The 57,520-nt window shown below is 61.5% G+C and carries 51 protein-coding genes, 1 tRNA gene and 1 pseudogene (2 of these 53 cut by a window edge); 34 read left to right on the top strand and 19 right to left on the bottom strand.

What is annotated here, in order from left to right:
• The 5 genes from KP001_RS03540 to KP001_RS03560 all read right to left on the bottom strand — a co-directional run.
• Nucleotides 1-27, bottom strand: the 5' end (the start) of a protein-coding gene (locus tag KP001_RS03540; RefSeq protein WP_217288207.1) for a universal stress protein. 435 nt of this gene lie to the left of the window's left edge; only the first 27 of its 462 coding nucleotides appear in the window; its start codon is at nucleotides 25-27; the stop codon falls past the left edge of the window.
• 62 nt (nucleotides 28-89) lie between these two features.
• On the bottom strand, nucleotides 90-1,643 hold the full coding sequence (locus KP001_RS03545) for a DHA2 family efflux MFS transporter permease subunit (RefSeq protein WP_217288208.1): 1,554 nt from the start codon (nucleotides 1,641-1,643) through the stop codon (nucleotides 90-92).
• 14 nt (nucleotides 1,644-1,657) lie between these two features.
• Complete coding sequence (locus KP001_RS03550; protein WP_217288209.1) at nucleotides 1,658-2,788, bottom strand: HlyD family secretion protein; 1,131 nt, start codon at nucleotides 2,786-2,788, stop codon at nucleotides 1,658-1,660.
• A gap of 17 nt (nucleotides 2,789-2,805) precedes the next feature.
• A complete protein-coding gene (locus KP001_RS03555; protein WP_217288210.1) occupies nucleotides 2,806-4,260 on the bottom strand; it encodes an efflux transporter outer membrane subunit in 1,455 nt (484 codons plus the stop codon).
• Nucleotides 4,261-4,627: 367 nt separating this feature from the next.
• A complete protein-coding gene (locus KP001_RS03560; RefSeq protein WP_217288211.1) occupies nucleotides 4,628-5,239 on the bottom strand; it encodes a TetR/AcrR family transcriptional regulator in 612 nt (203 codons plus the stop codon).
• A 178-nt stretch (nucleotides 5,240-5,417) separates the two neighbouring features.
• On the opposite strand from KP001_RS03560, the gene KP001_RS03565 reads away from it, so the two are divergent.
• The 6 genes from KP001_RS03565 (at nucleotide 5,418) to KP001_RS03590 (ending at nucleotide 10,397) form a co-directional block, all read left to right on the top strand.
• Nucleotides 5,418-6,215, top strand: a complete 798-nt coding sequence (locus KP001_RS03565; RefSeq protein ID WP_217288212.1) for an OmpA/MotB family protein — start codon at nucleotides 5,418-5,420, stop codon at nucleotides 6,213-6,215.
• A gap of 1,072 nt (nucleotides 6,216-7,287) precedes the next feature.
• On the top strand, nucleotides 7,288-8,055 hold the full coding sequence (locus KP001_RS03570) for a replication initiation factor domain-containing protein (RefSeq protein WP_217288213.1): 768 nt from the start codon (nucleotides 7,288-7,290) through the stop codon (nucleotides 8,053-8,055).
• An 87-nt stretch (nucleotides 8,056-8,142) separates the two neighbouring features.
• Nucleotides 8,143-8,388, top strand: coding sequence for a hypothetical protein (locus KP001_RS03575; RefSeq protein WP_217288214.1), 246 nt, complete (start codon nucleotides 8,143-8,145; stop codon nucleotides 8,386-8,388).
• The gene (locus tag KP001_RS03580; protein WP_217288215.1) at nucleotides 8,381-8,599 is read left to right on the top strand and encodes a hypothetical protein; all 219 of its coding nucleotides are present in this window, start codon (nucleotides 8,381-8,383) and stop codon (nucleotides 8,597-8,599) included. The genes KP001_RS03575 and KP001_RS03580 overlap by 8 nt, the downstream gene beginning before the upstream one ends.
• A 122-nt stretch (nucleotides 8,600-8,721) precedes the next feature.
• Nucleotides 8,722-8,943 (top strand): hypothetical protein, encoded by a 222-nt coding sequence (locus KP001_RS03585; RefSeq protein WP_217288216.1) that lies wholly within the window; start codon nucleotides 8,722-8,724, stop codon nucleotides 8,941-8,943.
• A gap of 1,040 nt (nucleotides 8,944-9,983) precedes the next feature.
• Nucleotides 9,984-10,397: a hypothetical protein gene (locus KP001_RS03590; RefSeq protein WP_217288217.1), complete on the top strand. Its 414-nt coding sequence runs from the start codon at nucleotides 9,984-9,986 to the stop codon at nucleotides 10,395-10,397.
• A gap of 106 nt (nucleotides 10,398-10,503) precedes the next feature.
• Here KP001_RS03590 and KP001_RS03595 read toward each other — a convergent pair whose 3' ends face one another.
• Nucleotides 10,504-11,064 (bottom strand): recombinase family protein, encoded by a 561-nt coding sequence (locus KP001_RS03595; protein WP_217288218.1) that lies wholly within the window; start codon nucleotides 11,062-11,064, stop codon nucleotides 10,504-10,506.
• Nucleotides 11,065-11,317: 253 nt separating this feature from the next.
• On the opposite strand from KP001_RS03595, the gene KP001_RS03600 reads away from it, so the two are divergent.
• Nucleotides 11,318-12,118 carry an HNH endonuclease gene (locus KP001_RS03600; RefSeq protein ID WP_217288219.1) on the top strand — a complete coding sequence of 267 codons (801 nt, stop codon included), beginning with the start codon at nucleotides 11,318-11,320 and terminating at the stop codon, nucleotides 12,116-12,118.
• A 176-nt stretch (nucleotides 12,119-12,294) separates the two neighbouring features.
• Here KP001_RS03600 and KP001_RS03605 read toward each other — a convergent pair whose 3' ends face one another.
• From KP001_RS03605 to KP001_RS03615, 4 genes and pseudogenes are all read right to left on the bottom strand, one after another.
• Nucleotides 12,295-13,845 (bottom strand): tyrosine-type recombinase/integrase, encoded by a 1,551-nt coding sequence (locus KP001_RS03605; RefSeq protein WP_217288220.1) that lies wholly within the window; start codon nucleotides 13,843-13,845, stop codon nucleotides 12,295-12,297.
• A gap of 15 nt (nucleotides 13,846-13,860) precedes the next feature.
• A pseudogene (locus KP001_RS22340) lies at nucleotides 13,861-14,037 on the bottom strand (DUF6538 domain-containing protein); the annotation flags it as partial.
• A gap of 76 nt (nucleotides 14,038-14,113) precedes the next feature.
• A tRNA-Arg gene (locus tag KP001_RS03610) sits at nucleotides 14,114-14,190 on the bottom strand.
• A gap of 83 nt (nucleotides 14,191-14,273) precedes the next feature.
• A complete protein-coding gene (locus tag KP001_RS03615) occupies nucleotides 14,274-14,972 on the bottom strand; it encodes a DUF1573 domain-containing protein (RefSeq protein ID WP_217288221.1) in 699 nt (232 codons plus the stop codon).
• A gap of 156 nt (nucleotides 14,973-15,128) precedes the next feature.
• On the opposite strand from KP001_RS03615, the gene KP001_RS03620 reads away from it, so the two are divergent.
• Together KP001_RS03620 and KP001_RS21885 are read left to right on the top strand one after the other, a co-directional pair.
• Nucleotides 15,129-16,664, top strand: a complete 1,536-nt coding sequence (locus KP001_RS03620; RefSeq protein ID WP_239027881.1) for a zinc-ribbon domain-containing protein — start codon at nucleotides 15,129-15,131, stop codon at nucleotides 16,662-16,664.
• A complete protein-coding gene (locus KP001_RS21885) occupies nucleotides 16,580-17,164 on the top strand; it encodes a DUF3426 domain-containing protein (RefSeq protein WP_239027882.1) in 585 nt (194 codons plus the stop codon). Before KP001_RS03620 ends, KP001_RS21885 begins: the two co-directional genes overlap by 85 nt.
• Before the next feature lie 80 nt (nucleotides 17,165-17,244).
• Here the strand turns inward: KP001_RS21885 and KP001_RS03625 are convergent, their stop codons facing one another.
• Complete coding sequence (locus KP001_RS03625; RefSeq protein WP_217288222.1) at nucleotides 17,245-18,510, bottom strand: N-acetylmuramoyl-L-alanine amidase; 1,266 nt, start codon at nucleotides 18,508-18,510, stop codon at nucleotides 17,245-17,247.
• 26 nt (nucleotides 18,511-18,536) lie between these two features.
• Entirely contained in the window at nucleotides 18,537-21,146 is a 2,610-nt protein-coding gene (gene mutS, locus KP001_RS03630; protein ID WP_217288223.1) for a DNA mismatch repair protein MutS, read from the bottom strand.
• 286 nt (nucleotides 21,147-21,432) lie between these two features.
• Between mutS and KP001_RS03635 the strand changes: the two genes are divergently transcribed.
• The 3 genes from KP001_RS03635 to KP001_RS03645 are packed head-to-tail and all read left to right on the top strand — an operon-like array spanning nucleotide 21,433 to nucleotide 25,264.
• Nucleotides 21,433-22,719, top strand: a complete 1,287-nt coding sequence (locus tag KP001_RS03635; protein ID WP_217288224.1) for a nucleotide sugar dehydrogenase — start codon at nucleotides 21,433-21,435, stop codon at nucleotides 22,717-22,719.
• A gap of 16 nt (nucleotides 22,720-22,735) precedes the next feature.
• Nucleotides 22,736-24,073, top strand: a complete 1,338-nt coding sequence (locus KP001_RS03640) for a putative sensor domain DACNV-containing protein (RefSeq protein ID WP_217288225.1) — start codon at nucleotides 22,736-22,738, stop codon at nucleotides 24,071-24,073.
• Nucleotides 24,074-24,094: 21 nt separating this feature from the next.
• On the top strand, nucleotides 24,095-25,264 hold the full coding sequence (locus KP001_RS03645; protein ID WP_217288226.1) for a glycosyltransferase: 1,170 nt from the start codon (nucleotides 24,095-24,097) through the stop codon (nucleotides 25,262-25,264).
• Nucleotides 25,265-25,339: 75 nt separating this feature from the next.
• Here KP001_RS03645 and dinB read toward each other — a convergent pair whose 3' ends face one another.
• From dinB to lexA, 3 genes are all read right to left on the bottom strand, one after another.
• Nucleotides 25,340-26,569, bottom strand: a complete 1,230-nt coding sequence (gene dinB, locus KP001_RS03650) for a DNA polymerase IV (RefSeq protein WP_217288227.1) — start codon at nucleotides 26,567-26,569, stop codon at nucleotides 25,340-25,342.
• Nucleotides 26,570-26,572: 3 nt separating this feature from the next.
• Nucleotides 26,573-26,740 carry a hypothetical protein gene (locus KP001_RS03655; RefSeq protein ID WP_239027883.1) on the bottom strand — a complete coding sequence of 56 codons (168 nt, stop codon included), beginning with the start codon at nucleotides 26,738-26,740 and terminating at the stop codon, nucleotides 26,573-26,575.
• Between the two features lie 81 nt (nucleotides 26,741-26,821).
• Complete coding sequence (gene lexA / locus KP001_RS03660; RefSeq protein ID WP_217288228.1) at nucleotides 26,822-27,427, bottom strand: transcriptional repressor LexA; 606 nt, start codon at nucleotides 27,425-27,427, stop codon at nucleotides 26,822-26,824.
• Between the two features lie 171 nt (nucleotides 27,428-27,598).
• Between lexA and KP001_RS03665 the strand changes: the two genes are divergently transcribed.
• A complete protein-coding gene (locus KP001_RS03665; RefSeq protein WP_217288229.1) occupies nucleotides 27,599-28,966 on the top strand; it encodes a porin in 1,368 nt (455 codons plus the stop codon).
• A 51-nt stretch (nucleotides 28,967-29,017) separates the two neighbouring features.
• On the opposite strand, the gene KP001_RS03670 is transcribed toward KP001_RS03665, so the two are convergent.
• Nucleotides 29,018-29,881, bottom strand: a complete 864-nt coding sequence (locus KP001_RS03670; RefSeq protein WP_224957191.1) for a ChaN family lipoprotein — start codon at nucleotides 29,879-29,881, stop codon at nucleotides 29,018-29,020.
• A 129-nt stretch (nucleotides 29,882-30,010) separates the two neighbouring features.
• Between KP001_RS03670 and KP001_RS03675 the strand changes: the two genes are divergently transcribed.
• The 4 genes from KP001_RS03675 to KP001_RS03690 all read left to right on the top strand — a co-directional run bounded on the left by KP001_RS03675 (nucleotide 30,011) and on the right by KP001_RS03690 (nucleotide 34,155).
• Complete coding sequence (locus KP001_RS03675; RefSeq protein ID WP_239027884.1) at nucleotides 30,011-32,050, top strand: M1 family metallopeptidase; 2,040 nt, start codon at nucleotides 30,011-30,013, stop codon at nucleotides 32,048-32,050.
• Between the two features lie 659 nt (nucleotides 32,051-32,709).
• A complete protein-coding gene (locus KP001_RS03680) occupies nucleotides 32,710-33,528 on the top strand; it encodes a flagellin N-terminal helical domain-containing protein (RefSeq protein ID WP_217288230.1) in 819 nt (272 codons plus the stop codon).
• Nucleotides 33,529-33,586: 58 nt separating this feature from the next.
• Nucleotides 33,587-33,814, top strand: coding sequence for a hypothetical protein (locus KP001_RS03685; RefSeq protein ID WP_217288231.1), 228 nt, complete (start codon nucleotides 33,587-33,589; stop codon nucleotides 33,812-33,814).
• A 134-nt stretch (nucleotides 33,815-33,948) separates the two neighbouring features.
• A complete protein-coding gene (locus KP001_RS03690; RefSeq protein WP_217288232.1) occupies nucleotides 33,949-34,155 on the top strand; it encodes a GSU3473 family protein in 207 nt (68 codons plus the stop codon).
• Between the two features lie 286 nt (nucleotides 34,156-34,441).
• Here KP001_RS03690 and KP001_RS21890 read toward each other — a convergent pair whose 3' ends face one another.
• From KP001_RS21890 to KP001_RS21895, 3 genes are all read right to left on the bottom strand, one after another.
• Entirely contained in the window at nucleotides 34,442-35,203 is a 762-nt protein-coding gene (locus KP001_RS21890) for a PEP-CTERM sorting domain-containing protein (RefSeq protein WP_224957183.1), read from the bottom strand.
• A 172-nt stretch (nucleotides 35,204-35,375) separates the two neighbouring features.
• Complete coding sequence (locus tag KP001_RS03700; RefSeq protein WP_217288233.1) at nucleotides 35,376-36,092, bottom strand: CAAX prenyl protease-related protein; 717 nt, start codon at nucleotides 36,090-36,092, stop codon at nucleotides 35,376-35,378.
• 120 nt (nucleotides 36,093-36,212) lie between these two features.
• Entirely contained in the window at nucleotides 36,213-36,851 is a 639-nt protein-coding gene (locus tag KP001_RS21895) for a PEP-CTERM sorting domain-containing protein (RefSeq protein ID WP_239027885.1), read from the bottom strand.
• A 441-nt stretch (nucleotides 36,852-37,292) separates the two neighbouring features.
• Between KP001_RS21895 and prsT the strand changes: the two genes are divergently transcribed.
• The 17 genes from prsT to KP001_RS03790 form a co-directional block, all read left to right on the top strand.
• Nucleotides 37,293-39,938, top strand: coding sequence for an XrtA/PEP-CTERM system TPR-repeat protein PrsT (gene prsT, locus KP001_RS03710; RefSeq protein WP_217288234.1), 2,646 nt, complete (start codon nucleotides 37,293-37,295; stop codon nucleotides 39,936-39,938).
• 49 nt (nucleotides 39,939-39,987) lie between these two features.
• A complete protein-coding gene (locus KP001_RS03715; RefSeq protein WP_217288235.1) occupies nucleotides 39,988-41,370 on the top strand; it encodes a TIGR03013 family XrtA/PEP-CTERM system glycosyltransferase in 1,383 nt (460 codons plus the stop codon).
• 133 nt (nucleotides 41,371-41,503) lie between these two features.
• A complete protein-coding gene (locus KP001_RS03720) occupies nucleotides 41,504-42,193 on the top strand; it encodes an SLBB domain-containing protein (protein ID WP_239027886.1) in 690 nt (229 codons plus the stop codon).
• A gap of 39 nt (nucleotides 42,194-42,232) precedes the next feature.
• A complete protein-coding gene (locus KP001_RS03725; protein WP_217288236.1) occupies nucleotides 42,233-43,732 on the top strand; it encodes an XrtA system polysaccharide chain length determinant in 1,500 nt (499 codons plus the stop codon).
• A gap of 22 nt (nucleotides 43,733-43,754) precedes the next feature.
• The gene (locus KP001_RS03730; protein WP_217288237.1) at nucleotides 43,755-44,645 is read left to right on the top strand and encodes an XrtA-associated tyrosine autokinase; all 891 of its coding nucleotides are present in this window, start codon (nucleotides 43,755-43,757) and stop codon (nucleotides 44,643-44,645) included.
• Between the two features lie 12 nt (nucleotides 44,646-44,657).
• Nucleotides 44,658-45,761, top strand: coding sequence for an XrtA/PEP-CTERM system-associated ATPase (locus KP001_RS03735; protein ID WP_217288238.1), 1,104 nt, complete (start codon nucleotides 44,658-44,660; stop codon nucleotides 45,759-45,761).
• Nucleotides 45,762-45,763: 2 nt separating this feature from the next.
• Nucleotides 45,764-46,999: a TIGR03016 family PEP-CTERM system-associated outer membrane protein gene (locus tag KP001_RS03740; protein ID WP_217288239.1), complete on the top strand. Its 1,236-nt coding sequence runs from the start codon at nucleotides 45,764-45,766 to the stop codon at nucleotides 46,997-46,999.
• A gap of 15 nt (nucleotides 47,000-47,014) precedes the next feature.
• A complete protein-coding gene (locus tag KP001_RS03745) occupies nucleotides 47,015-47,884 on the top strand; it encodes an XrtA system polysaccharide deacetylase (protein WP_217288240.1) in 870 nt (289 codons plus the stop codon).
• Nucleotides 47,877-48,905, top strand: coding sequence for a FemAB family XrtA/PEP-CTERM system-associated protein (locus tag KP001_RS03750; RefSeq protein ID WP_217288241.1), 1,029 nt, complete (start codon nucleotides 47,877-47,879; stop codon nucleotides 48,903-48,905). The genes KP001_RS03745 and KP001_RS03750 overlap by 8 nt, the downstream gene beginning before the upstream one ends.
• 50 nt (nucleotides 48,906-48,955) lie before the next feature.
• Nucleotides 48,956-49,756, top strand: coding sequence for a glycosyltransferase family 2 protein (locus KP001_RS03755; protein WP_217288242.1), 801 nt, complete (start codon nucleotides 48,956-48,958; stop codon nucleotides 49,754-49,756).
• 8 nt (nucleotides 49,757-49,764) lie between these two features.
• Complete coding sequence (locus KP001_RS03760; RefSeq protein WP_217288243.1) at nucleotides 49,765-50,736, top strand: glycosyltransferase; 972 nt, start codon at nucleotides 49,765-49,767, stop codon at nucleotides 50,734-50,736.
• 56 nt (nucleotides 50,737-50,792) lie between these two features.
• Nucleotides 50,793-51,974: a glycosyltransferase gene (locus KP001_RS03765; protein WP_217288244.1), complete on the top strand. Its 1,182-nt coding sequence runs from the start codon at nucleotides 50,793-50,795 to the stop codon at nucleotides 51,972-51,974.
• Between the two features lie 4 nt (nucleotides 51,975-51,978).
• Complete coding sequence (locus tag KP001_RS03770) at nucleotides 51,979-52,773, top strand: putative nucleotide-diphospho-sugar transferase (protein ID WP_217288245.1); 795 nt, start codon at nucleotides 51,979-51,981, stop codon at nucleotides 52,771-52,773.
• 55 nt (nucleotides 52,774-52,828) lie between these two features.
• On the top strand, nucleotides 52,829-54,334 hold the full coding sequence (locus tag KP001_RS03775) for a nucleoside/nucleotide kinase family protein (RefSeq protein WP_217288246.1): 1,506 nt from the start codon (nucleotides 52,829-52,831) through the stop codon (nucleotides 54,332-54,334).
• Nucleotides 54,328-55,674: an O-antigen ligase family protein gene (locus KP001_RS03780; protein ID WP_217288247.1), complete on the top strand. Its 1,347-nt coding sequence runs from the start codon at nucleotides 54,328-54,330 to the stop codon at nucleotides 55,672-55,674. Before KP001_RS03775 ends, KP001_RS03780 begins: the two co-directional genes overlap by 7 nt.
• The gene (locus KP001_RS03785; protein ID WP_217288248.1) at nucleotides 55,671-56,969 is read left to right on the top strand and encodes a lipopolysaccharide biosynthesis protein; all 1,299 of its coding nucleotides are present in this window, start codon (nucleotides 55,671-55,673) and stop codon (nucleotides 56,967-56,969) included. The genes KP001_RS03780 and KP001_RS03785 overlap by 4 nt, the downstream gene beginning before the upstream one ends.
• Nucleotides 56,970-56,987: 18 nt before the next feature.
• On the top strand, nucleotides 56,988-57,520 hold the 5' portion of the coding sequence (locus KP001_RS03790) for a methyltransferase domain-containing protein (protein ID WP_217288249.1). 235 nt of this gene lie beyond the right edge of the window; 533 of the gene's 768 nt are visible here — the first part of the coding sequence; it begins with the start codon at nucleotides 56,988-56,990; its stop codon lies off the right edge, out of view.

Consider the following 57,520-nt stretch of genomic DNA (forward strand, 5'->3'; position numbering starts at 1 on the left):
GGTGGGGACAAGCAGGTGTCTGAACATGGCAATCTCCTGTAGGTGATCAAGCGGCAAAAAAACCGGCATAACCCGAAGTGAATCGTCGATCAATGTCCGCCCGCGGACGGGTCAACCACCCGGCTTGGTCGCGGCGCAATCCAGATCACCGAGGCGGCGATGAAGAACGCGATGCCGATGGCCCACATCAGCTGGTTGGTGGCCAGCATGACGCTTTGCCCCGTGATCATGTAGTCGATGACCTGGGTCACCGCCTCGCCGGGCGCCCCCGAAGCCGTCAGCATGGTGGCCACGCCCTGGTCGCTGTCGGTGAGGCCCACCAGTTCGGCATGGTTCCGGGTGATCTGGTTGGCCCAGACGGTGGTCACGCACGAGGTCGCGAAGGCGCCGGAGAGGGTGCGCAGGAAGTTCATCAGCCCGGCAGCAGAGTCCATCTCGCGCTCCTCGACACTCGCGAGGGCCAATCCCGTGGTGGGGATGAAGAAAAAGGGGAGGCCGAATCCCAGGAACACCAGCGGCACCGCTATGTTCCAGAAGGTCATGTCGGTGTTGGCCACGGTGCGCCAAAGGGTATCGAGGCCAAGCCAGATGACGCCTCCGAACACCAGCTTGCGGGCGTCGACCCTGGTCGCCATCTGCGCCACCAGCGGCGCTATGAAGAAGGCTGCCAGGCCGGTCCCGGCGGTGGCGAGGCCCGCCTGGGTCGCCGTGTACCCCATGAAATTCTGGAGCCAAAGCGGCGTCAGCACGCTCACCCCGAAGAAGGCGGCGAAGGCGAGGCTGATGGTCAGCACGCATGCAGAGAAGCCGCGATGGCGGAATACCTTGAGGTCGACCACGGGATGCTCCTCGTACAGTTCCCAGATGATGAAGGCGGCGAAGGCGATGGCGGCGATGATGGCCAGGGTGACGATCTTGGTGGAGGCGAACCAGTCCAGGTCCTTCCCTTCATCGAGCATGAGCTGCAGCGTCGCGACCCATACGATGAGCAGGGCCAGCCCGACCCGGTCGATGGGGTTACGAACCAGCGGCTCGCTGTAGCGCTTCAATAGCTGCCAGGCGAAGAAGCCGCCGGTGAAGGCGATGGGGAGGTTGATGTAGAAGATCCAGGACCAGCTGTATTCATCGCAGAAATAGCCCCCCAGGATCGGACCGAGGACCGGGGCGATCAGCGTGGTCATCGACCACAGCCCTATGGCCGCTGCCGTTTTCTCCTTCGGGAAGATCCGCATCAACAGGGTCTGCGACAAGGGCATCAGCGGCCCCCCGGAAAAGCCCTGGAATATGCGGGCCGCGACCAGAAGCCCCAGGGAGTTGGCCAGGCCCGAGACCAGCGAGAAAAAGCCGAACAGCACCATCGCCCCGACGAATACCCGCACCGCTCCGTAACGAGCCGACAGCCAGCCGGTGAGCGGCACCGTGATGGCTTCACCGACCGCGTAGGAGGTGATGACCCAGGTACCCTGGCTGACGGTCGCCCCGAGGCTTCCGGCGATGTTGGGGACGGCGACGTTGGCGATGGTCATGTTGAGGACGGCAATGAAGTTGGCTGCCGCGAGGATGATGGCCGCCAGCCAGAGCATCCCCCCGGCAAGCGGAGCGTTCTCGTCGGCAACTGCGGTTGAAACTGTTGCTGCATCCATGGTCATCTCCGGCTCTAGTTCTTGCGCGTGTCTATTTCGGCGCTCATGGAGAGCCCCACCTTGAGCGGGTTCTTCTCCAACTCCCCCGGGTTCAGCTTGATCCGTACCGGCAGACGCTGGACCACCTTGATCCAGTTGCCGGTGGCGTTTTGGGCGGGAATGGCCGAGAAGGCGGAACCGGAACCACCGGAAAAGCCCTCGACGCTGCCGTGGTAGGTGACCGACTTGCCATAGATATCCGCGTGCAGGGTGACCGGTTGGCCGACACGTACCTTCTTCAACTGCACTTCCTTGAAGTTGGCGTCGACGTGCATCTGCTGTACGGGGACCACCGAAAGCAGGGGCACGCCAGCCTGCACGCGCTGGCCGACCTGTACCTGGCGTTTGGCCACGATGCCGTCCATAGGGGCGCGGATCACGGTCCGTTCCAGGTCGACCGCAGCCTGGTCGCGACGGGCGCGGGCCAGCGCCACCTCGGGGTTCGTCTCCACCGTCGTACCGGCGATGAGGACGGCGTTGGCCTCGCGGGCGCTGAGAGCCGTGCTGCGGTTGGCGCTTGCTTGGGCGATGGCGGCGCGGGTCCCGTCAAGGTTGGCCTTCGCCGCGGCAAAGGCGTTCTGGGCGCGCGTCAATTCGTCCCCCGATACCGACCCCGATGCCGAAAGGGTCTCGCGCCGCTTCAGGTCGATGCGGGCCCGCTCGAAATCGGCCTGGGCGGAGCGAAGCTGGGCGTCGGCGCGGCTTTCATCGGCGTCGCGCGCGGTGATCTGGGCGTTGAGACTGCCATCGTTGGCCAGGTACCCCTTGACACGGCGCACCGCCCGGCCGAGGTCGGCCTCCGCCTGGGCCAGGGCGAGCCTCGCGTCGGTCTGGTCTATCCGCACCAGGACGTCCCCCTTCTTGACCGCCTGGGTATCGGTTACCAGCACCTCGGCGATGGTCCCACCCACCGACGGGGTCACCTGTGCGACCTCGACCGCCGTGTAGGCGTTGTCGGTGGAGACGAAGTTCGAGCCGTACAAAACGCCGTAAGCCGTGGCGCTTGCGCCAGAGACAACGACGACTGCGGCGAGGGCGAGCAGCAGTTTCTTGCGGCGGTTGGTTTTGGTCACATCGGTAGGAATCGATTTGGTCGTGTCAGGCATGGTGCATCCTTCTCCTGTTAGCTGTTTTTGAACTGGTATCCGCCGCCAAGGGCGCGCTGCAAGGTGATGTCCAGAGTCAACGCCCGGGACTTTAGAGCCGTAAGAGAGCGCTGGTTGTTTAACAGGACATCTTCCGCATAAAGAACTTCGATAAAGTTGGCCAGCCCGCCTTCATAGCGGTCGCGCGCCACCCGGTGCGCCTCGGCCGCCTCCCTGACCGCTTCCTCTGCTTTTTCCACTTGTCGTGCCAGGGCCTTGATGCTGAGCGCGGCGCCGGCCACTTCTTCCAGGGCATGGGTCACCGTAGCGTTGTAATTGGCCACCATCTCGTCATAGGCCGCGCTGGTGGCACGCAGTTCACCCTGCAGACGTCCGGCGGTGAATAGGGGCAGGGATACCGCCGGTCCGATGCCGCCGATATCCGATCCCGCTTTGGTTAGGTTATTGAGCCCCAGCGATTGCACCCCGATGAAGGCGGAGAGGTTGACGTTGGGGTAGAACTCCGCCTTTTTCTGGGCGATGCGGTGCGACTGTGCCTCGGCCAAAAGACGGGCCATGATCACGTCCGGGCGCCGCCCCAAGAGGTTGACAGCCAGTTCCGGGGGGAGCCCAAAATGGCCGCCGAGGTCGACCTTGGGACGCTTGATGGACAGGGCCCGGTCCGGCCCGGCACCGGCCAGGGACGCCAGGCGGTTGCAGGTGAGGCCGATCTGCTCCTCGATGGAGAGAAGTTCCCCTTGTGCTCCGGCCAGCCTGGCCTTGGCCTCGCTGACGCTCCCCTGGGTCTCCATGCCGTTTTGGAAGCGCTCGTTGAAAAGCTCGACCGTCTTGCTGCGGATCTCGACGGTACGGACGGCGGTATCCCGCAGGGCATGGAGCTTTGCCAGGTCCGCGTAGTTGATGGCGATTGCAGCCGCGAGGTTTAGCTGCACCAGCGCCGCTTCGGCTCGGCTCGCTTCACGTTGGGATGTGGCCGCGGACACTGCCGCACGGTTCTTGCCCCAGAAATCGATCTCCCAGTTCAGGTTGATGGTGCCGATCCCGTAATCCTGCCAGCCGCCCGGGGTCATGGTACCGGGAGTGAGGTAGTTGTAACTGAGCTTCTGCTCGGCCACCGAGGCATTGGCGCTTACCTGCGGCAAGAGGGTGGAACCTGACACCTTGAGGTAGGCTTCGGCGCGCCGCATGCGTGCCGCTGCCGCAGCCATGTCCGGTGCATCGCGCAGCGCCTCGTCAATCAGTGTGACCAGTTGCGCATCGCCGTACGACTGCCACCAGCGTTCCGCCGGCCAATTGGCTGCCGGTGCGGAGAATGAGGCGGCACTCTCGTACTCCGCTGGAGCTTTCATCATTCCTGGTTGGCCGACGTCGGGCAGCATGGCGCAACCACTGAGGCTAGTGGCGATAGCTAAAGCCGATGCGACGACTATCGACCTCGCCGCCGAAATGGTGGGTGGGGGGGTAAGGGTCATCTAGTGCTCTCCTTTATGCCAAAACTGTACTGTACGGTACATAAAAGATTTGGCGAAGTCAAGCATCAAAAAGTGGTGGGCAGAAGAGAGTAGAGCTGTGTGTGAGGCGGAATGCCGTAACGCCGAACGGGAGTAGAAGGAGAAGGGATGTGCCGTTGGAAATGCAGTTAAAGAGGGTGCTGATCCCGGGGCAATGCTATTGAGAGGTGCGACTGGCTGATGCAGGTGAGTGCTGGCGCGACTAACGGCCAGGTCCTGCGGCCAGGTCCTGCGGCCGGGGATGGAGGGGGAGGGGGAGGGGGCTAGCTTCTGGTGCAAGCAGAGTTCAGGTGTTGGTCACGTTAGGCTGCGTATCCGACTCAGATGGTCACGGTTTGGGCGCGTAGGCAGCCATAAAGACCTCTATGGCACGGGTGGTGGCCTCGGTGATTTCGGCCTCGGTGAGTTCCTCGGTGGAGAGGTGGAAAAGGAATCGGTCGATGAATTCCGACTCCAACAGGCTGATCAGGTGGCGGGTTGCGATCTCGGGTGGGGCTTGCCTGAGTTTTCCTGCAGCCATCGATTCTTTCAGGAACTCCGCAACCAGCTTTTGGCTGCGCATGACACCACGTTCGTATATGACTCGGCCCAGCTCGGAGTGTTTGGCCTGGGCGATCGCCATGTGGCGGCTCGCCTGAATCTCGTGCGAGTAGAGAAATGACAGTAGTTTCTTTCCGAAGGTCCTGAGAGAATCGGCAATATCGCCCGTTGATTTGTCTATGCAGGCATGAACCGCGTCGAACTCGGCCTGCGTCGATTGCAGGATCACTTCGGCAAACAGTTCCTCCTTGGAGGGGAAGTAATTGTAGATCGTGGCCTTCGATCCACCGACCCTGGAACAGATCTCGGACATGGAGGTGCGCTCAAATCCCATGGCCCGGAAAGCCTGGGCCGCTTCATTCACGATGGCCTGCCTTTTTTCTTCCGATTTCGTCTTCATTGCCAGTACTCCACGCACCACCAGAATTTTGGGATTGCATTCTACACGACGTTGTTATATTTTGTCCACATGGAAAACTGTACTGTATGGTACACTTTTGAACGCCGAATCTGCCCGCTGCCTGCGACCTGATCCGGCTCTTGCAGCGGGGCAGCATCAGGCATGAAGGAGCAACGTCATGGCCAGGAAAAAGGAACCGGATAAAGAACCCAATCACGAGCGCTGGCTGGTGTCTTACGGAGACCTGCTCACATTGCTCTTCGCCGTTTTCGTAACCCTCTATGCCATGTCCCAGGCGGACGCAAAGAAAGCCCAGCAGGTCGCCGACTCCTTCCAGAACGCCCTCGGCATCACGTCTGTTGGCAGCAAACCTGCGGTCATTGACAGCGGCAGTGTCGGTGCCGTACCCGGTGCGCCGCAGCGGCAGCCGGTCGCAGCACGCCTGCCTGCGTTAGTGGGAGGGAAGCCATTGGCAGGAGAGTTGGAGATCCAGGGCATGAAGAGAATGCTCGACGCCTACCTCGCCAAGACCGGGTTTTCTGATCGGGTCAAGATCTCCTTGAATCAGAGAGGTCTCGTGGTGAGACTGGAAGACGGTGTCTTTTTCAACTCCGGCAGCGCCGAGGTCAATACGGAATCTTTGGCTATCGTGGAGGCCATAGCAGGAATTCTGACCCAGCACGCCAACCGATGCCGGGTGGAGGGACACACCGACGACAGACCGATCTCAACCGGACGGTTTCCTTCCAACTGGGACCTTTCCACCGCCCGTGCTACTTCCCTCGTCAAACTGCTCACCCGACGCTACGGCGTCGACCCTAGGGGCATCTCAGCTGCCGGGTACGCCGAATACCAGCCCATAGCGGCCAATTCCACGGCTGAAGGACGGGCTCAGAACCGCCGGGTCGAGATCGTCGTGCTGGCGAATGAACCTGTACTGCCTCCGAGCCCTGCCCCCGCGACCGGATCCCCGTAAAGCCATTTCTCTCTGCCTCCCAAATGCGCGAGTTCGCCTATGGCCGGATTACCTGTATCGTGATCGGTATCGTCTTGACGGCGGCCGTAACGGCACTTTTCACGCTTCACGCCGCGTTCGCCCGCTAGGAGTTGGAACTGCGCCTTCAGACGGTGACCGCGGACGCCATGCTCTGGCTTGCGGCACTGCTTGGTCATGTACGCAACGACAAGGTAGCGAGGGCTTAACGCGCGCGGCTCGTGGATTTGGCGGGCCTTCAGGCCTTTCTCGACCCGATGGGAGCCGCCTCTCCCGGCTTCAGAAAACGCAAGCGGCACGCGGGGAGCCTTATTGCCGCTCCGCTCCTTGCTGGCTGTCAGACGTCTCTCCGCGGAGCAACTTCAATATGTGATTAGCACCGCCGCTGGTAAACAAAAAGGCCCTGATATCTCAGGGCCTTTTGTCTAGACTGGTATGTCTGTGTTTAAGCTTGGTGGGCGAGACGGGAAAACCCACCAACTCGCCAACTCAGTGTAATCGCAAGGGAAGCTCCTGGATAGATGGAGCAAAATGTTGGCAGGATGTTGTCAACAAGATAGCAGACCCGCAGTGAGATAGCAACGGCTGTGTGCTCTGTCACCCGATATGCAACCTCTCTAAGCCCGTAACGTACAAATATATAGTTCGATATTAAACTATTTGTCAGGGGTTACCGTAGTATTCCCGAAGTCTCCATCCTCTCCCCAGATCTAGTACACGTCACCCAGCACATCGACACCACCCAAAATGGGTAACTCCCCCCCACCCTCTTTCCTTTCGCAGAAGCCAATAGTCTTCACTTCCACACCACTGTCCCCAAAAAAAATTCCATCTCGGTGGCAGAAAGAGACCGCTGCTATGTACATAGAACAGTGATAGCACCTTTATTCATAAAGTTGCCATTGTCGCGGAAAATCCGGCGACCAGCGCGTATATAAATTTGTAGAGGAATGAAATTTTAAACACCAGAAAGGACAACGTGCAAGGACAAGTAACGACCGGGATCGACCACTTACATTTGACCTTCTCCGAGGCATACAGCCTGGAGAAGATAGTGCAGACCCTCTTCATCGGCATCTCAGCCGATGACTTCCGACCGACGAAGAAGAAAAAACAGAAGTGGTACCGATCAACTCGACTACTCACGACCACAAACGGCGATGTTCTCGCCGCCTTCCACTCAGACTCCACCTCGACTTTCGGTCGAAGAAACCTGCTGCAGATCCATGGGCTTGCCTTCAGCCGCAGTTCCTTGAACGCTCTTCGGCCTCTCGACCTGCAGAAACTGATTGACGGTGCTAACGAACTCGACGCGCACGTATCGGAGATCGACCTTGTTATAGATGACACGGCAGGCGTCACCCCGGTTGCCCAGATCTACGAGCAGTCTCTACCGCACCGCTACAAGGACTTCATTCGATCAACCTTCTTGAAGGACTACCGGGGGAAGCCTACAGAGCCGGAGTTCTACGGGGGAACGTCGATTTACTACGGCAGGCATGGTCGCAGCTATTGCAAAGTCCTCTTCTACCCGAAGCATCTCTGCCCGAATCAGCGGATTTACGAACCGGGGAACCAGCTAAAGTACAACTGGATCAGATATGAACTCAAACTGCGCGGGACTGCAGCCCTGCGGCAGGGCGCGGAACTGCTTTCTAAAGTCAGTAGTTTAGCGACTTTCGGCTGTAACTCCATGACGATGCAGGAGGCTGTTGTTGACCTGTTCGGTAAGCACTTTGCCTACGTTATCCCCGGTCCCAGATCCAGCCGCAGGAAGCTACAGCCCTGGTGGTCTGAACTGCTACGACGCGCCACCCTGTAACTACATACTTGTGTCTGGCCACAGGCCACCACGATTCAACTACTTAGCAGCCATCATCTTGAGGCAGTATCAACAACGGAGAGACCTATGAACCAAGCAGAAATCTACAACCAGATCCAAACCATCTTTGACCGCAACGAAGCCGACAAGGAGCTTCACGTCGATCAAGTCGAAACCCTGCATGCCACCATCGAAGCAGTTTACCGCAGATCCCCGGCGATCCTTCTGTCTCACCTCGACAGTATGAAGGCCAAGCACTCCAAAGCGACCCTTGCCCAACTTCGGGACATCGCAAAGTACCTCCTGGAGATACTGGAGGCCGATCTTGCTTAGTCCTGGGTTGAAGGCCTACATCGACCGCACCGCAGCCGATATACGCAAAGATGATCCCGAAACTTTAGCCCACCTGGATGACTTCGAGTTAAAGGCGATGATCCTGGACCAGATCCGGGCACACGCCGAGGCCGAGGCAGACGCCTTGGTCACCATCCATACCATGACCGCGATCATTAAGAGTCTCGCCCAACTGGCGCGTCTCTCATAATCCCTCCGCAGCTTCAGCAACTGCGGTTGCCCACCCGTGCGGGGATGCGCCGGGTTCTCCACAGGCGGCAAGGGCCTCATACCCCCTTGCCGCCGATCCTACACTAAATCAAAGGATAATCCATGATCCAAACCTATACCAACCAATCCGGTCACACCTTTACCTCGCTGAACCTCGACCCCATCGAGATCTACACCAATAGCGACATGGAAGGCTTCTATCACGGTAACACCGTCACCGCTCTCAACGGCGAGCAATTCACCATCCTGGATACTAAGTGTGTCCAGGGGCGAACCTACCGCGTCCTTCTCTTGCCTGTCGCTCAAGAGGCCTCTCATGCCTAAGCAGCAATATATGGTCGGCTGGACTGCCGACCTCATAGACGGCACCACCCGGTGCGGCTCCATCGCTGTGCCGGCAGAAGATCCTCAGAAGGCCTGCTCGATAGTGGCCGGCATGATCTGCTCCAAAATAGGCCGTGACTGCGAGGATGTTAGCACTGTTGCACTCAGTCCCGCCTGAGTCTCAATACACCACCACAGAGAAACAGATCCAGGAGCCGCCCCACCGGGCGGCTCTTCTTGTACCAAGGAGACGCCTTGCAGCTTCACAAAGCAACCTACGCCTGCCGCATCGACGGCAAGACTATCACACGCCGAGTCAGCATCCCGGCCACCAATCCCGCAGTAGCGGAAGCCGTAATCCGCTCCTGGTTGTCCATCCAGGGGCTACAACCACACTTCGTCAGCGTAGAAGTGTGAAAACGACCTCCAAATTCGCCTTCTATGTGGACATTTTGCTCCTCCCTATACCGTAGCTACCCTTAGTTTTGAAAAAGGAAATTTCGCAGTGACAGAACACACGCTCCACCTTCCGCGCTCCCAGCGCCGGAACATCGAAATCCCATACGCAGGCGACGGCACCAAATGCCCCTTCTGCGGTTCCTACGGATTTACTCCCGGTACACGTTGCCGGTGCGGTGTCTGGAATCCATCCGAAAGCAGCTACAAGAGGCCCAGGCCGACGAAGCGCTGGAAGACCCCACCGTCTACCCTGCCGATCTACAAACCTCAGTTCGACGGCATCACTGGCTGAGATGTGCAGCAAGACCACGACACAGAAGCCGCCCCTGGATAGAACAAGAGCATCCCACAAAAAAAAGTTTCAACTGCAGGCGCGTCCTGGGTCGAAAGCGCAGTTATGCTAGGTCTATGGGAACCCTTCCAGCATAGGCAAAAGAGATTGCAGGAACACAAAAAGTGGTTTAGATTGTTGCTCGTTTCTAACCTGAGGCTGGAGAGGATCTAACCCGATGCCTTATGGCTTTGAGACCTCCAGTCGTTCCTATGTCCGACACCTCTTCACAATGTACGGAGGATGCAAGATGGGACTTATCGACCACATTAAGCATAAAAGAATTTTCAATCGCTATACTGAAGAGCAACTTTATGAGATCGTGCATAATGAATTAGGTGAGGGGGTTCGGAAGGATGGCTTGTGGGCAAAGGCAATCTCCGACAGTAAGGGAGACGAGAAAGTAGCTCTTGCAAGATATATCTCTCTGAGAGTCAAGTCCTTAGAGGATGAGCTTTATCTCTATAACCAGTACGAGGAACGCTTGGATCGGGATCTGAAATCTACGAAGTCTCCGGCTCCGCCGACCACACCCACATCTTTGGAACCTAGCACAACTGGAAATGAAAACACGGATTGGCACCAAGACGGTTTAGCTTGGTTTGTGATCCTTTTCGTAATTGTTGCCGTGGTAGTCGGAGTTGGTGTTTTCGTGGGACTATAGGGTTCATGAGCGACTCCCTCTGCTCCGGTAAGAAAGAATGGCTTCCACGGCATCCTGCTAGACCCCTGATAGCGAAAAGGCCGGGGGAGATTCCCGGCCCTGAGTCCTACGCCTTCAGCAATTTGTAGATCGACTCTCTAGAGATTCCGAAGTCTGCGGCGATCTTGGTTTTCTTTTCGCCTGCCGCAACCCGTTCCTTAATCTTCGTTACCATCTCATCGGTGATAGACTTCTTGCGACCCTTGCCCTTGTACCCGCCTGCCGCCTTCTTCAGTTCGATCCCTTCCCGTTGTCTGGACTTGATAAGCGCCCTCTCGAACTCTGCGAACGATCCGAGCAACTGCAGCATGAGCTTCTTAAAAGGGTCGTCGCTTCCATCGAATACCTGCTTCTCTTTGATGAACTCGACCGACACGCCTTTCTCAGTCAGCTCCCTGACAATAGCCAATAGGTCTTCAAGGTTCCTCGCCATACGATCCATTGAGTGAACCACCACCTTGTCGCCTTTCCTGGCGTGTCTAATCATCCGCTCCAACTCAGGACGCTCCCGGTCCTTGCCAGATACCTTGTCCTCAAATACCTCATCCAGCTCCAGCCCTTCGAGCTGCCTTGCGGTATTCTGCTCCAGACTGCTGACCCTGCGATACCCGATTACCTGACCCTTCATCTCAAGCGCTCCTGTCAATCAAAGTGTGTAAAAACATTCTAGACCCTTTGGTAATTAGTGTCAACAAAATACAAATGAACGGTTTTTACACATAAAATGTGTGTACTGCGGGCGTGGCCCAGCGGTATACCGTTTTTACACAAACTACAGCGCACCGTTAAGCACAAGTAGACATTTCTAATAAAATCCATTATATTGGCCCTGAAACGGACACTTCAAGTGTCGCAGACAAGACCGGACAGGGGGGGGTAAAATGACGTTAAATGCCATCGACGGTAAAGTTTACGCTCCTGTCGGATACTGTATTTACTGTGGTTCAACTGAAAATCTGCAGAAAGAACATATAATTCCTTTGGGCCTTAGTGGGACCGCAGTGCTTCCTAAATCCTCTTGTCCGCAATGTGCACGCATCACTGGCAATCAAGAGCAAGTTGTGCTTAGAGGACCACTCTGGGCAGTACGTGTCTATCGAGACTTGCACTCTAGGACTAAGCATCGTGATGCTCCCAAGGAGTACCCATTAACAATCGAACGAAATGATATTGAAGAAGTTATCAGTCTAAACGCAAATGAATATCCTATACTACTCCATTTTCCAGTTTTCACAGCCCCTGCTTTAATTAACCCAGAAGGGTACACAAGTGGTATTCGCCTTGACGGCATAGCTACGGTCTCATTTGGCATAGAGCCGGAGGACGTTGCGAGGAAGCTAGGTGCAACCGCGCTATCTATCACTCAGAAAAACGATCCGGTGTCATTTGCACGTGTCATCGCAAAAATAGCCTATTCAACTGCATTTGCTGAAGGTGCGTTGGCAGGTGTTTCCGATACAGAGGCTATATTACCTGCAATTTTGGGAGAAACAGATAACATCGGGAAATGGGTTGGGACACTACCAGGGCAGGCGGAAAAGTTTGACGGGCATTTACACAGGGTTACCTTGCATAGGGATATAATGGCAGGTTTCCTTATCGCTGAGGTTCACCTCTTTAGTGACTCGTCGGCTCCACGCTATGGTGTGATACTTGGAACGCTGGAAATGCAAGCGTTCTGAAGATCAAGAACACCGTAAGGGCTACAAGAAAATCTGAGTAGCAGGTAGCGCTTGCCTTCACCCTCTCTCAAACGCCCTCTACAAGCCATTCTCGGAGGTCGGGGCGGTGCTTAATTGAGATCGACTTGCCTTTCGCGGGTTCCCATCCGCTCACCCGCGAAAGGAAAATCTGGATCTTATTTAAAGAACAACTCCTGCGCTCTGGCCTCAAGCATGTCCAGGTCGATGTCCATCCGCATCTTGTCCGTGACCTCCTTTAGCGCCTTGGCTTTAGTTGCCTTAATGTAACGAGCACCAACTTTCTGCTCGGTGCTATGGCCCAGCATGTTGGATGTAACCATGAAGTCCTCGGTGACCTCGAAGACGTTGCCGGCGAAGTGGTGTCTGATGCTGTAAAGGCACTTTTTCTTGTCCGTGGTTACGTATCGACTCTCGAATCCCCTGAAGTGCTGGCCTGTCTTCTTGTTAACCTCGTCCCGGTTGTACCACGCGCTGAAGCTCCTGGAGGAGTCTTGGAACAATTTCTTTCGAGGTAGCTGTTCGACCCACTCTAAGAAGCCCAAGAGCAGCAGGGTGTCGCAGATTGCCACCGGGCGAACCGTGGCTTTGGTTTTTCCACGCCGTAGATCGAAGATCCACAGCCCCCGGTCGGTCTGACAAATGTCTTCTTTCGTCAGCTCGACAATGTTTCCCAGGCGCAGGCCGTGAAACAGCGCGATCAAGATAATCCAGAACCGCTCAGGGTAGGGCGTACTTTGGCCCTGCAGCGGCTGCGTGCAGATTGCATCAATCAGTCTTGCAACATCTGCCGAATCGTAAGCTGCCCGGTCTTCCTGAGCAGCCTTAGCCACGGCGAACCGCTCGCCCTCGTACACGTTCGCTGACTTGTTTAGCATTTCGTGTTTCCCCGCATACCTCACAACGTCTTTGGCGCGGTCAAGATAGGTGTTTGCGGTCTTTAGACTTATCTTCTCGTATAGCTTCTCAGACTTCAAAATTGCATGTATCGACTTGTCGCCGTACCGTTGTTGTTTGTTAAGCGGGTACTTCAGTAAAATTCCTTTCAGCTTTGTAACAGAGTCCATTGAGTTGAAATCTGAAATGCCGACGTTTCCCATAATCTCCAGCAAAACCCGACACTCTACCAGCATATCTTTGCGAGTACCTTCTGCGACATTCGGTTTAGAATTTAGATAATGCTCCCTGTACTTCGCCAGCACGGTCTTGAGGTCGTAGTAAGGAGTTTCCAGGCCCTTGGCGATTTTTTGCTGTAGTAGTTCCAGGGGGGACCACTCCCCGCGCAGCATCGCGCTCTCGACCTCGTGGACTACCTTGTCTGCGTTGTTCAACTGGAGCGCCAGTGATTTGCACTCAGCATCGGTTAGCTTGATCCCTGGATTTTTCTTCAGCCTCTTGGCAACCTCTTGGACAAGGCCGTCTGTGACCATCGTGCTTTTGGAGGCGAGCAGCAGCTTAAACATCTCCGCTCGCATGGTAGCCGAGATAGCGCGGGTGTCTGAGCTACCCTCGTATTGATCCGCAGTGGCGAAGGTTTCTTTCTCCCAGGCGAGGTGACCCTTTGCGCAATCGTCAAACAGCTTTGACAGGCCCAGGGTGTCAGCCTCTGTGCCGGTGAACTCCTGGCCGGTGGCTTCAGCCTGCAGTGCCGTGGCGTAGCTGTTCAGGTACTGGTTCACGAGCCGCTTTTCAAGATCCTTAGGTAACATGCCGGTCCTCAGTTGCAGAAATAGTTGCTGCGTGCGGTACTCTGCCGCGGTCGCGGAAACCTTGGCGTTGCGTTCATCCGTGGTTTTCAGACTGTAGGTTAGTTGACTGACGGGGAAGAGGTGCTGCAGGTCGCGGGGAACACGGCACACGTAATGATACTGGTCACCGCGTTTTCTGGTATGAACACGCAAAGGTTACCTCCCAAAAATGTTGGCAAAATGTTGCCAATCGTGTTTTTTGGAGCTAACCTTGCGATATTACTTAAATTGGTGGGCGAGATGGGATTCGAACCCATGACCCCTGGCTTCGGAGGCCAGTACTCTATCCAACTGAGCTACCCGCCCGGGAAAGAACTCATTACTACACCATTTTGAGAATCAACTCAAGATTAAACTTTTAAAAAGGGGCGCCTTTCGCGTCTACGACACTATTTGGGGATGGATGCGTACACCGGAACCGTAATCTCCTTCTTCTGGGGATGACTTGTGGTGATGTGCAGGTATCCGCTCAGAATCTTGGCTTCCGGCTTCGCCAGTACTGATATCTCTATGCTTCCGGTCTCGCCGGGCCTCAGTTCTCCCTTCCTGATCGTCGCTTTGATCTGCAGCGACGAGGAGGTGACGCTCACGTTCAGCAGCTTGACGGTCGCGTTACCGTTGTTGGTGATGCTTACCTTGCCCAGCGTGGGAGTGCTGCTGCCTACCGCGCCCAGGCTCACCTGTCGCGGCGTGACCTGCAACTGCTCGAGCACGGTCCCCTCCAGGGTGAAGGTGTAGACCGGGGTCTTGCCGGCGTTGCTGGTGAGGGTCACCGTCTTCGCTACCTTGCCGGAGAATGAAGCCGAGTCGAAGGTGACCTCTATCTCAGCGCTCTTGCCCGGCGCCACCAGCGAGGCGGAGGGCTTGGCGGCGGTGCAGCCGCAGGACGCATCCAGTTTCTTGATCTGCAAGGGCGCATCCCCGTTGTTTTTGATCGCGAAGGAGTGCTGGACTTTCTTCCCTTGTGCAACGGTGCCGAAGTTGAAAGTGCCCCGGTCCACGAGGAGTTCCGGTGCCGCCCGGGCGACGGATGCACCGAACAGGTTGGCGAACAGGAGGAGAAGGTATATAAAAGGACGGCGTTTCATGGTGTTCCTTTTGAATTATCGGTGGGATGCGCAACACCGGCTATTTATACCACAAAGGTGCCGCAGCGACCAGAATGATTGACACTATAATTTGCTTCTGTTATAGGAAACCGTTGAGAAATTAATGGAAGATTCAAATAAAATCCGGAGGGGTCGATGATTCTCCAGTGCGACCAATGCAATACGAAGTTCAGGCTGGACGATTCCAAGCTGAAGCCGGGCGGCGTGAAGGTCCGCTGCTCCAAGTGCAGGCACGTGTTCGTGGCCGGTGCCGAGCAAAGGGCTGAAGAGTCGGACTTCGATGCGCTTCTTTCCGGACTCGGGGCTCCCACCCCGGCGCAGGCCGCTGCACCTCCATCCGCGCAGGCCGGAGAGGAGGCGTCCCTTCCCGAATCCGGTGCCGAGTCCGCCGCTTCGCAGCAGGACGATGCCTTCGGCTTCGACGTCGCGCCGGAATCCGAGGTGAAAGCTGGCTCAGCTCCCGCAGGCGCGGAAGCAGCCGTCTCAGGCGATTTTGATTTCGGCGATATCAACGTGGAAACCGGTATGCCGGCCGGGCAGGAAGCCCCTTTGCCAGCCGCCGGCGAATTCGGCGAGATCGAATTTAACGAGGAACCTGTCGCGGCCGCCCCCAGGACTCCGGCGGCGCCCGATCTCGATTTCGGGGAGCTGTCGTTCGATGAACCCCCTGCCGCCACAACGGAACCCGCTCCGGCCGCCGCGGATTCTTCCCTCGACTTCGGTGATTTCTCCTTCGAGGAGCCTGCCCCGGCGGGCAAGGAGGAGGCCGCGCCACCCGTAGCCGATGCGATGGCGTTTGGCGAACTCTCCTTCGAGGAATCCGCGCCACAGGCGAAGGAGGAGAGGGGCGCTGCCGCCCAGCCAGCGGAGGACGCCTTCGACTTCGGCGAGTTCTCTTTCGACGAAAACCCGGCTCCGGCCCAGGAAGTTCCCGCTGAAACACCCGCCGTCGACTTCGGTGAATTCTCCTTTGAGGAGACGCCTGCGGCGGCCAAGGAGGAGGCAGCACCGGCCGAAACCGATGCCGTGGAATTCGGTGACTTCTCCTTCGAGGAGCCGGCAGCCTCTCAAAATGAAGAACCGGCCCCTGCCGCTGGCGACTCTTTTGATTTCGGCGATTTCTCCTTCGAGGAGACGACCGCTCCTGCACAGGCACAGTCCTCTGAACCGGAGCCGACATCCTTCTCTTTCACGGAGGAAGCCGTAGCCGCTGCGCCCGTTACTCCCGACTACCAGAACGAGGAGGGGGAGGTGCCGGGCGAAATGGCTGCTCCCGCTCGCCAGGGGGGGGAGCAGGGGGTGCACCCCCCAGGGACGAGGAATTCAGCTTCGGCGATTTCTCCTTCTCGGAAACGCCCACGTCGCCTCCCTCCGGCCACGAGGATGCCGCACCGGCAGCGGCCGCCGCCGCTGGACTGGCTGGCGCTGCGGCAGCGGTGGCCGCGTCCCAGGCGACCGAGGCGCCGTCTGGTGCCGCCGAGCCCTCCGGGGGGAAACCCACCAAATCGTCCCTTGACTTCAGCTTCGGCGACAAGTCGTTCGCCGCTGCCGTTCCGGAGCAAGGCTTCGAGGAGGAACTCCCGCCGTTGTCCATCTCCTCCCGGCGCAAGGGGCACTCCGCCCTCACCGTCGCGATCGTCGCGATCTCCGCTATTGTGGTGCTGGCGCTGAGCGGCGCCGGATTGTACCTCATGCAAAGCGGCCCCGAGGCGATGAAAAAGCTCGACAAGTTCGGCATCGGTTTCGTCGCCAAGTGGTTAGGCATGGAGGTCCCGGAGGAGGGGCGCATCACCATCAAGAACGCCCTCGCCTCGTTCCATCAGAACAAGGAGGCGGGCGAGCTGTTCGTTGTGAACGGCGAGGCGGTCAACTCATTCCGCAAGGCGCGCGCCTCGATCCAGGTGAAGGTGAGCATCTTCGACAAGGGTGGCAAGGTACTGCTGCAAAAGACCGCCTTTTGCGGCAACCGCCTCTCGGCGGAACAGCTGAGCACGCTCCCCATGGCCAAGATCGAGTCCATCATGAACAACCAGTTCGGCGACTCTCTCTCCAACCTGGGCGTCAAACCCGACCAGTCCATAGGCTTCGTGGTGGCTATCGCCAACGTGCCGAAGGAGGCGGCTGATTTCGGCGTCGAGGTGGTGGGGTCAACGGTGGCCACCGGGCAGTAAGGCGCAGGCACAGGACAATTAAAAAAGGCCGGCGATTTCGCTGGCCTTTTTGCGTTCATGGCTTCAGATGCCCCGTGGCATCACCCCTTGTTGAGGGCGGTGATGTATCCCTTGATCCCGGCAAGGATGCCGTCGGCGGTGAGAGCCTGGTAGTGCGGGTCCTTGAGCTTCTGTTCGTCCCGCTCGTTGCTCAGGAACGCGGTCTCCACCAGGATGCTCGGCATGGTGGCGCCTACGAGGACGTAGAAGGGGCCCTGCTTCACACCGAGGTTCTTCACCGTCGGGTAGCCGGTCTGGGCCTTCCTGTAGAGCGCCTTTTGCACTTCGTCGGCCAGGTGCGCCGAGTCGTTTAGTTTGTAGTTGGCCATCAGGTCGAAGAGGACGGCCTGCAGCGTGCTGACCTTCTCCAGCGAGGTTCCGTTCTCCTTGGCCGCGAGCTGGGCCACCTTCTCGGTTTTCGCCAGGTTGAGATAATAGGTCTCGATGCCGTTGGCCCCCCGGTTCAAGGAGGCGTTGGCGTGGATCGAGACGAAGAGGTCGGCGCCGACCTTGTTGGCTATGGCGGTCCGCTCCTGCAGCTCGATGAACACGTCGGTGGAGCGGGTCATCACCGCGTCGATCCCGAGTTCCTCCCGTATCTTCTGGGCCAGGTCCAGGCCGATCTGCAGCACGATGTCCTTTTCCCTGGTTCCGGAGGGGCTCACCGCGCCCGGATCGTGCCCGCCGTGCCCCGGGTCGATCACGATCCTGCGGATCCGTCCCGGCTTGAACTTCGCCGGCTTACCTTTCTCGGCGGGCTTGGCTTTCTCCGCAGGGTTCACCCTTTCCACGCTCTTCGGCTCGGGGGGGGCGGTCTCGATGACCTCCCTGGACGCCGAAATCTCCTGCCTGCGGTCCCCTTTCACATCCACGATGATGCGGTACGGCTCGGAGAAGGTGAAGACCTTGTATTCCTTGATGCTGTCCAGGTCGAGCACCACGCGCACCGTGGAGGCGGCGAACTGGGCGATGCGCACGCTCTTCAACAGACCGTCGCCGATGCTGAGGTCCCTGACCCCGGGGTTGAGGTGCGTTCCCTGCAGGTCGAGATAGAGCCGGTTGGGGAGCTTGTGGTGCTCGAAGCGCACCTCCTGGTCCAGGGTTATGGATACCCTGGTGTAATCCGGGGTGGACCAGTGCTTAAGCTCGGTGACCGGCACCAGCGGAGCGCCGGGGGCGGCCTGAGCGGAGCCGGACCACAAAGGCGAGAGCAGCAGCGACCCTTGGGCGGCAAGCGCCCGGCAGGCGAGCCAGCGGTAGTAGGGGGCCGCGAGCCCCATGTATTTGACGAATTCCCTGCGCTTCATGCGCCGTGACCTCTGGTCGGTGCCATCTAGATCATCCTCTTCAGTTCGTCCACCAGGTTCAACGCCTCAAGCGGCGTCAAAAGCGCCACTTCCACCCCCTTAAGCCTCTCCCTGATCAGGTCCTCGCCTGCGTCGAAGAGCGAGAGCTGAGGGGAGGGGGGCGGGTTCTTCTTGCCACGCGCAAGCCGCGGCACCCCCCCCTCGCCGTATTCCCCTTTCTCCAGGTTGGCGAGGATCTCCTTGGCGCGGTCGATCACCCCCTGGGGCAGCCCGGCCAGGCGCGCCACCTGGATGCCGTAGGAGTGCGAGGCGCCGCCGGGGACGATCTTGCGCAAAAAGATGATGCGCTCGTTCCACTCCCGGACGGCGATGTTGAAGTTCTTGATGCCGGGGCGCGTCACTGCCAGTTCGGTCAGCTCGTGGTAGTGCGTGGCGAACAGCGTCTTGGCGGCGTGCGCCTTGTTGTCGTGCAAAAACTCCGCGACGGCCCAGGCGATGGAGACGCCGTCGAAGGTGGAGGTGCCGCGGCCGATCTCGTCCAGGATGACGAGGCTCTTCGCGGTCGCCCCCCTCAAGATGGCGGCGCTCTCCATCATCTCCACCATGAAGGTGGAGTGGCCGCGGGCCAGGTTGTCGGAGGCGCCGACGCGGGTGAAGATGCGGTCCACCAGCGGGATGCGCGCCTTCTCCGCAGGGACGAAGCTCCCCATTTGCGCCATCAGGGTGATCAGGGCCACCTGGCGCATGAAGGTCGACTTGCCCGCCATGTTGGGGCCGGTGATGATGATCAGCTGGTTCTCGCCGTTGTCGAGCAGCGTGTCGTTGGGGACGAAGCGCTCGGACGAGTACATGTCCTCGATGACCGGGTGCCTCCCCTCGGTGATGGAAAGCTCGGTCCCCTCGTGCACCTCGGGGCGGCAGTACCCCTTGTCGTGGGCGAGTTCAGCGAGCGAGGCGAGGACGTCCAGGCAGGCCAGGCGGTCGGCGCTCCGGGCGATCCGCTCCCCTTGGGCGGCGGCCGCTTCGCGCACCTGCTGGAACAGGTTGAACTCGAGCTCCTTGATGCGGTCCTCCGCGCCCAGCACCTTCTCCTCGTACTCCTTGAGCTCCGGGGTGATGTAGCGCTCGGCGTTGGCGAGGGTCTGCCTCCTGATGTAGTCCTCGGGGATGGCGGAGACGTTGGCCTTGGTCACCTCGATGTAGTAGCCGAACACCTTGTTGTAACGGATCTTCAGCGAGGAGATGCCGGTGCGCCCCTTCTCCTGGGCCTCCAGGCGGGCGATGAACCCCTTTCCCTCGCGGCTGATGGCGCGCAGTTCGTCCAGTTCGGCGTTGTAGCCGTCGGCGATGATCCCGCCGTCGCGCAGCACGAACGGGGGATCGTCCACGATGGCGCGGGTGATCAGGTCGCAGATCTCGGAGAGCGGGTCGATCCCGTCGTTTAGTTCCTTCAAAAGGGAGGCCGCGCAGCCGGCAACCTGCTCCTTGATGGCGGGCAGCCGGGAGAGCGACGCCTTGAGCGCTGCCAGGTCCTTGGCCGAGGCCGAGGCGAGGCTGATGCGCCCGTTCAGGCGCTCCAGGTCGTAGACCCCGGACAAAAGCGTCTTCAGCTCGGCCCGGACCCCCGGGGCCTCGATCAGCTCCTGCAGCGCGTCCTGGCGCCCGCGGATCTTCTCCTGGTCCATGAGGGGATAGTTGATCCACTGCTTGAGCTTTCTTCCCCCCATGGCGGTCACGGTCCGGTCCATGAGACCCAGCAGCGACCCCTTTCTCTTGCCGTCGGAGATGGTCTGCGTCAGCTCGAGGTTGCGCCTGGTCGACTCGTCCAGAAGCAGATGCTGGTTCTGGTTGTAGGGGATGATGCCGGTTACGTGCGGGGCGTTCCCCTTCTGGGTGTCCACCAGGTAGTGCAGCACGGCCCCCGCGGCGAGGAGGGCGACCGGGAGGGTGTGGCACCCAAGGGTCTCGGCGCTGGCTCCCTTGAACTGGTTGCCGATCAGGCGGTTGCAGTAATCGGTGTCGTAGACCCACTCCTCGAAATAGGTGATGCTCCGGTCGGTGGCGACGGGCGCCATCTCCTTCGACCTTTGGGGCTCCCGGAAGGAGGAGGGGAGGATGATCTCGCGCGGCGCTATGCAGGCCACCTCTGCGAGCGCCGCCTGCAGCCCGGAGAGCTCGGTGACCCGGAACTCGCCGGTGGAGAGGTCCAGGTAGGAGAGGCCGTAGCACTCTCCGTCACAGCAAAGGGCGAGGAGGTAGTTGTTTTCCTTCGGGGAAAGGGAGGCGTCCTCGACGACAAGGCCGGGGGTTATCACCTTGACCACCTCGCGCTTCACGATCCCCTTGGCGAGCTTCGGGTCCTCCGCCTGCTCGCAGATGGCGACCTTCTCGCCCGCCTCGACCAGCTTGGCGATGTACGGGGCGCAGGAGTGGTAGGGGACCCCGCACAGGGGGACCTCGGAGCCGTCGGCGTTCTTGTTGCGCGAGGTGAGGGTGATGCCGAGGATGCGGGAGGCCTTCACCGCATCGTCGAGGAACATCTCATAGAAGTCGCCGCACCGGAAGAAGAGTATGGCATCGGGGTGCTCTGCTTTGATCTCGAGGAACTGCCGCATCATGGGCGTCATTTCAGACATTTGGGAAACCTTTTCGGGGGAAGAGAAACGCCGGCATCTTAACAAAATCGCGGGACCATGTAAAGCTTCCACACCCCGCGAGACCGGCTTTCTCCCCTTTGCGGGAGAGATGCGAATTTTTTCACGCCCGTCTCTGGAGCTTTGCGTTAAATATCTTAAAATTGCCTAATGTTTTTTTCGCGGGCCCCGCGTCACGGCAGGTGATAAGCCGCGAGGCGCGGGACTCACGGTGACGCAGTCGACAGCTGACCGGCCCCCCAAGGGATGCCGGCAAGGGAGGTGCAGCATGGGGCATGGACGCAAGATTTCGGTGGTGGGGCTTGGCTACGTCGGGTTGCCGGTGGCGGTTGCCTTCGGCAAGGTGCGCCGCACCATCGGCTTTGACATCAGCACCCGCCGTATAGACGAGTTGCGCGGGGGGTGCGACCGGACTGGCGAGGTGGCCTCCGAGGAGCTGGTCAGCGCGCAGATCTGCTACACCAACAGGATAGAGGACCTGCGCGAGGCCGATTTTCACGTCGTGGCCGTTCCCACGCCGGTCGACCCGGCCAACCAGCCGGACCTCACCCTTTTGTGCGGCGCCTCGGAAACTGTCGGCAAGGCCTTGAAGAAAGGGGACATCGTGGTCTACGAGTCCACCGTGTACCCCGGGGTCACCGAGGAGATCTGCCTCCCGATCCTGGAGCGTGTTTCGGGGATGAAGAGTCCCGACGACTTTACGGTCGGGTACAGCCCGGAGCGGATCAACCCCGGGGACAAGGAGCACACCTTCACCAGCATCTTGAAGGTGGTTGCCGGGCAGGACCCCCGCACGCTGGAGGTGATCGCCTCGGTGTACTCCGAGGTGGTGGTCCCGGGGGTGCATCGTGCTCCCTCCATCAAGGTCGCGGAGGCGGCCAAGGTGATCGAGAACACGCAGCGTGACCTGAACATCGCCCTCATGAACGAGCTGGCCCTCATCTTCGACCGGCTCGGCATCGACACGAGCGAGGTCCTGGCGGCCGCGGGTAGCAAGTGGAACTTCCTGAACTTCAAGCCGGGGCTCGTCGGCGGGCACTGCATCGGCGTCGACCCCTACTACCTGACCTACCAGGCGGAGAAGATCGGCTACATCCCTCAGGTGATCCTCGCGGGGCGGCGCATCAACGACGGCATGGGGAAGTTCGTGGCGCAGCGCGCGGTCAAGGAGATCATCAGGGCCGGTCACCACGTGCTCGGCTCCTACGTGACGGTACTGGGACTCACCTTCAAGGAAAACTGCCCCGACCTTAGGAACTCCAAGGTGGTCGACATCCTGAACGAACTGGGTGACTACGGTCTGAAGGTCCAGGTCTGCGACCCGATGGCGGATCCGCAGGAGGCAAGGAGCGCCTACGGCGTCACCCTCAAACAGCCGGACCGGCTGCAACCGGCCGTGGCGGTCATCGTCGCTGTGGCCCACGACGTCTACCGGCAGTGGACGCCGGCCAAGTTCGCGAGCCTCATGGTCGAGAACCCGGTCCTGATTGATGTCAAGGGGATCTACGACCCCCGGCAGATGGCTTCCGCCGGCATCAGGGTCTGGTGCCTGTGAGCGAGTGGGGCTCAGGATGAGAGAGGGACACAGCTATCCCAAGGAACTGGTGGCATTCATCTTCGCCAGGTGGCGGGACGAGGCCTTCGTGGAGCGGGTTTCTCCCGGGGAGGAGCGGGGGGACCTGCGGCTTCCCGAACGCGGGGTGCTGGAGCAGGTGATTTCCACCTGCTATCAGGCGAGCCTTTTGCGCGAGGAGGAGCGTCCCGTCATGTTCCGGCTGATCATCAGGGACTCGTACCTCTTCGCGGCCCAGGAGGGGCCTCCGACGGGGATGCACCGTCTCATCTTCTCGAGGACCCGTCCTTTCAACGAGTACGAACTGCACCGCCTGGCGCCGGCTGCCGACTTCTACCGGACCCTGATCGGCATCTTCATCGACCCGGTCCTCGGCGCCCAGATCTGGGGACTGCTCCACTCCGGTACCCGCTGGATGCACGCCGTGTACGGCGGGAGGAAGACTTCTCCCCCCATGCCGCCCAGCCTCGTGGTCTACGTCACCGGGCCCGGCCAGATCTCGGTCTGCATCGGGGACGAGATCATCGCCTCGCTAAACGGCGGGCAGATCAACTGTCCGGCCCTTGATGTATTCAACTCCGGCTGGATGAGGAAGAGCCTCTCCCCCCTGAACGACGAGACCTTCGCCCTGCACCGCAAGGCTCGGCAGCGCGCCGAGCGCCCCTGGGCCGACCTCGACCCCGAGTTCGGCAGCAAGATCGGGCAGCAGGCGATTCGCCGCATCATCAGCGTGATCAGGAACTCCAATCATGGCGGGCTCCTGGTGTACCTGCCGGCGGAGATGGCCGAGGAGATTATGGAGCAGAACCAGTACCTGACCCTCAAGTACCAGTTCCTCGAATTCGAGTCGCGGCAGCGCTTCCTCTCGCTCACCCTGCGCATCATGAACACGCTGGCCGAGATCAACGGGGGCGCGGCGGCCGAGGGGCGGACGGTGGGATGGTACGAGTACGTCAACAGCAAGAACGAGAACATCGCGCTGCTGGACGAGGCGATCTTCGACGTGGCCCACTTCATAGCGGCGCTCTCCGCCGTGGACGGCGCCGTTGTCATCACCAAGCGCCAGGAACTGCTCGGTTTTGGCGGGGTCATCTCCGGGGACCTGGACAGCGTGGGGATGGTGGCACACGCCCTGGACACTGAGGGTGAGCAGTGCGAGTCGGTCCTGAGCGAGGGGGTGGGGACGAGGCACCGGGCGGCGTATCGCCTCTGCCAGCGGCTGCATCAGGCCACAGCCATCGTCATCTCGCAGGACGAGAGCGTCCAGATCGTGCGCTGGCATAACGGCTCGGTCACCTACTGGGATCAGGTTCCCACGGGTGTTCCGGGGTTCTAGCGGCCAAGGGGAGAGCCAGACATGGCAAGTGACATCAACGTGATCTTCATGGGGAAATTCGGGTACCCATCCGGCATGGCGTCCACCAAGCGGATCCAGCATTTTCTGGACTACCTAAACGGTGACTCGGCGAGCACCAGGGTCCTGCAGCTAAGGCCCACGGGGGAGGTTGCGGACGGGGAAACCGAAGGGAGCTATCAGGGTACCGAGTATCGGCGCATCGGGGGCGGTCTGAAGCTGGGCCTTTCCCTGGTCCCGGCCCTGATCAGGTACCACAGGGACGGCATCGCCGCCCTGAAGCAGTGGCGGGTTCCGGGGGTGAGAAACGTACTCTACAGCTACGGTGGCGTGACCGTTGAAAATGTCATTTTCATCCTGGCGGCGAAGCGCCTGGGCTATTTCATCGTCTTCGACATCGTCGAGGACAACACCTACATCGACGACAAGCTGAGCATCCCGGGGAAGCTCAAGTGGTTCGCCGGCGAGATCCTCGACCGGTTCTTCCTTGGGCTCGCCGACGGCATCGTGGTCATCTCCAATTACCTGAGGCAACTCTACGGGAAGAAGGTCGCACTGTCGGTGCCGCTTTGCCTGATACCGATCTCGGCCAGATGCGAGGCGGAGAGCCGCGCGGAAAGGGAACCGGGGCCGATGAGGGTGGTCTACGCCGGTTCCTTCGCCAAAAAGGACGGCATAGAGCAGCTTCTGGACGCGTTCGAGAGTGTCCAGGGAAAGAAAGGGAACTGCATTCTGATGCTCTGCGGCACCGGTGCCAGCGTGAAGCTCTACCAGCCGCGCATCGCCGCCAATCCCGCCATCCACTACGTGGGGTACCTGGAGGACAGGGCCTTCTACCGCTTCCTGAAGGGGGCCGATGTCCTGTGCGTGACCCGAACCGGCTCGACCTATGCCAACGCCGGCTTTCCCTTCAAGCTCGGGGAGTACCTCGCCACCGGCAACCCGGTCATCGTCTCCGACGTGGGGGACGTGCGGCGTTATCTAAGCCACATGGAGGATGCCATCATCGTCGAGCCAGGGAGCGTGTCGGCGATCGCCGGCGCCCTCGAGTACTGCCTGGACCACCCGGAAACCGCCGCGAAGATCGGCATGAGCGGGGCGGACAAATGCAGGCGCTACTTCGACCCGGCGGTCAACGGCAGGCTGCTGCTGCAGCTGATACGAAGGCTGTGAAATCCACGCCCGGCGGGGCGGCTCCTCCTTCAGCCCTGCCCCGCGCACCTTCGCGCGCTGGCGCCGCGCGGAGAGTCATTCCGCGTCCACGTTGCGCACACCCTCGGGCTTCCAGGCCGGCGATATCACCTTCGCCCCGCACTCCTTCCCCACCAGGGTGCCGAAGGTTACCGAAAAATCCCCGAACTTGTTGTTGACATGATCCATGGCGCTCGCCACGAGCGCCTTTTTTCGTTCGCTCTCGAACAGCGGCAGCTGTTCCGCCTGGTGGGAGAGGTTGGTGATCCGCACCCCCAGCAGGCGCACAGGCTGGGCCAGTTCCAGCTGGTCCAGGATCTGCACCGCGTCCCGGTAGATCTCGTCGCTGTTGTTGGTGGGGGCGGAGCGGCTCAGCTGGCGGGAGAAGGTGGTGAAATCGGGGTAGCGGACGGTCAGGGTGACGGTCTTGCCGGTGACACGGTATTTCCTGGCCCGCCTCCCGACCATTTCCGAGAGCTGCAGCAGTACCGCCAGTATTTCAGAGCGCTGGCAGAGGTCCGTGTCAAGCGTCGTGCTGTGACCGACACTCTTCACCTCCTCGGCCTCCTCATCGGGCACCACCGGCGCGTCATCCACCCCGAGCCCCATATAGTGCAGTCTCTCTCCGGTCACCCCGAACTTCTTCCTCAGGATGTCCACTGGAAACCGCCCCAGCTCGCCGCAGGTCCTGATTCCGAATGCGGCCAGCTGCTGGTGCGTCTTCGCCCCGATGCCGCACAACTGCTGGATCGGCAGCCGCTCCATGACCCGGGCCACCTGGCCCGGCGCGATTACGGTGAGCCCGTCCGGCTTCTGCATGTCCGAGGCGAGCTTGGCGAGGAGCTTGTTCGGCGCGATCCCCACCGAGCAGGTGAGTCCGAAGCGGTCGCGGATTCGTTCCTTGATCATCCCGACGATAGCTTCGGGAGAGCCGAAGAGGCTCAGGCTCCCGGTCACGTCCAGGAACGCCTCGTCGATGGAGAAGACCTCGACCAGCGGGGTGTACTCGCGCATGATGCCGATGATCTGCTTCGAGGTGTAGCTGTACTTCTTGTTGTTGCCCACGACGAAGATCAGCTCAGGGCACTTCTGGCGCGCCTCCCAGCTGTTCATCCCGGTCCTGACGCCGAAGGCGCGCGCCTCGTAGGAACAGGTGGTGATGATGGTGCGCTTCGCCGCCCCGATTACCGCGACCGGTTTCCCCTGCAGGGCGGGGTTCGACTGCTGCTCCACCGAGGCGAAGAAGGCGTTCATGTCGATGTGCAGGATGATCCTGTGCTCTGCCAAGTCCTACTGCTCCTCGACCCCCATGAGGGTCCAGTTCTGGTCGGAGGTGTCGTACATCAGTTCGTAGAGGTTGCTGTCATCGCAGACCGCGAAGTGCAGGCGCGTCGCCCCCCCAGGGAGTCTTTCCAGAAGTAGGAAAGACGGGTGATGGCCCGCTTTTCCCGGCGCCACTCGAACCACACGGGGCGGATACCTGCGCCGGGGACGAAGATTGCCGCGACCCTGATGCTGTCGCTAAGCCGCTGCATGAAATTACTCCATCTCCCGGTAGATGCCAACAACTTTCCCGATAATGGATACCTCGCTGTCACCCTCCTGGATCACGATGGCCTCGTAGTTGGGGTTCTCAGGCTGCAGGCGGATCCTGTTGGACTCCCGGTAGAAACGCTTCAAGGTCGCCTCGCCAGCGACCATGGCCACGACTATGTCCCGGTTGTTGGCGTGAGGCTGAGGACGCACCAGGGCGAGGTCTCCCTCCCTGATGTGGGCATGGATCATCGAGTCCCCCTTCACGCGCAGGAAAAAGGTCCCCCCCTTGTCGAGCTGGGAGCGGTCGATGGTGAAATGTCCCTCCACATCCTCGATGGCGGGATGCAGTGCTCCCGCCCGCACCGTCCCGACGATGGGAAGGGTCGCCCCCTGCCCCTGACTGCTGAGTGTGATGCCCCTGGTGCTCCCCTCCTGGCGGCGCAGGTAGCCTTTCTTCTCCAGCGCATCCAGGTGCTTCAGAACCCCCAGGGTCCCGCTCACCCCGAGCTGTGCCCCGATCTCGCGCAGGGTGGGTGGGTAGCCGTAGGCCTCGATATGCCGGGAAACAATATCCAGAACCTGCTGTTGTCGTGACGTCAGTTGCTCCATCGGTATCACCTCCTGGTTATCTAATGGCAACTTTACCAAATGGTAACCTGTCCCTGTCAACTTCAAAATCGGAAGGAGTCGTGCGGTTGAGTATTAGTGTTTTCAAATTATAGTGTAGCGGTGTTCCTGGCGGTGCAGCGTCAGCCCAACCCAAACCAAACGGAGGTAGCCATGGCAACCACATTCTGGCACGGAAATGACGTCGCGATCCGAAGAGAGAGCAGAGGAGGATCAGGCTGGGAAGGGGAGGGGAGCCCCGGACCATGGAGCGCGGCAAGAGGGGGCAGTCGGGGAGGGGCGCTCCTCATCAGGGGGGGCGTATGCGTCTGTCTGCTCCTCGCCTCGTTCTCGCTCTGCTTTGGGGCCGATGAGCCGGAGTACCACACCCCCCTTGCAGGAGAAGCGAAGCGTGTGACCTTCATGGGGCAGCAGGTTGACATCCCCGCGGTCGATCGCGCAGACATGACTTCAATTACCGTGGGCGCCTCGTTCCTCTCTCCGGCCCAGGGGCAGAGCCCGGTCATTCCGGTCGCCGCCCTCTATCATCGCCGCATCACCGACAGTAGCTACCGGCGCGCCATGGTTGCGGTCTTCGTCAACGAGTTGGATTACCTGCACGATCTCGGTGGATGGGACGTGGTGGCGCAGTTCGAGAACGACACGCTGCCGGTGGCGGGTAGGGAACTGCGTGACGGCGAGGAGATCCGCGGGACCGCGCTCTACCATGGAATCCTGCTCGGCTCGCTCGGGGTCGGCTGGCGCAGGCCGGTGGCTCCCTTCCAGGTGGACAACGACGCCAGGGTGCAACTGGTGGCTCGCGGGGGATACTTCTACGCCCATCCCGAGAAGGACAGCGCGCCCGGTCTGTGGGTCCCGCCCAACACCCCGCTCTACGGAGCGAGGCTGCGCTGCCGCTACGACGGTCTGCGCCGAAACCTCCTTGAGTTGCCGCATAAGGGGGTGGCTGCCGGCTTCGATGTAGACTACCTGCACCGGGACAGGTGGCGCGGTGAGCCGGGGAGCGCCGGCGAAGGTAACCGCGACTACACCCAGGTGGAGGGGTATCTGGTAGCGGCTGCCGGGGTGCCGGGGCTGTCCGAGCGCAACCGGCTCCTTTTGAGCCTCTACGGCGGGATGACCGCGGAGGGGAAGGGGGATCGCTTCAACGCGTTCCGGCTGAACGGGGCGCCCTTCCCGAGCGAACAGTACGACCTCGCCTGGCCGCACTATTCCGGGGTGATCTACGACCGGGTGCTGGCCCGCGGCTACGCCATCGCCAACGCCGGCTTTCGCCGCGAACTCACCTTTTTCCTCTATCTGAGCACGCTCGGCTCTTACATCTGGGCGGACCGCTCCAGCGCCGTGGGCAACAACCGGATCGACTTCGACGAGATGCACGGCGCGGCCGCGACGGTCGCCCTCGACAGTGCCTTCGTCTGGGATTCGTCGCTTTATCTGGCCTGGAGCTGGGAGTCGGGGGTGATGCGCAACGGCCGCTCGGGTAACGGGGTTACGCTGATGTGGAACAAGCTGTTTTGAGGGAAAACTTGCAATCGGAGGGGAATGGTTTTAATGTGGCACGGCCTCCCCTCAAGGGGAGGGGAAGCTGGCCAGGTAGTCGACGAAATCGGGCGAGGCCTTGCCGTCGCTGAACTCCTTTATCTCGGGCATGACCACCAGGGTGGAGAGTTTCGCGCCGTCTCGGGCAAGCTGCTCCGGGATGGCGTTTTTCACCGCGTGCCAGACCCCCGCAAGCACCACGATTTTGGTCTTCGGCGCCCTCTTCAGGTAGCGGCTGACGCTCATCGCCATGCCGGAGTTGCGCAGGGTCTGCGCCTCGCAGAAGTACTGGAATACCCGCCCCTTGGCGTTGTGCTTGAAGATCTCTCCGAAGGACTGCTTCAGGAAATCGGTATGCGGGTTGTTGAGGTCGCACGAGGTTCCCTCGGGGAGGTTCTTGCGTTCCTCGGGGGTGAGCGAGGCGTAGCCGCTGCGCGATACCTTTATAACCAGCTCCTTGGGGACGTTCAGGCCGATCATGGGGATCCTGTTTTCCCGCGCGAACATGAAGATGTCACGGTAAAGGCTCCAGTCATAGGACCAGTTCCTGGCGAAGACGGGGCGGAACTCAGCCTCGGACATGGTCCCAGCAATGAATGCGTCGAGCTCCTTCTGGCAGTCCGACTGCATCACCTCCACCCCGATGGCCAGCGGAAGCTTGCGCGCCCTGAGCTCCCGGATCACCTCCAGCTGCAGGTCGTGGTGCCGCGTAGCGTCGTGCACCTCGCCGATCAGCACCAGGTCGGCCGCCTCGGCCTTGGTGATAACCTGCTGCAGGGTGACCGTCTGGCGGTCGCTGACGCGGGTGATGGTCTGACCGGCGCGGGCGCTGTGAGGGAGGGTCAAGGTGCAGAGCATGACGAAGAACAGGGCGAAGGTCTTGGGCATGGTCATCTAAAGTCCTCGGTCCGTTGGGGTTGGAAGCCGCAAGCCTACACCAACGAGGCTAAGATCACAACTTTAATCGCTTCTCGCCCGGCGCGAGAGGCTGAAGGCGCGGGTGCCGCGCCGCTGGAGGTGTCCGTGAGTGTGGTTGTCGTTTTGTCATCTCTTTTAAGCCTACTGTTGGCCGCGGCGCTACCCGGTTTTGCGGCGGCATCGGGGGGGGGTGCCGTGGCGAGCCAGGAGATCTCGATCACGCTCGACCCGTCCCGGCACGAGGTCGCCGGTGAAAGCCGCATCGTCTTCGCCCCGGGGAGCCGCGCGGCCCGCCTGAGGCTCGCCAACGGGGCCCGCATCGAATCGGTGCGCTGCGACGGCCGTGACCTTCCCTTCACTTTCCGGTCCGGCGTCATCGACCTGCAATTTCCCCAGGGAGCAAACAGCGTGGCGGTAGCCTACCGGGCCCGCTTCAACGACCAGGTCTCCCGGCATCCCGCAGCCGGCGAGGACCCAAGCTACGGGGTCAACGCCGCCATCAGCAGCGAGGGGACCTTTCTCGGGGGGGGCGCCTACTGGTATCCGGTGCCTGAGCAGGTCCCGTCCAGCCGGAAGGTTACCATCTCGGCGCCGGCCGGCACCGAAGCGGTGACTTTCGGCGCCCGGCTTTCAAGGGAAACCTCCGGCGGCACCACCCGTTCCGTGTGGCAGGAGGCCCGGCCGGTTGGGGCGTTGTCGCTGTGCGCCGGCCCCTACCTGGTTGAGGAGCGCAAGGCGGCCGGCGTCACCCTCTACAGCTACTTTTACCGGGACAACGCCGAGCTCGCTCCACGCTACCTGGAGGCGGCCGGAAAGTACCTCGCCCTGTACCAGGATCTCTTCGGCCCCTATCCCTTCGAGAAGTTCGCCGTGGTCGAGAACTTTTTCCCCACCGGTTACGGGTTCCCCTCCTTCACCCTTTTGGGCGGCTCCGTGATCAGGCTCCCCTTCATCATAGACACCAGCCTGCCGCACGAGATAGCCCATTCCTGGTGGGGCAACGGGATCGATGTCGATCTCTCGGAAGGGAACTGGTGCGAGGGGCTGGTCACCTATCTGGCCGACTACCTCCTGAAGGAGCGGCGCTCGCGGGCAGAGGCTGTGGAATACCGCAGGCAGCTCCTCATCGACTACGCCTCGCTGGTCACTGCCGAAAACGAGTTTCCCCTCACCGCCTTCGTAAGCCGCAGCGATCCCCCCTCACGGGCCATCGGCTACGGCAAGGCCGCCATGGTGTTCCACATGATACGGTCCCGGGTCGGCGACGAGGCGTTCTTCGCCGCGCTAAAGGAACTCGCGTCGCAGCGGATGTACCGCTCCGCCTCCTGGAGCGACCTCGTGCGCGTCTTTTCCAGGCGGTCCGGCTCGGACCTCTCCGACATCAGGGCCCTCATCGAGCGAGGGGGAGGGGCGCGCCTCTCCCTGAGCGGGATTAAGAGCAGGCAGCTGGCGACCGGTTGGGAGGTGACCGGTAGCGTCAGGCAGTCCCCGCCGTATTTCGCCCAGGCGGTACCGCTGCGCCTGGAGAGTTCCTCCGGCGCTGCGGTGCGGTTGCTGCCGGTTCCGGCACAGGCGGCGACTCCCTTCGAACTGGCCGCCCACGGACAGCCGCGGCGCCTGCTCCTCGACCCCGACGCGGAGGTCTTCCGCATCCTCTCCCCCGGCGAGATACCCGCCACCGTGAACAGCGTCAAAGGGTCCGGCAACCTCATCGGTGTCATCACCCGGGGGTGCCGGGTCGACCGCGGGAGTTTCGCGGCCTTTCTCTCCTCGCTGTCACAGGGGAGGGCGAAGGTCGTCGATGAGGCGGAGCTGAGTCCGGAGCAGGCGGCGGAGCATGATCTACTCCTTTGCGGCCGTCCCGGGAACGCCTTGCTCCTCCCGCCTGGTGCCGAACCGCCCTCCGACGAAGAGAAGGGGCTAACCGATGCCCTGCGCTTCACGGTGCTGAAGCGAAGCGTGCCAGCCAGGGGGGTGGTGGCCCTGTTTGAGCCGGGGTCGCCGGCCGCTGGGACTTTGTATGCCCCCAAAATCACCCACTACGGCAAATATGGTGACCTCTTGTTCTCAGGGGGTGCCAACCGCCGCAAGGCGACCGCCGCCGCCACCGATGCCGATGTCGTGGTGCGCTTCCCGGTACACTGACGGGTCCCCCTGCGCCTTCCCTTTATTTGGGGGGGCAGGGGGTGCCTTTACCTCGCCCTTTCCATCTCCCTGTTCTCCTCCCTGTTCTCCTCCCTGGTTCCCTCCCTGGTTCCCTCCCTGGTTCCCTCCCTGGTTCCCTCAGTGGTTCCCTCAGTGGTTCCCTCAGTGGTTCCCTCAGTGGTTCCCTCAGTGGTTCCCTCAGTGGTTCCCTCAGTGGTTCCCTCAGTGGTTCCCTCAGTGGTTCCCTCAGTGGTTCCCTCAGTGGTTCCCTCAGTGGTTCCCTCAGTGGTTCCCTCAGTGGTTCCCTCAGTGGTTCCCTCAGTGGTTCCCTCAGTGGTTCCCTCAGTGGTTCCCTCAGTGGTTCCCTCAGTGGTTCCCTCAGTGGTTCCCTCAGTGGTTCCCTCACTGGTTCCCTCACTGGTTCCCTCACTGGTTCCCTCACTGGTTCCCTCACTGGCCCCCGTTGTCTACTTTTTTAGTGTTGGATTTTTTGAATTAAAAAACACTTAAGTTGTGCTTCCCGAGGTCGATAAGCAGACTATCGTGCGCGCGGAGAGGGCGCCGAACTGGCCACTTTGCGACCTTTTCCGCGCGAGGGAGCGCCAACGGTTGGAAAACCACCGGCAGAACGCCGGGTCGCCCAGAAAAGGAGTAACGCCATGACAGTTAGTGATATCTCTTTGACCGCCGGCATGAGGACCAACCTTCTGTACCTGCAGAACACCAGCCAGCTTCTGAACCGGACCCAGCAGAGGCTGTCATCGGGCAAGAAGGTGAACAGCGCCCTGGACAACCCCACCAACTACTTCGCGGCGCAAAACGCGAACCAGCGCGCCAGCGACCTTTCCGACCGCAAGGACGGCATGTCCGAAGCGGTGCAGACGGTGCAGGCGACCAACGCAGGGATCACCGCCATCACCGGTTTGATCAACGCCGCCAAAGGTGTGGCACAGTCAGCCCTCTCCACCAGTGACACCACCGTGCAGTCCAAACTGGCGAACCAGTACAACACCATTCGCAGCCAGATCGACAACCTCTCCTCGGACTCCGGATATCGCGGCATGAACCTTCTCAGCAGCATCAACACCCTTACGGTCAACTTCAACGAGGATGCCGGCTCCAGGTTGGACGTGGTCGGCTTCCTGGCGAGTTCAGGCGGTCTGAGCCTCTCCGCGGCCAGCGGCAGCTGGCAGACCATCTCCGATATCACCACCGACACGGCCAAGATGGATAGCGCCATTTCGACCCTCAGGGTCAACACGCAGGCCCTGGCCGCCAACCTCAACATCATCACCACGCGTCAAAGCTTCACCGACGAGATGATCAACACCCTGCAGACCGGCGCCGACAACCTGACCCTCGCCGACATGAACGAGGAAGGCGCCAACATGCTCATGTTGCAGACCCGCCAATCGCTGGGCACCACCTCGCTCAGTCTCTCCTCTGCGGCGGCCCAGTCCATCCTCAAGCTGTTCTAGTCTCCCCAGGCGGGATGGCGCGAGCCATCCCGCCTTCCCCAGGGAATAAGGAGCGGGTATGAAAAAAACACAGCTTACGCCGGTGTGCGGCCAGCTCCAGGATAGCGCGCATGCCCTTGGACGCCCCGGGTTGCCAGGTGCGGCAGCAGGGGGGGGCAGCGACGGCGTCGTCGATCTCAGGGAGGAAGGGGCCAACATGCTGCGCCTGGTCCAGGCTCAGCAGGAAGCGCAAGCGCCCCTGGCCACCTCATCGAGACAGGCCCAAGTGGTCCTGGGGCAGTTCTAGGATCTCCGCGGTAACTCCATGACAACCTGTGAGTTTTTGGTAAGGGAGGTCTGAAAATTGCAGTCGGTTCATCTTAAGGAGTCATAACCAGAAACTGGCTGAGGCAGCTAACGTCGCAGCATGAGGGGGCGGTTATGCTGGTGCAAGTGCATTGGACAAACAAGAGGTATGACTACGTAAAGGACTACATGCTCGACAGCCTGATTGAGGCTGGTGTCGTCGCCAGTTTTCTGCGCTCATCGGGGTGGGTAACCGTGGGCGTCGACCCGATCCGGTCCTCGAAAATGAAGAAATCCTATGCAGGCACGGAAAGAAGGCACCCCGGGCGTGCCGCTGCCTGACAGGGACTGTCGAGTTGCTTTACACCCTTTCTCAGAGTGATGTCGGTTTTCCTGACAAAGCGCCGCCGACGTCCACCGGTAGATGACGAAAAACTCCCCTGCAGCCATATATTCACATCGGGCATTGCCGCTTCCGGCAATGCCCTTTTTGATGTCGGTCAAGTAAACAAAAATACTCCCCTTGCCATAAGGCCAAGGGGAGTATTTTTGCCTGGTACATAAGACTTTCATGTCGGTGCTTCACCTGTGCTCTTTTTCAATCCTTGTTACCTCCTGAGAGCCGTCCTCAAGCGTTGTTCCTGCGGCGTTTGCTGGCGACCGCGAGGCCGAGGAAGCCCATGCCGAGCAGCAGGAACGTGCCCGGTTCGGGTACCGGCGGCGAAGTCGACGTCATGGTTGCCCACTCCTCGAAGCCGTCGTTGTTAAGATTGAATTTGGAATAGAGAGTGAAAAACTTGCTCCCGTCCTGGCCGTCGAACACGCTAGTCGGAATATACATGTATATATCGCCCCAGCCGCTACCATTATTAAGGCTATAATCCATATGCACTACATCAGGAGTACCGCCATTGGTATCAAAAGACCAAAGTGGGGTACCAAGATCCGCGACACTAGAAAAATTGGTATTGCCACTGTTAAGCAGGAAGAGCTTTACATCTACTAAATCGAGGAAACGGTCAGCATTCTTTTTCTGGTTTATGTCTAGCAGAAACTTGTAATACATGTCGGTACCAACTTGAACCGCCACCAACTGGTTCAGCAGTAAGGAGTGTGTGTAAATGCTCGCCTTGTCATCCATTGGCGGTTGTGGGCCGTAGTCAGTGTTGTATCCTTGTTCGATGGTAGAATTCGTTCCTAATCTTAGGAAGGGGTTGATGTATCCGGTGCCTGTCGGGTGCTGGTCATTTACCTCGAAGAACGCGCTTCCGATGTTGCCGCTTTGTACACCTCCGGTCAGATCCAGGTATGTGGCATTTGCGACGGCAGCACTCATAAGAAACGTGAATGCCGCAACGACCGTTGTGAATCTCCTGATTGTTGTTCTCATTTGTTCCTCCTTTCGCTCCCGTAGCCTGAGCCCTTGACATGCCGATAGTTGACACGATAAAGGCTAAGCAAACGCCGGGCCAGTTTTGCAAGACGTCAGGATAACATGAGTTTTTCACTTGATGGGTGAAGTGGGTGCTATAGGTGTAAGGTTCTTCGACAACGGCGGAGGATCACCAGAGGCGCCAGTCGCCGGTTTGAAGGACCCAGCAAGCCAGGGCGAGGTTCGCGACCGAGTGGGCCAGCACGCACTGCGCGAGGCTGCGGGTCCGGTAAAGGACCAGGTTGAAGAGGGCGCCAGCCAGCATTCCAGCCAGGAAGAGGTGGTGCTCAAGGCCAAAGAGGACGCTGCTGATAACAAACGAGCCCCAGGTGAAGCGTCCCAAGGGGACCGACTGGAAGTCGGGGGCGACCAGGTAACGCAGCAGAAACGAGCGCCAGAACAGCTCTTCCATCACCGGCACCACGAACACAGCCCCCGCCACGCGCACCGCTATCATCAGCGACCGTGTGCTTTCCCCCGTGAAAAGTGTCGGGTCGTACCCTTTTGGCGGAGGGATGAACGGGAGGGTGGCAGGCAACCCGATCCATACTAAAAAGGTGACGATACCGATCGCCGCGGCAGCGGCGGAAACCTTCAGTTGCAGTAGGTCCTTAAAGCGCAGTTCCGTATAATGGGCGCGCAGCAGGTACAGAAGCCATGCCACGCTGCACGCCTTTACGGCGTAAAGATACTGAACCGTGCTCGCCGTGAGTATAAGCCCTTGGCGCTGTGCAATAAGATGCAAGCACTCTTCTACCACAATGAATGTCATGAACAGGGCGAACGGGAGGACCCTGTGCAGGATGGCCCGGTCTACTCCCATTGTTTTAGCGACTTGCTCTGTCATAGTGGCAGGTTTGTACCACAGTGCGGGGAGGCTGTCCAATGCGGCAGGCGAAAAACAGGAGACCTTGCCGGTTCTTTTGACAGCTGGAGACGGGCGGCCGCACCGCCCGTCTCCAAGGCGTCAGGCGTTTTTGCGCCGCTTGCCGTAGATGGCCAGGCTGAAGCAGCCAACGCCGAGGAGCAGCACGGTGCCAGGTTCCGGGACTGGTGCCACCACCACGTGGTAGGCGTCGGGATTGCTGGGGTCCTCGACCAGCATGCTGCGCACGGCGAGGCCGAGGTATTCCACGTCAGAGGCGTCAGGGCCGAGCGAGGAGAGGTCGAAGGCGAAATGCTCGAATACCGGGGTGTGGTGGTTCAGGAGGGTCTGGTACCCGCTCAGGTGCGTCTGCCCCGCCGCCTGCACGAACAACGCTAGTTCCCACGGGCTGTTGTTCACGTTGGCCAGCCGCAGTTCGAAGCTATCAACGCCGGTGAGATCACTTTTGCCCGCCTGTTCCGCGTCGACACCGATGTAGCTGTAAACGTAGAAGGGGTCCGCTCCCGCGCTCCAGGTCCTGGACATGTTCTGCGTGAAGAGCACACCCGGTGGCAAAAAATTCACCACCTGGAAATCTCCCCAGTTGGACGCCTGGGTGTTGGTCTGGACCCTCTCTGCCAGCAGCAGATCCGCCGTGCTCAGGGTGATGTAACTCGCCTGGGCGTTCGCCGTCGCCAGCAGGAGCATGGCTCCAGCTATGAGTGCCGATAAAACTTTCATGCCTGCCTCCCTTTTTATTGGTGAAAATTAATTGAATCCTGCATAGAGCAAGTATGGTGCCATCGACGAAAAAACAATTAGATATAACTAATAAACTACTGTGAGGCTTGCAGCTGCCCTCTGATGTGTAAAAATTACCGACAGCAAGGGGGTGTCGCAGGCAGGTGCGGCGCGAATGGAAAAGACGCAGTTACATTGGTTTAGCCTCGCGGACACCTTCCACTGGTTCCGTAATGGGCGGGGGGGAGCGGACGACAGGATTGGGATGGGGCGTGGAACATCGCGGTAAGATGCCGTGAATTAATGTTTTTTCGCCGGGGAATGGGAGGACGCTAGAATTGTCTTGAAAAAGACGCGCCATTTTGTTAAGAAAATCGACAGTAAATTTTAATTTGAAAATTCTTCGGTTTGAGAAACGCGAGGCGTCTGGAGGGTTGACCCATGAAAGTAGTCGTTCTGATACTGTTCGCGCTGCTGAGCATCGGGGGATGTGGTAGCAAGACCAAGGAAACCCTCTACCAGGAAGGTGTCAAGCAACTCGACGCCGCCAATCCCTCCGGAGCGGTGGTCTATTTCAAGAACGCCCTGGAGAAGGACGCGAACTATTACGACGCCCGCCTGCAACTCGCCAAGGCTTACGCCGAGTTGGGGAAGAAGGAGCAGGCGGAGAGGGAGTACCTCAAGGTGCTCACCCAGAACCCGTCGCATGACGGGGCGCTTATCGAGTTGGCCCGGCTCTACGTGAGCATGGGCAAGGGGGACGAGGCTTACGACACGGCCCAGAAGTACCTGGCTCGCCGCCCTGGGTCCCCGGAGGGGCTCGAGGCGGTTGGGGGGGCTTATGCCGTGCGCGGCAAGTACCAGGAGTCTCTCGGCTTTCTGGAGCGGGCACTCGCCGCTGACCCCGGGCGTGCCTCGACCATGGTGCAGCTCGCGTCGGCGCATCTCGCGCTCAAGCACGGAGAACAGGCGAGATCCCTGCTGAACCAGGCGGTGGAGCACGACGCCAAGAACTTCAGGGCCCTCTTCATGCTGGCCGCTCTCGAGGCGGGCTCCGGCAACATGGACCGCGCCGCCGCGCTGTACCAGAAGATCCTGCAGCTCGACCCGTCCCGCCTCGAGGCGCAGTACAAGATGGGTCTCATCGAGGTCGAGCGGGGCCGGCTGGACCGGGCGGAAGCCGCCGCGGACCGGATGATGAAGGAGTATCCCAAGAGAGGGGAGGGGTACCGGCTCAAGGGGGTGGTCAGTTTCCACCGCAAGGCTTACGGAGAGGCTATCACGCATCTGCAGCAGGCGGTGAAGCTCGCACCCAGCATAGACGGCTTTCAGTTCCTGGGCCTCAGCTACTACTGCAACGGCGAACTGGAGAACGCGCTCAGCCAGTTCCGCATCATCCTGGACAAGGCTCCTTACTCGCGACAGGCGCGACTGATGACGGCCCAGATCCTGCTCGCCCAAAAGCGGGTCGATGACGGCGTGGGCGAGATCAAGAAGGTGCTCGCCGACAACGACTCCGACGCCGCCGCCCATAACCTGCTGGGAAGCGCCTACCTGCAGCAGGGCCTCTTCGAGGAGGGGATGCGCGAGCTGAACCGCGCCACGAGCCTCGATCCCAAGCTGGCGCAGGCGCATCTGAAGAAAGGAGCTTTCTACCTCAGCAAGGGGGATCTTGACCACGGGGAGAACGAGCTTGCCAAGGCGGTCAGGGCCGCCCCGGACTCCTTGAACGGCAGGCTGCTCCTCGCCTCCTACCAGCAACGCCAGGGCAAGGGCGCCAAGGCGGCGGCGCTTTTGCGCGAGGGGCTCAGGGGAGGGAAGCAGGACGCCATCATCTACAACGCGCTGGCGGCCCTTCAGTTCGGCGCCGGCGATCAGGCTGGGGGGATGAAGAGCCTCACCGAGGCCAAGCGGGTCGACCCGCTCTTCGCGGCGAGTTACCTGAATCTGGCTGGCCACTACGCCACCCGGGCCGACTACGCCAAAGCCATCGCCGAACTCACCGAACTCCACAGCAAGATCCCCGACGACCTGCGTGCCCTGCTGGGCCTTGCCGCCCTGAGCGAGCTGGCCGACAAGGATAACGACGCACTCGCCTATTACGAAAAGGCCAAGGGAACCGGCAAACCCGAAGCGTTCCTGGCACTGGCCGCCTTTTACGAGAAGAAAAACAACATGGGGAAGGCCATCGCGGTGCTCGACGACGCGGTGCGACGGGACCCGCGGGCGATCGTCCCCCGGGAGGCGAAGGGACGACTTTTGCTGGCCCAGAAGGAGTACAAAAAGGCGATCAAGCTCGCCGACGAGATCGAGCCGCTCGACCCGGACCGCGGGGTCTCCCTGAAGATCAAGGCGTACACCGCCCTCAGGCAGGGGGACAAGGCGGTGGAGCAGGCGCAGAGGCTGATCGCGCGGCATCCGACCTCGGCCCGCGGCTACCTGGTCCTCGCCGGCGTCCACCAGGGCGCCGGGGACACAGCCTCCGCCCTGGCGCAGGTCAACCGGGCCATCAAGGTGGAACCGGGGAGCGCGGAGCCGCGCATCATGCTGGGAGAGCTGCATCGCGCCAGGAGGGAGTACCCGGCAGCGCAGGCGGCGTTCCAGGAGGCGCTCAAGGTGAAACCCCAGTCGGCAGCGGCCGCCTTCGCCCTGGCGAACCTCCTCGAGACGACCGGGAAAAAACAGGAGGCCCTCTCCCGTTACCGCTCCATCGTGCAGGAGCACGGCTCCTACGTACCCGCCTTGAACAACCTCGCCTATCTCTGCGCGGAAGGGTACGGGAAGAAGGAGGATGCCCTGAGGTACGCCGTCACGGCTTTCAGGCTGGAGCCGGGGAACGTGGGGGTCATGGATACGCTCGGCTACTCCCTGTACCGAAACGGGCGCAGCGGCGACGCGGTGAAGGTGCTGGAGCGCGCGGCGGGCCTTCTGCCGCGCGACCCCACGGTCCGCTACCATCTGGGGCTTGCCTATCACCAGGCGGGGAATCCGGCAAAATCCCGGCAGGCACTGCAGGAGTCGCTCACGCTAGGTGAGTACCCGGACCGCAAGGCGGCCCAGACCCTGCTGGCGCAGTTCAAGAAGTAGCGGCGCCCACGCCGCGCGGCGCGAGGCAAGGGAGAAACGGTGCTGCAGTATGGATCTTCGCGTTTCCTTTTACATCCTGGTAGACGGTCTTCTCGCCCTGGCGGCCCTCGTCCTGGCGGCCCAGGTCAGGTTGGGCACCCTGGTCCTGAAGGCCGGGTGGCAGCCCGACCATGCGATGATGGCGGCGGCCCTGTTCGTGGCCGTGGTCCTGTTCTCCTCCTACCTGATGGAGGTGTATACCCTCCCCAGGGAGAGCCGCAAGCGGGACATCCTGGCCACCTGCGTCCAGGCTGGGTGCGCCGCGTTCTTCTTCCTGTCCGTGGTCTACTACCTCTCTCCGGAGCTGATGCTTGGGCGGGGTGTGCTCTTTTTCGCCCTGGGCTTCTTCATCGTCCTGCAGTTCTCCTGGTACGCGGTCTCCGGCATCGGGGCCCGCAGGGTTCCCTTCGCGCACCGGGTGCTGATACTCGGCACCGGAGACCTCGCCTGCCAGCTGGGGGGGCTTTTGAGCTCCCAAACCGGCTCCTTCGCCCTGGCCGGCTTCATCGAGTGCGACGACGGGCTCCGCCCGGAGCAGACCGTGCATCAGCCCGAGTTGTTCCGCTCCCAGATCATACCCGGGAACGACGATCTGCTTGGGACCGCGCGCGAACACAAGGCGTCGACCATCGTGGTGGCCCTCGTGGAGAGGAGGGGGGTGCTCCCGCTGCAGGAGATGATGCGCTGCAAGCTGAACGGCGTCGAGGTGCTGGACGCCCCGACCTTCTACGAGATGGTGCAGGGGAAGCTCCTTTTGGAGGAGATGACGCCGAGCTGGATCATCTTCTCCAGCGGCTTCCACCATACCGCCCTGGTCAACCTCTACAAGCGCTGCGTCGACATCCTGTTCTCCCTCACCGGCCTGATGCTGGCCGCGCCGTTTCTGCCCCTGGTAGCCCTCGCCGTCAAGCTCGACTCGCCGGGGCCGCTGTTGTTCGCGCAAAAGCGGGTGGGGCTGGGGGAGAAGATCTTCACCCTGTACAAGTTCCGTTCCATGCGCCAGGACGCCGAGCGCGACGGGGCGGTGTGGGCCGCGAAGAACGACGCCCGCATCACCCGGGTCGGGTCCTTCCTGAGGAACTCGCGCATCGACGAGATCCCGCAGCTCTTCAACGTGCTGCGCGGCGAGATGAGCTTCATAGGTCCCAGGCCCGAGCGGCCGGAGTTCGTGGAGCAGCTCAAGAAGGAGATCTACTACTATTCCAAGCGGCACACCATAAAGCCCGGCCTCACCGGCTGGGCCCAGGTGCGCTACCCCTACGGCTCGACGGTTGAGGACGCCATCGAGAAACTCCGTTACGACCTGTACTACATCAAGAACCTCTCCGTCTTTCTCGACACCCAGATCATCATGGAGACGGTGAAGGTGGTCCTGTTCGGGCGGGGGAGATGAGGTGAAAGGAGGATGCCATGAAGGTTAGCTGCCGGCTGTTTTTGCTTTTGGCTCTTTGCTGCTTCCCGCTCTCTGCGTGGGGGGGGGACTACGTGATCGGCGAGGGGACTCCCTCGACATATCGGTGTGGGGGGTGAAGGAGCTGAACTTCCCGGTGCGGGTGCGCCCTGACGGCAAGATCACCGTGCCCGGCCTGGGCGAGGTGGTGGCCAGCGGATCGACGCCGAGCCAGCTGCAGACCCACCTCGGCGGGCGGCTCAAAGAGCTGGTCAAGAACCCCATCGTCACCGTCACGGTGCGCGAGATCACCAACTCCAAGGTCTATGTCTTTGGTTCAGGCGTGAAGGCGTCCGTGGTCGACCTGTCCCGGCGCACCACGCTCCTGCAGCTTCTGTGCATGCTCCCGGAAGTGAAGACCGCCGACCTGAAAAACGCCTACCTGTTGCGCGAGGGGAAGAAGCTGAAGGTGGACCTGCACCGCCTGTTCATCCAGGGGGACACGAGCCAGGACGTCACCCTAGAGAGTAACGACTCGGTCTTCGTCCCCCTGCTGCTCGACCGCAGTGTCTACGTCCTCGGGGCCGTGAACCTCCCCAGGGCGATTGAGTACCGGGAAGGGATGAAGGTGATGGAGGCCATCCTGGAGTCCGGTGGCTTCAACAAGTTCGCCGACCAAAACGACGTCGTGGTGCGGCGCAAGAACGGAGCCCAGGAACAGTCCCTCGAGGTCAAGGCGAAGAAGCTCTTCAGGGAGGGGGACCTTTCCCAGAACATCGAACTGAAGGCCGGGGACTACGTCCTGATCAAGGAAAGCTTCTTCTAATCAGTCACAGGGGGCGGCCCCCCGGGGAGCGTATCAGCCATGCAGCAGTCATTCGAAACGGAATACAAGAAGTACCTGCAGTTGCTGACGCGGAACAAGGAACGTTTCGTTGTGTGGGCTTTAGCGATCATGACCGCCGTCTTCCTTTTGAGCTTCATCCTTCCGCGCAAGTACGAGGCGACCAGCACGGTCTTCATCGAGAAGAACGTCATCGGCGAGCTCGTGAAAGGGATCACGGTGACGCCGTCCATGGAGCAGACCATCAGCGTGCTCACCTACGAGATCACGAGCCGCACGCTGCTGACCAAGGTGGCTGACTCGCTGGACATGACCCTTGGCAAGAGCCAGAGTGAGAACGAGGTGCTGATCAGGAATTTGCAGCTCAACACACAGGTGAAGGTCAAGGATAGGAACCTCTTCACCATCTCCTACACGGACAAAAACCCCAAGCTCGCCCGTGACTACGTCAACACGCTGGTGCGTACGTACATCGAGCAGAACACTTCTTCCAAGCGCGGCGAGTCCTACGGCGCCACGCAATTCCTCTCCGAGCAGATCAAGGCGTTCAACGAGAAGCTGCAAAAGGCCGAGGCCGAGGTCAACTCCTACAAGCGGGAAAAAGGGGGGGTGATCTCGATCAACGAGGGGAAGCTGTTCGAGGAGATCAACTCGGCTCAGCAAAAGCTCTACGACCTCGAACTCAAGCGCAGGCAGCTGGAGGGGATGCGCCAGGTGACCCGAAAGGGGAGCGACCCGCTTCAGCTCAAGCTGGTGGCGCTGCAAAAACGTCTGGATGAGCTCAAGGTTCAGTACACCGACAACTACCCCGAGGTCCTCACCGTTAAGGGGGACATCGAAAGCGTCAAGGAGCAGCTGAAGCTGCGCAAGGGGGGGGAGGTGCTTTCGCTGGACCCGCAGGAGCTTGCGAGGATCGATGCGGAGATCGGCGCCCTCAAGGTGTCTGAGGAGGGGCTCAAGCGGTACATAGCGAGCAACCGGCAGCTGCTCCAGAGCATCCCGCAGGCGAAGGCGGGGCTCGCCAAGCTCGAAGTGGAATGGGAGAACCAGAAGAAGATCTACGACCAGCTCTTCGCCCGTCACGGTCAGTCAGAGGTGTCGAAGCAGATGGAGGTGCAGGACAAGTCCACCACGTTCCGCATCGTCGACCCCGCCCTGCTCCCGGTGAAGCCGTCGAGTCCCAACCGGCTGAAACTGATGTTGCTGGGGATCGTCGGCGGGCTCGCCGGAAGCTTCGCGCTGCTGGTGCTGGCAGACCAGCTCGACCCCTCGGTGAAGGAGGTCGCGACGGTGCGGGAGTCGGGGCTGCCGGTCCTCGCCGTGATCCCCCGGGTTCGCGACCCGCTGGGCGAGGCGGCAAGCCGCCTGCGCAGCCGCAGGATCTTCGCCGCTTCAGCGCTGTACTTTCTCCTGATGCTCGTCTTCCCGGTGATGGAGGCCCTGGACATGCCCCACATGGACCGTCTCCTGGACAGCGTCTACGCCTTCAAGACCGAAACCGTAAACCGCGTGCTGCACTGACGCACAAACCGAGGTTTCCCATATGAGCAGAATCGAAAAAGCCATGGAAAAGGCGGCATTTCTCAGACGGCAGGGGGATGACTCCGCAGCGCGGCCGCGCGGCGTCGACGTGCCCCAGCCCGCAGCGCCTGTCGCGTCTCCCTCCCCGGCCACACAGGAATTCAGGGCCCCGGTCTCCCCAAGGTACGGCACGCTCGCGCCGGACAGCCCGTACCTTGTGAGCCTCAAGGACCCTCACTGCCCTGCGGCCGAGGAGTTCCGCAAGCTCAAGTCCGTGCTGGTCAAGATGACCACCGGTGAGTCCTTCCGCAACAGCATTCTCGTGACCAGCTCCGTTCCCGGCGAGGGGAAGAGCCTCACCGCCATCAACCTGGCCGTGAGCCTTGCCCAGGAACTGGATCACACGGTGCTGCTGGTGGACGCCGACCTGCGCCGACCCTCGGTGCACCGTTACTTCAACGTGGAGCAGGGGGCCGGGCTGGCCGAGATACTGGCGGGGGAGGTGGAGATAGCAGAGACCATCATCCCCACCGGAATCGGCAAGCTCTCCATCATCCGCGCCGGGCGCTCCATCGACAACCCGGCCGAGCTTTTCGGCTCCCAGCGCAGCAGGGGCGTGCTTGCCGAACTGAAGAACCGCTACCCGGACCGCTACATCATCCTCGACTCCTCGCCGGTGCTGTCGTTCGCAGAGGCGAGGACGCTTGCGGGCCAGGTCGACGGTGTCCTGTTCGTGGTCATGGAGCGGCTCGCCTCGCAGACCAACGTGAGGGAGGCGCTGGATGCGTTGAAGAGCTCCCCGCTACTGGGGATCGTGTACAACGCCGCCACCGTGGACGAGACGGACGGCCGCTATGCGTACTACCGCGAGTCTGGTGCCAGGCGCAAGGACAGTCCGCCGGTGGCGCCGTGACGGGGAGCCGCCATGTATGAAGCCTTCTTCAAGCTGCGCAAGAAACCGTTCGAGCTGGTTCCAGACCCGGACTTCATCTATCTGAGCCGGTCCCACAAAAAGGCCCTCACCTACCTGAACTACGGCATCAGGGAGCGCGTCGGCTTCATCCTCCTTACCGGGGAGGTGGGGGCCGGCAAGACCACGATCATCCGTGAACTCCTGGGGACGGGGTATGAACGGGTGGTGGTCTCCAAGGTCTTCAACACCCGGGTCAACTCCGAGCAGCTTCTCGCCATGATCAACGACGACTTCGGTCTCGAGGTTTCCGGGCGCGACAAGATCACCCTGCTCAGGGAATTGAACGATTTCCTGCTGGAGCAGTTCGGCGCCGGCAACTTCCCGATGCTCGTGGTCGACGAGGCGCAGAACCTCTCCGCCGAGCTTCTCGAGGAGATCCGGATGCTCTCCAACCTCGAATGTGCGCAGGGAAAGCTGTTGCAGATCCTGCTGGTCGGCCAGCCTGAACTGCGCGACACCCTGGACACGCCCGGGCTGAGGCAATTGCGCCAGAGGATTAGCATCAACTGCCACCTGAAGGCCCTGAGCCAGGAGGAGATGGAGGAGTATATCCTGCATCGCCTGGAGGTGGCCGGCAACCGGAGCGCCGTCACCTTCGCACCGGGCACCCTGGCGCTCGTCTACCAGTACAGCAGAGGGATCCCGCGGCTGGTGAACGTCATCTGCGACTTCCTCATGCTGGCGGCTTTCGCCGAAGAGAGCTTCGTCGTCACTCCGGAACTCACCCGGGAGGTACTGGGGGACCTGGATTTCGAGACCCACTTCTGGGGGAGGAGCCTCCCTCCCGCGTCTCCTGCCGGGCCGGAACATGGGGTGCCGGACCATGAGGCGGAACTGCTGCGGCAGACGCTGAACGAGGTTACCGCCACCCTGTCGCTTCTGCGTCAGGATTTCAACGCGCATGCGGCGAGGATCGACGCGGAGGTGGCCGATGTGCGCGGACAGGTTTCCGGGCTCGCCGAAGAACTGGCGGGGGGGCACGCGGACAAGGGTACTCCAGAGAGGAGCTTCATGCAGCGACTGCTTCTTGGCGGCGGCATCGGGAGGGGGAGGTGAGCATGGCGAGAGAGCGAGGCCGCAGGTGCGCCAGTGCCGGTTTGTTCTGCCTTACCTGCTTGTGCGGCGCGACCGCCCTGGGCGCCGACTTCACCTTCACCCCGTTTCTGGGGGTGAGCGAGGAGTTCAGCGACAACGTCCTCGACTCCGCCGTCGACCGGCGCAGCGACTTCATCACGCGGGTTCAGCCCGGGGCGCAGGTGAACTACCGCTCCCCCGCGATCGAGGCAAGCGGCGGTTACAACTTCGATTACCACCACTACCTGCACGGGACCAAGGGGGACGAGCGCAACCACAACGCGAACCTGAGGGGGAAGGGGGAGCTGGTCGACAACTTCTTCTTCGTCGAACTCGCCGACACCCTGACCCGGGTTTCCCTGGATATCGCCCGGGACAGTACCGCGGAGAGCCTCTACTCCAACCAAAGCGACAGCAACACCGGCATCGTGAACCCGTACCTTATGTGGAGGCTCGGTGAGAAAACGACCCTGAAGACCAGCTACCGCTTCGTGGACACGCGCTACTGGAACGGGGACGGGATCAACAAGCGCGAGAACAGGTGGGGGGCGGACTTCACCCTCACCCCCACCCAGCGACTGAGCCTGAGCGCCGGGTACGCCTTCGCGGAGCTGACCACGGACCTGATCGATTACACCCTGAACGACGTGAACGCGGGGTTTAGCTACGAGTTCGCGGAGCGTTCCTTCGTTCACGCGAGCATCGGCCACAGCTGGCAGGATTTTGCCGGGAGGGAGGATACCCGCAACCTCTTCTGGGATGCCGGCGTCACGAAGGACTTCGGCCCCCTCTCGGCGACCCTGGCAAGCTACCGGAAGTCCACCGAGGCCCCCTTGTCCGTCTACACCATCGAGACGGGCCACCGCCTGTTGCTGGAGAAGCGTCTGAGCCGGGGCGCCGTCGGCCTCAGCACCGGCTACACCAAGTACCGGGAGACGATCCTCGCCAGGGCCGACCGCAGCAAGACCGCCGTCGGGCTGTTCTGGCACCAGGAGCTGTCGGACCGGCTCAACGGCAACCTGGCCCTTTCGGGCGACCACATGACCGGGGAGACCTACTCCTACCATTTCACCGGCAGCGGCGGCGTCAACTACCAGTTCAACCACGGCATCACGGCGGGTCTCACCTACACCTTCGTCGCCTACCAGGACGACATCGTAAGCGGTGCCGGAGGCAAGCACACCAACCGCGTCATCGTGGCGCTGAAAAAGACCTTTTGAGGAGGTGTCGGCCCGGTGCTGAACGCCCTGACCATAGACGTGGAAGACTACTTCCAGGTCAACGCCTTCCAGCCGTACATCCCCAGGGAGAGCTGGGACAGCTATCCGTTGCGGGTGTCGGACAACGTCGCGCGTCTGCTCGACCTTCTGGAACAGTATGGGGTACACGGCACCTTCTTCATCCTCGGCTGGATCGCCCGGCGGCAACCGCAGCTGGTCAGGGAGATCCAGGGGCGCGGCCACGAGATAGCGAGCCACGGCTACGGTCATCAGCTCATCTTCGCCATCGGGCCGAAACTTTTCCGCGAGGACGTGCGGCGGGCGAAGCTGGTGCTGGAGGATGCGGCGGGCGTGCCGGTCCGGGGGTACCGTGCCCCCACCTACTCGATAACGCGCGACTCCCTTTGGGCGTTCGACATCCTCTCCGAGGAGGGGTACAGCTATGATTCCAGCGTCTTTCCCATCCACCATGACACCTACGGGATCCCTGACGCGCCGCGCTTTCCCTACCGGGTGCGCACGTCCGGGGGGATGCTCCACGAGTTCCCGCTCAGCACGCTGCCGCTCCGGGTGGCGGGGAGGAGCCTGCAGTTCCCCATCGCGGGGGGGGGATACCTGAGGCTTTTGCCGGCACCCCTGATCCGGTGGGGCATACAGAGGATCAACGCCGTGGAGGGACAGCCGACCGTGCTCTACCTGCATCCCTGGGAGATAGACCCGGGACAGCCGCGCGTGCAGGCGGGACTCAGGGCCCGCTTCCGGCACTACGTCAACCTCTCGAGGACCGAAGGGAAGCTTCGTTATCTGTTGCAGGGGGTGCGCTACGGCACCATGAGCGAGGTGTTGCGGCTGCACGACGCGAGGGGAGGTGGCAACGGTGCATAGGGTTACCGAAGATCTCGCGCCGCAGCGCTGGGACGCCTACGTCGAGGCGAGCGCTGCCGGTACCCCCTACCACCGCTGGGTCTGGCGCGGCATCATCGAGAAGAGTTTCGGGCACAGGTGCCATTACCTGGCGGCCCTGGATGCGCAGGACAGGGTAACCGGCGTGCTGCCGCTCGTGCACATGAAAAGCGCGCTCTTTGGCAACTTCCTGGTCTCGGTCCCCTTCGTGAATTACGGCGGGGTGCTCTGCGACAGCGAGGCGGCGCGGGAGGCGCTTCTGGCCAGGGCGGACGCCCTGCGCGGGGAGTGCGGGGCGTCCTACGTGGAGCTGCGTCACGTAGGCCATGCGCACCCGGGGCTACCGGAGCGAAGGCATAAGGTCACCATGCTCCTGGCACTGGAGCGGGACCCCAAGGCGCAGTGGGACGGCTTCGACGCCAAGCTGCGCAACCAGGTGCGCAAGGCCGAGAAAGTGGGGCTTTCCTGTCTCATCGGGGACGCGGAGTACCTCGATGACTTCTACCGCGTCTTCGCCAGAAACATGCGGGACCTAGGCACCCCGGTCTACGCCAAGCGGTTTTTCCAAAGCGTCCTCGCCGACTTGGCCGGAAGCGCGCGCATCGTCGCCGTGAAACGCGGGGAAACGGTGATCGCCGCCGGGATTCTCAGCCGGTACCGGGACAGCGTCGAGATGCCGTGGGCATCCTCCCTCGCCGAGTACCGCACTCTGTGCCCGAACAACATGATGTACTGGGAGGCCATCAAGTACGCCATCGGCCTTGGCTGCACCAGCTTCGATTTCGGGCGCTCCACCCCAGACGGCGGGACCTACAACTTCAAGAAGCAGTGGGGGGCGAAGCCGGTACAGCTGCACTGGCAGTACCTGCTGGACCAGGGGACGCAGCCGCCCGAGCTCGACAACAAGAACCCCCGCTACCGGATGGCCATCGCCCTCTGGCGCAGGTTGCCCGTGCTGGTGACCAGGCTCGCCGGGCCGCACATCGTGCGTTGCATCCCGTGAACCGGGCGCCGCAGCGGCGGCGGTACCAAGAGCACAAGAGGAGCCTGTCCGTGGATCTCTCCGTGATCGTTCTGACCTGGAATTCCGAGAAATACGCGCAGAGGTGCCTGGCGTCGGTCCTGCATTCCCTTGAGCTCAGCCGGCTGGATTACCAGGTGGAAGTGGTCGACAACGGCTCCACGGACGGGACGCGCCTGGTGCTGGAAGGGCTCGCCTCGCTGCACCCGCGGCTGGCGCTGCAGTTCCTCCCCGAAAACCTCGGTACCACGCTGCCGCGCAACCTGGCGCTCAAGAGGGCAAGTGGGAGGAACATCTGCATCCTCGATTCCGACGTCGAGGTAGGCGAGGGGGTCTTCACCGACCTCATACGGTACCTGGAGAGCCACCCCGATGTCGGTCTGGTCGTCCCGAGGATCCGGTACCCGAGCGGCCTGATCCAGAAGTCGTGCGACTCCTTTCCCACCCTGCAGCGCAAGCTGAACCGCCTGCTGCGCCTGCGTGCCATCGAAGCCAGGGAGTCGCCTTCCCAGGAGGAGGTCACCGGGACCTTCCCCGTGGACTACGCCATCTCGGCGTTCTGGCTTTTCCCCTCGCGGCTGCTGGACCGCGTAGGGATGCTGGACGAGAGGATCTTCTATTCGCCCGAGGACGTGGACTTCTGCATCAGGGTGTGGAGGCAGGGGTACCAGATCCATTGCGTTCCCACTGTCGCGGTGGTTCATCACACCCAGGAGATCTCGCGGGGGTGGAGGTTGAACAAGGCGAAGATCAGCCATGTCCGGGGGCTCGCCTACCTGTTTGTGAAGCACCGCTACCTCTTCAAAGCACCGCGGTTCCGGAGGGAGTATTGACATCCTCGATGAAACAAGAGCAGGCGGCGCCCCGTGCGGGTGACACCAGGCCGCGGTTTTCCGTGATCATCCCTGCCAGAAACGAGCGGAAGAACATAGGGCGCTGCCTCGATTCCATGCTGGCGCTCCGGTGGCGCCGCGACGACTACGAGGTGCTGGTGATCGACAACGGCTCAAGCGATGACACCGTCGAGATCGCCCGGAGCAAAGGGGCGCAGGTTCTGGTCCAGCCGGGGGTGACCGTCGCCGCACTGCGCAACCTGGGCGCGCGGCGCAGCCGGGGTGAAATCCTGGTCTTCATCGATGCCGACTGCACCGTTGCCCCCGACTGGCTGGAGGCCGCCTCCCGCTACCTTGAGCGTGACGACGTCGTCTGTTTTGGCAGCCCCCCGGTCGTGCCGCCGGACGCCACCTGGGTGCAGCGGGCCTGGTTCAGGGTGAGGAGGAAAAAACGGGAGGTTGGGGAGACCCAATGGCTGGAATCCATGAACATGTTCCTGCGCCGGGAGGCCTTCGCCGGCTGCGGAGGGTTCGACGAACGCCTGGTGACCTGTGAGGATTACGACATCTGCATACGGCTGGGCCGGGCAGGGAAGATCATGAATGACGAGCGCATCGTCGCGGTGCACCATGGCGAGGCCGCGACCCTGGCCCACTTCTTCCGCAAGGAGCGGTGGCGCGGGGCCAGCAATCTGGCCGGGATGAGGCTGCACGGCGTGTCGCGCAGGGAGGTTCCCAGTCTGCTCGCGCCGGTACTGCACGGGGCCTCCCTCGTCCTGCTTGCCGCCGCCTGCCTCGCCCCCGCCGGGATGCGCGGCTACCTGGTTCTTCCCGTGCTACTTTGGCACCTGCTCCTTCTGGTGAAGAGCTTGCGGGTCCACCTCCCGCACCTGGCCCTCTCCAGCGTGTTGCAACTTTATCTCATCTTGAACGTGTACCTCCTGGCACGCGGGGCCGCCCTGGCGCGGGCCGGACGTTAAGAGCCGCGCCGGGGACGGACATGCATGTGGCGGGGTATGACGGGTTGACTCACACCATGACACAAAAGACGCGTGAAGAGATGCAGGCGACCGGCACATGCGGGAGCGGGAGGATCACCGTGCTGCAGCTGGGGAGCCCCTCGGGGCTGTACGGCGCGGAGCGCTGGATCCTCGCGCTGGTACGGAGCCTGCCGCCCGACCGCTTCGACGTCTGGGTGGGGGCGGTGAAGGACCATCCCCGCGACCCCGTCCCCCTTTGTGAGCAGGCACACTCCCTGGGGTTCAAGACGGTCGTGTTCGAAAGCCGCGGCAGGTTCAGCCCCTCGTCGCTGGGCCAGGTGAGGCGCTTCATGCAGCGAAACCGCATCGACATCGTGCACACCCACGGCTACAAGACCGACCTGATCGGGGTGATTGCCTCTCTGGGGACCGGGTGCAGGGTCGTTTCCACCCCCCACGGATGGACCAGCGACCCGGACTTGAAACTGCGCCTTTACGAGACCCTCGACAGGGTGATCTTCCCCTTCTGCGACGCGGTGGCTCCGCTGTCCGAGGCGATGTCGAGAGACCTTGGACGCATTCCGGGGGTGGGGAGAAAACTGCACCTCATCGAGAACGGCGTCGACCTGCAGGAAGTCGAAGCGGTGGACCGGGTGGAAGAGAGCATGACCCGGTGGAAGGAGGAAGGATCCCTCATCGCCGGGTACATCGGCCGCCTCATCCACGGCAAGGGACTCGAAACCCTCTTCTCGGCACTCGCCGGCGAGGGGATGGGGAAGTGGCGGCTGGCGCTGGTCGGCGACGGTCCGCAGCGCGAGGAGTTTGTCACGCTGGCCGGCAGGCTGGGGCTTGGTGAGCGGGTGCGCTTCTTCGGTTTCAGGCCGGACCGGCTCTCCTTTCTCAGGGGGTTCGACACCTTCGTGCTCCCCTCGGAGTCCGAAGGCATCCCGAGATGCGTCATGGAAGCCATGGCCGCCCGGGTGCCGGTGGTCGCCTCCGACATCCCAGGGTGCCGCTACCTCGTCGAACATGGTCGCACCGGGCTTCTTTTCCCGACCAACGACGCCGCGCAGCTGGCGCACGCCCTGCAAAGCCTGGCGGCGGACCCTGAGCTCGCCAGGCGCCTGGGGGTTGCCGGGTACCACCATGTGACGGAGTCTTTCTCCGGCGCCAGGATGGCGCTGCAATACGGCCGGCTCTACGAGGAACTGGTGCCGGCAGCAAAACCCGAACGGTGAACCGATGGTCATAGTCACTTGCGCAAATGCTGATAGAGCCAAAGACGACAGCGGGGAGGAGTATGAGAACTTCAGCTTCAGGAAGGTCATCTCACACACCGTCGCTGTTGCCCAGCGGCAGGGGTATACCGCCGAGGTCTACGACCTGGGGGAACTCGGCATGGGCGAGCCGTTTTCCGTAACCGACGAGACCTTCGCCGCGAAGGGGTACTACGAGAAGGAAGTCGTCGGCGGGTACAAGAGCAAGTCCCTGTTCAAGCCCGGGCTCGTGAGACTTTCCATGGCGAAGCACGACGACCTGGTGGTGTACCTGGACGGAGACGCCCAGCTGCGCGCCGGCCTCGACGAGATCGATACGGATGACTACGACGTCGGCGTCACCCTCCGGGACGCCGGTGAGCTGGAGTCGGAGTGGCACAAAAAGCACATGGAGATCGTCAGGTTCGTCAACGCCGGGGTCATCTTTTTCAGGCCGACGCGGCAGGCGGAGGACTTCGTCGCCAGGTGGTCGTGCCTGACGGATGAACTGGGGAACGACCAGATGGCGCTGAACCGGTTGTGCTGTCCCGACCGGTACCCGGCCCCCTGGAGCGTGCACGTCCTGGACGGGGTACGCGTCAAGTACTTCCCGGGGAGGATCTACAACTTCTATTATTTCCCGGAGATGTTCAGCGGGGGGGCGAAGGTGCTGCATTTCAAGGGGTCGGTCCGGCATTTCTATCCCTTTGGACCCGGCAAGAAGCTCTTCTGTCTGTGCAGGGTGCCGGTGACGAAGCTTTTGGCGATGCTGAAGAAGTAGCTATGGACACGGCTGACGGTCCGGCATCGTGCAAGATTGGTGAAAGTGGGGAGTCATGCTCGAGATATGCGCACAGTTTTTCCATCATCTAAACAGCTCCGGGGTTTTGTACTGCCACTGGAAAAGCAACCGTAACCTCGAGATGTCGCTTGCGGGGAAGACGGACCTGGACCTCCTGGTGGACCCCGCCTCTCGGCAGCTCTTCGAGCAGTCACTTGCCTTCTTCGGAATGAAGAGGCTGGATGCGCCGCCCGGGAAGGCGTTTCCAGGACTGGAGGATTACCTCGGTTTCGACTACGCAACAGGCGCCCTGATCCACCTCCACGTGCATTACGCGCTGGTGATGGGGGAGAAGTTCATCAAGAACCACCGGCTTCCGCTGGAGCGGCTCTTTTTCAACCACCTGGTACTTTCCCCGCAGGGGATATGGATCCCCTGTCCGGAGCTCGAGCTGATCGTCCTGGTGCTGCGGGCGCACATGAAGACGGACCTCGCTTCATTGGTAAAGCTGCGCATAAAGGAGTCCCTGGGGGAGCCCTACAACCCGTTCCCGGACCACATCCTCCAGGAACTGCTTGAACTGACCGGTAACTCCGACCTGGAGAAAGCCCGGGACATCTACCGGGAGAGCGATCTCCCCCTCGCTCCGGAGCTCATCTTCGACTTCATCCGCGACGTGAGAGGGGGGACGCTCCGGGCCGGGGCGCTTTTGCGAGGCAAAGCGCGCATCCTTTTCGGGTTGAGGGGATACGCGAGGGAGAACATACCCGCAAGCTACGTGAAGTACGCCGTCCAGTACCTGAGGAGGCTTCCTCTTATGCCCCGGTACTCCCCAAAGAAAACGGTCTCCGGCGGCGGGCGTGTCTTTGCCCTGGTGGGCGCGGACGGCGCGGGCAAGTCGTCGCTGGTGCAGGATCTCGACCGGTGGCTCTCCTGGAAGGTGCAGACCCGCCGCGTGTACCTCGGTATCCCGAAAGATGGCGTGGTACACGCGGGTTTCGCATTGGCGAGGAGGCTCGCCGGGCTCGGGCTTCGCCCCTGGGCCGGGGCGCTGGAGGCCCTTTTGTGGCTGGTCGTCGCCCGGCGGCGCCGTGCCGTCTCCCTGCGGGCCAGCCGCCTTGCCGCGGCGGGCGAGATCGTGCTGTCGGACCGCTTCCCGATGGAGGAGTTCAACTGCATGCCCCTCCCCATGGACGGCCCGCGGCTGGGAAACTCCGGCAGCCGCTTCGCCGACCTGGAAGCCTCCTTGTACCGGCAGCTGGCGCGCCCGGACCGCATCTTGGTCCTGAAGGCCGACCTGGAGGCGCTGCGCAAGCGCAAGGCGGATCTTCCCTTGGAGGCGCACCTGCAGAAGGTGAGGGCGGTGAACGCCATCGCGGAAAAGGGTAACACCCTGGCCGTCGACGCCATGCGCGGCTACCAGGAGGTGCTGCTCGACGTCAAGCGGCTCGTCTGGCGGGCGCTGAGCGGCGACGACGCAACCGCGGCATACCTCAACGCCCCTTCCTCCGTGCCTACCGTCCGGGGTGAGGCGGCAGGAATTGCGAGCGCGCCATGCTGACTGCCCTTCTCTTCGTTTTCGTGAACTGTGCGGGATACTTACTCGCCATACTGCGGGGACCCTTCTGGGCCCTCCTGGTCTACGCGCACATCTACTTCAACTCCCCCGACCCGCACATCAACTGGTGGGGCGAGCTGCTCCCCTTCCAGCAGTGGAGCTACCTGACCACCGCGGTCCTGCTGGCGTCGATGTTTCTGCACAAGAACAGCCTTTCCGACCGCCCCATACGGACGGTCCATCTGGTCATCTACTTTCTCGGTCTTACCGCGCTCCTCTCCCTCGGATCCGAGTTCAAACCGGTCTCCATGGGGTTCCTCACGCTGATGGTCTCGTACACGGTCATCTGTTTCGGCCTGGTCAAGATCATGACCGAGCGGTGGCAGCTAAGGGTGCTGTGGTTGTGGCTGATCATCCTGAGCGCGAAGCTCTCCCTGAACGCCTACCTGTACGGCAAAAGGATACATGGCCGCCTGGAAAACATCGGCGGCGCGGACTCGGTGAGCTCGAACCTGTTCGGTCTGCTCCTGGTCGGCGTCATCCCCCTCATGGTTCCCTTCCTGCTCTCGGGAAAGCGGTACGAACGGATCATCTGCCTGCTGTGCGCACCGTTCATACTCAACGCGTTGGTGTTGTGCAACAGTCGCGGCGCCTTCGTCGCGCTCGCAGGGGGGTTCTTCGTCGCCTTCATCTTCCTCGCGGAGCGGCAGTTGAGAAAGACGATGATGGCCATGGCGGCGCTCGGCATAGTCGCCTTCCTCTACCTTGCGGACCAGGAGATGATGGAGCGGCTGGCCAGTCTGACCCAGGCGACCCAGGCCATCAATGATGACCAGCAGGCCAACACCCTCTCCAGCGGGAGGCTCGAGATCTGGGGGTACGGGCTGCAGATGGTGGCGGACCATCCCTTCGGCGCCGGTCCCGGCGGCTTCAAGCAGTTGGCTAAGGACTACATGCCTCCGGAGATCCTGAAGGTCCACGCCGACGGGGAGACCGGTGTCAGGGGCGCCCACAGCTCCTACCTGCTGGTGCTGGTCGAACAGGGGCCCCTGGGGCTGCTGCTTTGGTTGTCGATCTGTCTGGGGACCTGGTTCAACATCCACAGGGGGTACAGGGCGTTGCGGGGGAGGGAAGGCGCCGACCCGTTCCTGATTTTGGCCGTTTTCTCCCTGGGGAGTTCCTTCGTCTCCACCTTGCTGGGGGGCTTGTTCACCTCGCGTGTTTATTACGAATTCTTCTGGTGGCAGGTCGCGATGGCAGTCGTGATCGCCTTCTTCGCCAGTGAGGAGGTGGCCTCGCTGCAGGAAAAGCAAGGGGAAAGAAGCGGTGCGGCTCACACATGACCAACGATACCATCTTCGCCAGGCTGCTGCGCAACTCCGGCACGATCTTCCTCGGCAACTCCGCGGCGTCGGCCTTCAACATCGTCTCCTTTTCCCTGCTGGCACGCGCGGTGGGGGCGGAGCTTCTGGCGGTGTTCGCCCTCTGCCAGACCTATGCCGCGCTTATCAACGACATCTTCAACGTGCAGACCTGGGAGTCGGTGGTCAAATTCGGTTCGGCAAACCCCAGCGACCAGGAACTGGGGAGCCTGATCAGGACCAATGTGGTGATCGACACGGTGAGCGCGGTCATTGCCTGCGGCGCAGCGCTCTTGCTGCTCCTTCCCGTCTCCGTCGCGGCGGGATGGAGCAAAAGCTACCTCCCGATGATCTCCTTTTACGCCCTGACCATTCTCTTCAACAGCACCACCCTGGCCATAGGCGTACCGCGCCTGCTGCGGGAGTTCACCGGTGTCGCGAGGATTCAGATAGGGGTCGCCGTGCTGAGACTTGCCGCGGTGGGCACCTGCTATTTCATGAAGGGGGAGGCAGCCGTCTTCATCGGCGTCTACATCTGCATGGACATCCTGGCCAATCTCCTGCTCACCTGCTACGGCGCGCGGCTGGCTACACGGAGACTGGGGCGGAAGTGGTGGTCCAGCAGGATGCACATCAGCAGGGAGCAGGTCGGTTTCATCTGGTGGACCAACCTGAGGACCATCATCCGGGTCCCGGTCAGGCACTTCGACGTCATCGTGATCAGCTCTGTCATCTCCATGGAGGCGCTTGGGTGCTACAAGGTCTACAAGGAGATAGTCAAGGTGATCGCCAACGTCGCCGACCCGGTGAGCCAGGCCGTCTTCCCGGAGTTCACCAAGCTGATCGGCAGCGACAGGTTCGACGAATCGGTAGCCCTGGCCAGAAAGTCGATGGCCGCGCTGTCGCTGGTCTCCGTTGCCCTCTGCGGCGCGCTCTGCCTGGCGGCGGGGGTGATCGTGAAGGCGTTTTTCGGCGCCCAGTTCCTTGGGCGGCTGCCGGTTCTTTACCTGATGATCATGGTGGCGGGGCTCTCCTTCGCCACCTCCCCGATAAACTCGCTGTTCATCGCCGCCGGATACGCGAAGGCGAGTTTCTATGTCGTTGTGGTCACCAACACGGTGTACCTCGCCATGGCCTACCTGTGCGGTTCCGCCTTCGGGCTGGTCGGTATCGTGGTGGCCAACGCGACACAATTCGTGCTGAACAAGGAACTGAAGGTGTGGGTCATGAAAAGGACCGGGCGGTGGACCAGAGAGCCCCGCGTGGCACCCGGCTAAGGAAACGGAGATGAGATCATGACGATGGTGAACGGGTACGAGGCGCCTGCAGCAGAGAGGGTCGGCGAATTCCTGCGGCTTGGGCGCGAGAGAGGATACTGGCGCAACGGGTACGACTTTCCGCGCTTGTGCCGGCAGGTCTTCGGCGGCATCTCGCTGAAGGGCAAGAGGGTCCTCGAGATCGGCAGCGGCAGCGGCGTGTTGTCCATGTGGGCGGGCCTGTGCGGGGCGTCGGAGGTGGTCGCCCTCGAACCTCTCGAAGAGGGGAGCGGCTCCTTCAAAAGGGGCCGGATCTACGACGATTTCGCGTCCATGACCCGGGCTCTGGGGCTGGAGACGACCAGGATCCTGCCGAAGGCGGTCCAGCACTTCCGGGGGGAGGGGACATTCGACCTCGTGCTCTCCAACGCCTCCATCAACCACCTGGACGAGCCTAACTGCGTCACCCTCAAATCCAGTGTGCAGTCGCGGGAGGTCTACCTCGATGTGCTGAGGGGGATCGCGCAGGACATGAACCGCGGGGGGAAGCTCATCATCATGGACGTCTCCAG

The organism is Geomonas subterranea, assembly GCF_019063845.1.
In the GTDB taxonomy this organism is placed as follows: Bacteria; Desulfobacterota; Desulfuromonadia; order Geobacterales; family Geobacteraceae; genus Geomonas; species Geomonas subterranea.

Coding starts and splice junctions, on each gene's coding strand:
- KP001_RS03545 (WP_217288208.1), bottom strand. CDS start 1,643: ATGGATGCAGCAACAGTTTCAACCGCAGTTGCCGACGAGAACGCTCCG.
- KP001_RS03550 (WP_217288209.1), bottom strand. CDS start 2,788: ATGCCTGACACGACCAAATCGATTCCTACCGATGTGACCAAAACCAAC.
- KP001_RS03555 (WP_217288210.1), bottom strand. CDS start 4,260: ATGACCCTTACCCCCCCACCCACCATTTCGGCGGCGAGGTCGATAGTC.
- KP001_RS03560 (WP_217288211.1), bottom strand. CDS start 5,239: ATGAAGACGAAATCGGAAGAAAAAAGGCAGGCCATCGTGAATGAAGCG.
- KP001_RS03565 (WP_217288212.1), top strand. CDS start 5,418: ATGGCCAGGAAAAAGGAACCGGATAAAGAACCCAATCACGAGCGCTGG.
- KP001_RS03575 (WP_217288214.1), top strand. CDS start 8,143: ATGAACCAAGCAGAAATCTACAACCAGATCCAAACCATCTTTGACCGC.
- KP001_RS03585 (WP_217288216.1), top strand. CDS start 8,722: ATGATCCAAACCTATACCAACCAATCCGGTCACACCTTTACCTCGCTG.
- KP001_RS03590 (WP_217288217.1), top strand. CDS start 9,984: ATGGGACTTATCGACCACATTAAGCATAAAAGAATTTTCAATCGCTAT.
- KP001_RS03595 (WP_217288218.1), bottom strand. CDS start 11,064: ATGAAGGGTCAGGTAATCGGGTATCGCAGGGTCAGCAGTCTGGAGCAG.
- KP001_RS03600 (WP_217288219.1), top strand. CDS start 11,318: ATGACGTTAAATGCCATCGACGGTAAAGTTTACGCTCCTGTCGGATAC.
- KP001_RS03605 (WP_217288220.1), bottom strand. CDS start 13,845: ATGTTACCTAAGGATCTTGAAAAGCGGCTCGTGAACCAGTACCTGAAC.
- KP001_RS03615 (WP_217288221.1), bottom strand. CDS start 14,972: ATGAAACGCCGTCCTTTTATATACCTTCTCCTCCTGTTCGCCAACCTG.
- KP001_RS03620 (WP_239027881.1), top strand. CDS start 15,129: ATGATTCTCCAGTGCGACCAATGCAATACGAAGTTCAGGCTGGACGAT.
- KP001_RS03625 (WP_217288222.1), bottom strand. CDS start 18,510: ATGAAGCGCAGGGAATTCGTCAAATACATGGGGCTCGCGGCCCCCTAC.
- mutS (WP_217288223.1), bottom strand. CDS start 21,146: ATGTCTGAAATGACGCCCATGATGCGGCAGTTCCTCGAGATCAAAGCA.
- KP001_RS03635 (WP_217288224.1), top strand. CDS start 21,433: ATGGGGCATGGACGCAAGATTTCGGTGGTGGGGCTTGGCTACGTCGGG.
- KP001_RS03640 (WP_217288225.1), top strand. CDS start 22,736: ATGAGAGAGGGACACAGCTATCCCAAGGAACTGGTGGCATTCATCTTC.
- KP001_RS03645 (WP_217288226.1), top strand. CDS start 24,095: ATGGCAAGTGACATCAACGTGATCTTCATGGGGAAATTCGGGTACCCA.
- lexA (WP_217288228.1), bottom strand. CDS start 27,427: ATGGAGCAACTGACGTCACGACAACAGCAGGTTCTGGATATTGTTTCC.
- KP001_RS03665 (WP_217288229.1), top strand. CDS start 27,599: ATGGCAACCACATTCTGGCACGGAAATGACGTCGCGATCCGAAGAGAG.
- KP001_RS03670 (WP_224957191.1), bottom strand. CDS start 29,881: ATGACCATGCCCAAGACCTTCGCCCTGTTCTTCGTCATGCTCTGCACC.
- KP001_RS03680 (WP_217288230.1), top strand. CDS start 32,710: ATGACAGTTAGTGATATCTCTTTGACCGCCGGCATGAGGACCAACCTT.
- KP001_RS03685 (WP_217288231.1), top strand. CDS start 33,587: ATGAAAAAAACACAGCTTACGCCGGTGTGCGGCCAGCTCCAGGATAGC.
- KP001_RS03690 (WP_217288232.1), top strand. CDS start 33,949: ATGCTGGTGCAAGTGCATTGGACAAACAAGAGGTATGACTACGTAAAG.
- KP001_RS21890 (WP_224957183.1), bottom strand. CDS start 35,203: ATGAGAACAACAATCAGGAGATTCACAACGGTCGTTGCGGCATTCACG.
- KP001_RS03700 (WP_217288233.1), bottom strand. CDS start 36,092: ATGACAGAGCAAGTCGCTAAAACAATGGGAGTAGACCGGGCCATCCTG.
- KP001_RS21895 (WP_239027885.1), bottom strand. CDS start 36,851: ATGAAAGTTTTATCGGCACTCATAGCTGGAGCCATGCTCCTGCTGGCG.
- prsT (WP_217288234.1), top strand. CDS start 37,293: ATGAAAGTAGTCGTTCTGATACTGTTCGCGCTGCTGAGCATCGGGGGA.
- KP001_RS03715 (WP_217288235.1), top strand. CDS start 39,988: ATGGATCTTCGCGTTTCCTTTTACATCCTGGTAGACGGTCTTCTCGCC.
- KP001_RS03725 (WP_217288236.1), top strand. CDS start 42,233: ATGCAGCAGTCATTCGAAACGGAATACAAGAAGTACCTGCAGTTGCTG.
- KP001_RS03730 (WP_217288237.1), top strand. CDS start 43,755: ATGAGCAGAATCGAAAAAGCCATGGAAAAGGCGGCATTTCTCAGACGG.
- KP001_RS03735 (WP_217288238.1), top strand. CDS start 44,658: ATGTATGAAGCCTTCTTCAAGCTGCGCAAGAAACCGTTCGAGCTGGTT.
- KP001_RS03740 (WP_217288239.1), top strand. CDS start 45,764: ATGGCGAGAGAGCGAGGCCGCAGGTGCGCCAGTGCCGGTTTGTTCTGC.
- KP001_RS03760 (WP_217288243.1), top strand. CDS start 49,765: ATGAAACAAGAGCAGGCGGCGCCCCGTGCGGGTGACACCAGGCCGCGG.
- KP001_RS03765 (WP_217288244.1), top strand. CDS start 50,793: ATGACACAAAAGACGCGTGAAGAGATGCAGGCGACCGGCACATGCGGG.
- KP001_RS03770 (WP_217288245.1), top strand. CDS start 51,979: ATGGTCATAGTCACTTGCGCAAATGCTGATAGAGCCAAAGACGACAGC.
- KP001_RS03775 (WP_217288246.1), top strand. CDS start 52,829: ATGCTCGAGATATGCGCACAGTTTTTCCATCATCTAAACAGCTCCGGG.
- KP001_RS03780 (WP_217288247.1), top strand. CDS start 54,328: ATGCTGACTGCCCTTCTCTTCGTTTTCGTGAACTGTGCGGGATACTTA.
- KP001_RS03785 (WP_217288248.1), top strand. CDS start 55,671: ATGACCAACGATACCATCTTCGCCAGGCTGCTGCGCAACTCCGGCACG.